Raw genomic sequence first — 55139 nt, 5'->3', positions numbered from 1 at the left:
TTGTGGTGCGCGGGTCAGGCCGAGGGGACGGCTCTGGGGCGGCGCTCGTGGAACTGACGGCCGAACAGGGCGCCGGCGTAGAAGACGAAGCCGACGCCGATGAGCCAGGTCTCCACGACCAGGACGATGCCGACGCCGCCGTAGGACTCCGCGTTGGTGACGATCATCGGGTCGAAGACCAGGGCCGAGAAGATTCGTAGACCGCCCAGGCCCACGAGGGTGGCGAGCGTGCCGGGGAGGAGGGCGCGCCAGCTGACGCGTCCGGCGAGGAGGAAGCGCTGGCCCCACCAGAAGAAGAGGAGACCGGAGGCCGCCAGGAGGGCCACGCGTTCGACGGCTTCCACGTCGCCGTCGCGGAGCCAGACGCCGCTTTCGACCTCGGCGGCGAGATAGAGGCTGAGCACGACCAGCCAGGTGGACTGACGCCAGATCTTGCGCCAGGTGGAGGGTCCGAGTCGCCAGACCTTCTCGTAGACCGCCTGGACCTCGGCGGCGAAGGCGACGCCGAAGAGCGCGAGGAGAGCCAGGCCCAAGGCTCCGGTCGCGCTCGCCACCTGGTGCTGGCCCGCGAACAACTCCTCCAGGGGCGTCGCGCTCTTGGTGCTCAGGTCCATGCCGTCGACGAGCCAGTCGGAGAAGCCGCGCTCCCGGAAGGGGTCGACGGCGGCGACCACGAGCAGCAGCGGGAGGAGCGTGACCAGCCCCTGAGCGGCGAAGATCATGGACCGTCTCATCAGGTCCAGCTCGCTGATCCCTCGCAGAAAACGGCCAGCCATGCCGCCGCGGAGGCGGGTGAGGGTGGTGCGCCGACCGGGCTTCCGGTCGTTCGGCTGATCACCGGGTTTCCGGGGCACGTCAGAGTCATCAGCCATGCGGCACGCCTCCCGGGGAGTGTCCTCCTGCCCCGGCAACGCTTTCAGTCGGCAGGGGCTGCAGCAAGGAATGCCACGCCGGATGTTGGTGGGCGGGCTGCGCGAGTCCGCCGGTCAGTTGCGGGAGCGGAAGGGTTCGCCGCGGGCGAGGCGGCGGAGGCGGGCGCGGGCGGTGGCCCCGCGGTGGCGGAGGGTGCTGCCGCGGTCCAGCCCCTCCATCAGGCGGCTGGTGCGGTGTTCGAGGTCGAGCTCGTCGAGGATGCGGTCGATCTCGGCCAGGAGCGCGCCGTGGAGTTGCCAGGCGAGCGGGTGGTCCTGGACCTGGCGCAGGAGCAGCGCGGCCACGTGGTCGCGACTGGCCCAGGCGGCGTGGAGTTCGGAGGCGAGGCGCTCCTCCGCGCCCTCCGCGTCGCGGCTCACCTGAGTGGTCACCAGGACGCCGAAGCTGACGAGCGCGCCACCGAGGTGTCCCAGCACGTCGCGGAGACCGGCGGCGATCTCGGCGTCGAAGAGGGGTTCGTCGGAGCCGCGCCGTTTGGCGAGGTCCGTCAGCGAGCGGGCGATGACCCGCACCACCACGACGCAGATCTCCAGGGTGTCGAGCCCGGTGCGGAGCACCACGCGGGAGAGCAGCGGCTCGCTGACGCGTGGGTTGAGGCGAAGGCTGTCCTCCGCCTGGCGAAGGGCGGCGTCGACCTCGGCGATGTAGTGGTCCAGGCGCCGCGCCTCGTGCAGCCGCTCGGCCGCCCGCGAGACGGAGATGGGACGGTCCAGCTCCTCCCCCAGCCGGAGCAGCAGCTGACGGACCCGGCGGGCGAGGTCCTCGATCGACTCCCCCGCGCTCTCCACCCAGACGGGCGGCGCCAGCAACAGGTTGAAGGCCATTCCGATGCCGGCGCCGATCAGGGTCTCCAGCACCCGGTCCCAGGCCTGTGAGGTGAGCTGGGTGACCCCGAGCACCAGCATCGCGCTGATCGCGACTTCCTGGACGAACTCGCCCACCCGGATGAACTGGCCCAACGTCAGCGCGGCCAGGATGATGAGGCCGAGGCTCCACCAGGACAGCCCCACGACCGAGCTGAACCCGATGGCCAGCACCACCCCGGCGACCACCGAGACGACGCGCCGGACGCTCGTCGTCAGCGTCGAGTACAGGGTCACCTGGACGACGAGGAGTGTGGTGAGCGGTGCGGTGAGCGGCGCCGGCTGGTTGCTCAGCTGCTCTGCCACCGCGTAGGAGAGCGTCGCCGCAACGGTGGCCCGCACCGTCTGGACGACGACGGGATCGCGACGGGCTCGGCTCAGCGCACTCGGGATGCCGGACACCCCCTACGTATGCCCCGCATGCAGGGACGGATCCCGCGGACCATCCCACTGACGACCCGTCCGGAGGCGTGGTCAGGGGTGTGGTCAGGGGCCTGATCGAGGTTGGGGGAGGGATCGGGGGGAGAGAGATCGGGCCCCGCCGAGAAGAGGCGGGTCGAACAGGCGGGGCCCGGGCAGACCCGCGCGGACAGCGTGGAGCGCGGACCTCCGAGCGACATCGTGCCCGAACGGCCGGTCGCACACGACGGAGCGCGCCACGGTTCACGCGTCCGCCACAACACCCGCGCTGGGCGACACGCGCACGGTGGCACGCGCGCACCCTGCGGGAACGCGACCCGGGTGTGCCGGGCGCGGAAGCGGGCAGGCGCTGCCCGCTCACCCGGAACGCATCGCCCCGAGGCGTGACGGGCGACGGCCATCACCCACTCACGTGAGGAGCTCGCGATGACACAGACATCCGGCCCTGACGAGGCGACGTTGCCGCCCAGACCGACCGAGCCCGGTCCGCCGTCGGCTCCCGAGCAGCCGACCACGCCGGACCCGCCGATGCCCCCCGGCGCGCCTGACTCCCCGGTGCCGGACCAGCCTCCGGGCCGGTCCGATCCGTCGCCGCCGTCGACTCCCGAGCCCAGCGCGCCGAACCCCGAGGAGACGCCCGACTGAGCCGCCTCCGCGTGGAGCGCGGTGTGTCGGCGGGCCTCGCGGGGCGCAGCGTGTCGGCGGGGGCGGGACGGTTTGCGGCCGCGGTTCGCGGGTTAGACGCGCCAGCGTCCGATTTCTGACGGCGGCGGGCGGGGAGCGGTCCGGTCGCACCCGCGGATGGCCGCCGTGGAGGGAGGGGTGGTGTCGATGGGACACCCGAAACCGAAGCTTCCGGGCTCCGTGAGCTGGGCGTGGTCGTGGCAGGAGTTGGCGGCGTGCGCCCGCTTCGACCCGCGATTGTTCTTCCACCCGACCGGGGAACGCGGCGAGGGCTCCCGAGCCCGGGAGCTGGCCGCGAAGCAGGTGTGCGCCACGTGCCCGGTGCTCGAACCGTGCCGGGCGTACGCGCTGGCCGTGCGCGAGCCGTACGGGGTGTGGGGCGGTCTCACCGAGGAGGAACGCGCCCACCTGCTGCGACGCCGCCGTGCGGCGCGGGCGGCCTGAGGCCGCCACGAGGATGTCAGGGTTCGCGTCCCCAGCGGCGCTGTTCGTTCACCCTGCGCCGGATGACGAGCAGATCCACGACCGCCACGACGGCGAACACGGCGCAGACGACGGCCGTGACGATGTCGAACCCGACGTCCGCGGCCGGATTCACCGTGGCGAGGAAGCCGAAGAGGGCCGCACCCGCGACGAAGAGGACGGCGAAGACGCTGGCGAGAAGGCGGCGAGCGGGAAGGTCGCTGCGCGCCCAGCGGGCTTCCTCGCCGCTGTGTCGCCAACGCCGTGCCGCCGCGTGCGAGCGGTGGTCGGCCATGCGCAGTCGCCACGCCCGCACCGGGTGGGCGTGGCGGACGACAGTGGGCGACACGGGTAGGGCCTCCGGCTTCGAGTACGAGTGCGAGTGCGAGTGCGGCAGCAGCCTCTCGGCTTACGCTTCACCGGTTTCCAGCTGCGCAAACACGCCCGGGCCGGCGACGACGGCCCACCCGCGGCGGCGAGACCACGTGTGGTCGGCACATCCGATGGCAGACGCGTCGCAGAACGCCGACGGCGCCGACGCCTCGGCCCTTTCCATCATGACCGGGAGGTTGGCATGTCCGACACGGCCGCCACGGAATGGCTGTGGCACACCGACCTGGAGGACCCGGGACTGGGCAGTCTGGTGGGACACACGGTCCGCGACTCGGACGGGCGCAGGCTCGGCACCGTCCTGCGCACCGTGGACCACCCCGAGTACGGCCTGCTCGTGGTGAACACGGGTCCCTGGATCTTCGGGCGTTTGCTGGCCGTCCCGGCGGGCCTCGTCTCCGACGTCGACCACGAGGCCGGCAGCGTGCGCGTGACCTGCGACCGGCGCCGTCTGAAGCGCGGACCGGCGTATCGGGCGGACAGCCCGGAGGCTGTCGAGAACTACCGCGCCCGGGCCGCCACCTACTTCGCACGGACGCGCAGACCGACCGGCTCACGCCATGACCGCGCCTAGGGGCGCTCGCGACCTCGCCCGCTACCGCAGACGGCGCAACTTCGGGCAGACCCCGGAGCCGCGCGGCGCGTGCAGCGCCCCCGGTGCGGACGAACCGGCGTTCGTCGTGCAGCTCCACGCGCGAGCAGCCTGCGAACCCCCGACGGGCCCGGTCGGCGCTGAGCGGCCACACCCTCGCTCAGCTCCACCCGGAGGCCTGCTGACGCCGCCTGCTGACCCCCACGGATTTCTGCCCACCCAGGCGATGACCACCGGCTCACGCTCACCACCGGCGCACATGGCCGGCACGTCCTGGTCCCGCTGCGCCCGCTGGGCCCGCTCGACGGGCAGGCGGCCGGGTTCGACGAGCTACCGGACGCGGCCTCCCCGGCCCACGCGATCCCGGGAAGGGCGCGGCTCCCCGTCCTCGGACGGCGCAGGGACCTCTGAGGGCGCGGGGCCCTCGGAGGGCGCGGGCGTCGAGCGATCGTCCGAACGGGTGTCCCGGTGGCGGCGCACGAAGAGTGGCAGCGCCACCCAGCACGAGGCGAACCACGCCAGCACCAGGCCGGCGACGAGCCAGGCGCCCCACCCGAGTCCGGCCACCCGCATGAGCAGCAGCAGCGCGCAGCCGATGGCGAGGGCGAGCAGGGTCACGCCCAGGCCCACGAGGCGGCTGACGGCGTGGACCATCCGGGGTTTGACGTGTTGCCCGGCGAGGATGCGGTGGTAGGTGACCGGGGCGATCAGGGTGCCGGTGGCGACCGCGCCGAGGATCACGACCGTGTCGTAGAGGGAGCGGTCGAAGCCGTGCAGCCGGGCGAAGCGGTCCGTGAAGGCGACGGACAGCAGGAACCCGAACATGATCTGGGCGCCGGTCTGGGCGATCCTGACCTCCTGGACGAGGTCCGTCCAGCGACGGTCCGCCGACTCCTCGACGCTCTCGTTCCGACCTCCTGGCCGCGTGGTCATCGCGCTCACCGCTCTCCGATCGGCCCCGCCGTGCGCATAACCGGACAGGGCGCGGGCAAACCGGCGGCCGGACGCGCCGGACGCAGCACACTCGCCCCGTTGCGGGGGCTTCGGGCGAATTCGCATCGGTTTCACCGGAAACCCGTGGGTAGACGACGCATATGGTGACCATCGGTGTCGCGGAGACCATCGCGGAGACCATCGGTGTCGAGGAGGAGTACCTGCTGCTCGATTCCCTGACCGGCCTGCCGACGGCGGAGTGTCCGCGCGTGCGGGGCGTCGCGGCCGCGCTGCCCGGCGTGGCCGACGGGGAGGTCGGGCCGGAGCTGCTGAAGGCCCAGATCGAGATCTCCACGCCCGTCTGCCACGCCGTCGACGAGGTCGGCTCGGAGCTGTGCCGGCTGCGGGCGGCGGTGCGGGCGGCGGCCCGGACGGTGGGGTGCGAGGTCGCGGCGACCGGCGCCGCGCCGGCGCGGAGCGCCGCGGTCACCCCGGTGTCGGACGGCGTTCGCTATGCCGAGATGCGTTCCCAAGCCCAGGTGCTCGTCGACGAGCAGCTGATCACCGGCATGCACGTGCACGTCGGGGTGCCGGACCGTGGCTCCGCGGTGGCCGCCGTGACACGGCTGCGGCCCTGGCTGCCGGTTCTGGCGGCGATGGGCGCGAACTCTCCGCTGTGGGACGGCCGGGACACCGGCTACGCCAGTTGGCGCACCTTGCTGTTCGGCCGCTGGCCGGTGAGCGGGCCACCGCCCGCCTTCGCGGACGCCGCGGACTACGAACGGCGGGTCCAGGACCTGCTGCGCGCGGGCGTCATGGCCGACCGGCGACAGGTCTACTGGCACGCGCGGCCGTCCGAGCGCTATCCGACGGTCGAGGTCCGGGTCCTCGACGTGCAGCCCAGTCCGTGCGACGCGGTGCTGTACGTGGGGTTGATCCGCGCGCTCGTCGTCCGGGCCGTGCAGGAGGAGCGCGACGGCGTGCCACCGCCTGCGGACGCCCCCGAACTGCTGGAGGCGAACACCTGGTGGGCGGCCCGGTACGGGCTGACGGGCTCGCTGTGCGACCCGGGGAGCGGGCGGCAGCGGGAGGCCGGGGCCGTCGTGGACGAGCTCGTCGAGCAGGTCTCCCCCGTCCTCGCCGCCACCGGCGACCGCACCACGGTCGAGCGTGGCGTCGAGCGGCTGCTGCGGATCGGCACGCCGGCCGAACGGCAGCGCACGGCCTTCGAGGACCACGGTATGCCGGGCCTCCTGAAGATGATCACCTGCGACTGGTGAGCACGAACGGCGAACAGCGGCAAAGCTGGGCAGAGCCGAGCAATGCCAGGCGAAGCCACACGAAGCCAAGTGAAGCCAGGCAATGCCAGGCAATGCCAGCGAAGCCGAGCAGCGCCAGGGCGAAGCCGGCAGAGCGCGAGAGGACGGAACAGCGTATGCACCACGACGGACTCGACCAGCTGTCCCAGGCCGGAGTGTCGGTCTGGCTGGACGATCTGAGCCGCACGCGGCTGACCGACGGCAGCCTGGCCGCGCTGGTGCGCGACCGGCACGTGGTCGGGGTGACGACCAACCCGACGATCTTCGCGAAGGCGATCCAGGGCAGCGACCTCTACGACGCGCAGATCGCCGATCTGGCCCTGCGTGGTGTCACCGTGGACGAGGCGCTGCGCGAGCTCACCGTCTTCGACGTGCGCTGGGCCTGCGACGTGCTCCACAAGGTGCACTCGGAGACCGGCGGGCTGGACGGCCGGGTGTCGATCGAGGTCGATCCGCGCCTGGCCCACGACACGGACCGCACGATCGCCGAGGCGCGGGCGCTGTGGTGGCTGGTGGACCGGCCGAACCTGTTCGTGAAGATCCCGGCCGCCACCGCGGGACTGGAGGCGATCAGCGCCTGCCTCGGCCAGGGCATCAGCGTGAACGTCACGCTGCTGTTCTCGCTCGACCGGTACGACCAGGTCGTCGAGGCGTTCCTGACCGGCATGGAGGCCGCCCGCGAGGCGGGCCACGACCTGACCCGGATCTCCTCGGTCGCCTCGTTCTTCGTGTCCCGGGTGGACACCGAGGTCGACCGTCGTCTCGACCGGATCGGCGGCGAGCGCGCGGAGGCACTGCGCGGCTGGGCGGGGATCGCCAACGCGCGGATCGCGTACGAGCACTACGAGCACGCCTTCGCGACCGGCCGCTGGCAGTCGCTGAAGGACGACGGAGCCCGTCCGCAGCGGCTCCTGTGGGCGTCCACCGGGGTCAAGGACCCGCGCTACGACGACACCCGCTACGTCACCGGCCTGGTCGCGCCTGACGTGGTGAACACCATGCCGGAGACGACCCTCGAGGCGGTCGACGACCACGGCACCGTTCCGGTCTCCGACCTGCGCCGGGGCTACGACGAAGCCCACAAGGTCCTGCGCGACCTCACCGCCGCCGGGGTCCCGTACGACGAGGTGGTGCGGGTGCTGGAGGAAGAGGGGGTCGCGAAGTTCGAGGCCAGCTGGGACGAGCTGAGCCGGGCACTCGCCGCGCGCCTCGACTCCGCCCGCGGGACGCCATCCGAAAGCGGCACCCCGCAGCGGGAAGGGATCCGGGGCGGCCGCGCCGCCTGAGCCAAAAGCGCACCGCCTGAACAAAGGAATGAGGGCCCCGACCGTCCCCCCACGGCCGGGACCCTCGCATCGCTCGCTCACGTCGAGTGATCGGGGCTCATCCTGCCGAGTCGAACGCGGGGTGGAGTACCGCTGTCCGGAGGTAGTCCGCCCCACCAACCAGGGGCTTCGCCCTGCTCGGATCGAGTACCCGGGTCACCGGGCGCCCACGAAATCGAGTACCGCCACGCGTCCGCTCCCGCGCACAATCGCCGTCATGAGCGAAGACGAGCGTGCCGACTTCCGTCACAAGCCGACGCTGACCGGGGAGCTGGTGGTCCTGCGGCCGTTCCGGGTCGAGGAGGACGTCGAGGTGATCCGGGACTTCCTCACCGACCCGGAGGTGCTCCGCTACACCGACGGCAGCGCGCAGACCGAGCGGTCGGCGTGGGACGAGAACCAGGAACGGTGGATGCTCGACTGGTACACCACCCGCAACGCCCAGCCCGACCGGCTGGATCTGGCCGTGGTCGACCGTGCCACCGGGCGCTGTGTCGGCGAGGCGGTGCTGAACGAGTGGCAGCCGGGGAACCAGAGCTGCAACTTCCGCATCCTGCTCGGGACGGCCGGGCGGGACCGCGGGCTGGGCAGCGAGGCCACCCGCCTGATCGTCGGCTACGGCTTCGAGCGGCTCGGGCTGCACCGCGTCTCGCTGACCGTCTACGGCCACAACCCGCGCGGCCGACGCGCCTACGAGAAGGTCGGCTTCGTCCACGAGGGCACTCGGCGCGAGGTGCTGCGCCTCGGCGACGCCTGGATCGACGACCACGACATGGCGATCCTCGCGCACGAGTGGGAACAGCACCGCGGCCGGCCTGGCACGGTACCGGTGGTGCGAACCGGGTGAGAGGATGTGCGGCATGCCTCGTTATGACTACCGCTGCCGCACCTGCGGCGCCACGTTCGAGCTGAACCGGCCGATGTCGCAGGCCAACGCGCCGACGGTGTGCCCGACCGGGCACGACGACGTCGTGAAGCTGATGTCGATGGTCGCCGTGACCGGCACCGCGGGGGCCGGCGGGGCCGCGCCGCAGGCCGGTGGCGGCGGCGGTTGCTGCGGCGGCGGTTGCTGCGGCTGAGCGGGGGTAGCCGCCGCGGGGAACGGGCCGACGGGCGCCCCATCGGCGCCTCCCGGGGCTGTTGCAACGGGTCGGGACCGGTCGGACGATGGAAACCGGAATGCCGTCACCGCCCACGCACCCCAGGGAGGCGGCCATGAAACTCCAGGATCACCTGTCGGCGGACCACCGGCTGGGCCAGGTCTACCGGTACAGCGCCGGGGCCATCGGCCTGTTCCTGATCGTCTTCGGCATCCTCGGCTTCACCAACAACGTCGGCTTCTTCTCCACGACGGGCGACCACGTCGCGGGCATGACCAGCAACGGCGCCCTGAGCCTGCTGTCGGTGCTGTTCGGCGCCCTGCTGGTGGGCGGCGCGGCCGTCGGCGGGAACTTCGCGTCGACCCTCAACATCTGCGTCGGCATTCTCTTCCTGATCAGCGGGTGGGTGAACCTGGGGCTGATCGCGGGGCCGCACAACATTCTCAACTTCCGCATGCGGAACGTCATCTTCAGCTTCGCGGTCGGCCTGGCCCTGCTGCTCTTCGGCATGTACGGCCGGGTGACGCTGCACCTGCCACAGGACAACCCCTACTGGCGGAACAGACACCCCGAGGCCGCCAAGGCCAACCCGCTGCCGCCGCGCGCCCTGCCGCACGGCTGACGGGTCGCCCGGCTCGCCCGAAGGCCCTCGCCCGGTTCCGCCGTCAGGCGCGCGTACGGCAGGATGTCGGGCATGACGGAGGTCATGCCCAAGGGCTCCAACGCGCAGCTCCCCGCCGACGTGGCGGCGGTCCGGGTGGTGCTGCGCTGGCAGTTGCTGCCCGGCACCCCGGACGTGGACGTGTCGGCGCTGCTGCTGACCGCCCAGGGCCGCGTGCGCGAGGACGCCGACTTCGTCTTCTACAACCAGCCGCGGCACCCCAGCGGGCTGGTCCGGCACCGGGCCAAGGCGCGGCGGCCGGGCGAGGCGAGCGACACCCTCGACGTGGACCTGGACCGGCTGCCCGGCTGGGTGGACCGCGTCGTGCTGGGCGCGAGCGTCGGCGACGGCCAGGACTTCGCCGCCGTCGGGGGCCTGCAGCTGCTGCTCTTCGACATCGCCGGCGGGCCCGGCGCAGCCGCGCTGACCCGGTTCGACCTCTTCGACGCGCGCGGCTGCGCCGCGCTGCTCTGCGGTGAGCTCTACCGGCGCTCGGGCGCGTGGAAGTTCCGCGCCATCGGGCACGGCTATCCGTCAGGGCTGGGCGGCCTGGCCCAGGACTTCGGCGTCACCGTCGAGGAGGAGGAAGAGGAGGCCGCCGCGGAGCCGTCCCTCCCGCCGGCCCCGCAGGGCCCGCCGATCGCGTCGGGTTCCCCGGTCCCGCAGGGTTCCCCGGTGCCGCAGGTGGAGCAGCTGCTGCCGGAGCCGGACGGGTTCCGGCTGCCCCCGCAGGGGCCGCAGTTCCTGCGCGTGTGACGGCTCAGGCGCCCGCCGGCTTGAAGCCTCGCTGCCACTGGAGGCCCCACCCGTAGAGCCGGTCCAGCTCCGCCTGGAAGCCGTAGACGTAGCGGACCTCACGGGTGATCAGGAACTCCCCGCCGCCCTTGTTCTCCATCAGCAGCACCGCGCACGAGCGCGCCTGCGCCTCCCGCTCGTCCAGCCGGACCTCGATGCGCGGGCCGGATGTCGGGAAGAGCGTCACCACCGCGTGGGTGCGGTCGAAGGCGGGGGTGTCGTCGTAGATGTAGACGAAGATGAGCAGCCGCTTGAACTGCTCGCGCTTGTCCATGTCGATGTACATCATCTCGCCCGTCGGAGCGCCCGAGCGGTCGTCGCGGCTGAGCCGGATGAACGGGGCGTGCTGCAGGTCGCCCATGTAGGGGCCGAGCGGCTGGATCACGCCCTTGCTGCCGTCCTTCATCTCGTACAGGCAGCCCAGGTCGAGGTCGACGGCCAGCGGTTCGGACCCGGACTGACCGAGCGTCACCGGTCGGAAGGGGTTCGGGTTCAGCAGGGCCCGCATCTGCTCGCGGGCGCTCCGGCGCGGCGCCTCGAACTCGCGGGCGGTCCAGTGCAGATTGACCTGCATCGTGCCGGAAAGCGCGCCTTGTTCCGTCAGCGAGTAGGTGCGGCGCTTGCGGTCCAGAGTGATCCGCTCGATGCCGACATCCAGGCCACGGTCGGCCCTGCGCAGCAGGTCCAGCAGTCCGGCCATTCCAACCGCCCCCTCATTCCACCCGGTTCACCTGCGGGTATACCCGCAGGGCCGAGCCGCATGCGGGGCATAGGTGGCGAGCCTGCGGGGAACTGACGGGCCTTGACAAGACCCGGTCGATAACACACCTTGCTCACGCGTACGATACGGAGTCTCCTGCCACACACCCAAGCCGAGGCGTCCCCGTATGAACCTCTCCTCCATACAACTGGTCTGGCTCGTCGTCGGGTGCGCTGTAGCGCTCGTCGTCCTCGTCATCATGAGCCTGCTGCGCACGAAGAAGCCCAAGCACGCCGCCACCGAGGACTCCTGGGAGCGCAGCGAGGAGCGCCGGCGCCGCAAGGAGGCCGTCTACGGGGCCGCCTCCTACGTGCTGCTGTTCGTCTGCGCCGCCGTGGCCGCCGCGCTCTCCTTCCACGGCCTGGTCGGCTTCGGCCGTCAGAACCTGGGCCTGAGCGGTGGTTGGGAGTACCTGGTGCCGTTCGGCCTGGACGGCGCGGCCATGTTCTGCTCCGTCCTCGCGGTGCGCGAGGCCAGCCACGGTGACGCCGCGACCGGCTCGCGCCTGCTGGTGTGGCTCTTCGCCGGCGCCTCGGCCTGGTTCAACTTCGTGCACGCGCCGCGCGGCGGCGACCACAACGGCGCCCCGCAGTTCTTCGCGGGCATGTCCCTCTCCGCCGCCGTCCTCTTCGACCGCGCGCTGAAGCAGACCCGCCGCGCCGCGCTGCGCGAGCAGGGCCTGGTTCCGCGTCCGCTGCCGCAGATCCGCATGGTTCGCTGGCTGCGCGCGCCCGTCGAGACCTACAAGGCCTGGTCGCTGATGCTGCTGGAGAACGTGCGCAGCCTGGACGAGGCGGTCGACGAGGTGCGCGAGGACAAGCGCCAGCGTGAGGCGGCGGCCGCCGCCCAGCGCAGTGCGGACCGGCGCGAGCGGGCGGAGCTGAAGGCGATCGCGCGCTCTGCGCCCGTCAAGGAGCTGACGACGCTGGACGCCTCGGCCACCGCCGAGGGCGCCGGCGCCGCAGCGCTGGAGCCGGCCGCGCCCCGCGGCGTCCTGCCGCGCCGCCGCAGCGCGAGCGCGCTGACGGGCGCCGCGCAGGCGGCCGACGGCCGCGAGGAGGACGAGGACTCGACCATGTCGCGGCTCGACTCGCTGGACCGCAAGCTGAAGGACCTCGAGCAGCAGTTCGGCTGAGCCGCCGTCCCGGCGCCGGGCGTCCGGCGCCGGGCGCCCGGTGGCGCGTCGACGGGGCACTCGGTGGCACGTCGACGGGATCCGGAGCCGGGTCCGGGGTCGGACTGGGGCGATTGCGCCCGGTTCGCCCGGGCCCGGCTTTGATGTATCTGTGCAGGTCTCGGGCTCCCCGGCCATCGTGCCTGACCAGACCGTACAGTGTTGACCATGCTCGCCACCCCGTCCGGCCCTTCGGGGCCCGCCGCGCCGACCGGACCGTCCAAGCCGGCGACCTCCGCGACCCTACGGGAGATCAATCTCCGCACGGTTTTCGACATCATCCGCGCGCAGGCCCCCATCTCCCGCGCCGAGGTGGCCCGGCAGACCGGCATCTCCAAGCCCACGGTCTCCGCACTGCTCCAGGACCTGTTGGACCTGGGCCTGGTCAACGAGACGGAGCGCGACGAACAGAACGGCCCCACCTACGGCGCACTCTTCTTCGCCCCGCGCCCCGAGGCGGCGCACGTGCTGGCGCTCGACGTCGGCGCGCGCCGCCTACGCGGCGCGGTCGCCGACCTGGAGGGCCGCCAACTCGCCCGCGAGGACGTCGACGTGGCGGGTCTCGACGCGCCGCACATCGTCGAGGCCGCGGCGGCGCTCGCCCAGCGGCTCCGCGAGGGCGCGAAGATCGCGCCCGACCGGATCCAGCACGCCGCGATCGGCGTGCCCGGTGTGGTGGACAGGCGCGAAGGCCGCATCTGGCAGGCGCTCAACATCCCCGCCCTGGACGGCTTCCCGGCCCACGAGCAGTTCGAGGCGGCGCTCGGCTGCCCGGTGACCCTCGAGAACGACATCCACCTGGCCGCCCTCGGCGAGCAGCGGGCCGGACGGGGCCGGGACGCGACGAGCTTCTGCTTCCTGTCCGTCGGCACGGGCGTGGGCGCGGGCCTGGTCCTGCGTGGCGAGCTGCACCGTGGTTTCGCGGGCGCGGCGGGCGAGTTGGACAACGTCTTCGGCGAGGACGAGATCGAGCGCAAGGACCCCTGCGCGGAGGCGCTGCTGCGGGGCGTGGCAGAGCTCTTCCCGGCCGGCTCGGCGCCCGCCTCGACGGAGGACCTGTTCGCGCTGGCCCGTGAGGGGAACCCGGCCGCGCTCGCCGCGGTCGACGAGGAGGCCCGCCGCATCGCCGGCTACCTCGCCCCGGTGGCGGCGGTGGTCGACGTCGAACTCACCGTCCTGGGCGGCGGCATCGGCCTCAACGCCGACCTGCTGCTCGACCGAGTCACGGAGCGCCTCGCCGCCCGGGTCCCCTACCCGCCGCGCGTGGAGGTCTCCGCGCTGGGCGAGGCCGCGGTCCTCACCGGAGCGATCGCGGTGGCGACCCGGGAGGCGCTGGAGCAGATCCTCGCGGCACGCTTCACCGCGGGCCACCGCCGCCCGTGAGGCGGGCGGGCCCGGTCCGCGAGAGAGGCCCTATGCGCGCCGGGCGACGGTGACGAGGCTGCGGCTGGCGTCCGTCACCGGGCCGCCCTGCCAGTCCCCCTCGCGGCGCTCGATCGCGAAGCCCGCCTCCGCCAGGAAGGCGTCCAGCCGGGCCTCGTCGAGGAAGCGAAGCGTCGTGGCGTCGACGGAGAGGACCATGCCGTCCGGGGTCGCGGTGGTCTCGGTGAAGGTGACGAGGTCCTCGGTCACGGAGCGCACTTCGTGCCACTGGCGCAGGTCCCAGCCGTTTCCCGCGATCGTGTGGACCACGGCGGGGTTCCAGCTCTCCCACGCCCGCGCGGCCGGGTTGCGGGTCTCGAAGGCGAACCGGCCGCCGGGGCGCAGCGCGCCGTGGACCGCGGCGAGCGAGGCCCGCAGCTCCTTGTCGGTGACCAGGCACTGGAAGGCGTTGCTCGCCATGGTGGCCAGGTCGAACTCGCCGTGCCAGCGCGAGGCGTCCGAAGCGGCGCCCTCGACCCACTCGACGTCCGTGCGCCGACGCGCGCGCCGAAGGGAGGGGAGGTCGGGTTCCAGCCCCACGAGGCGGCCGGTGTGGCCCTGCTCGCGGGCCTGATGAAGCATCATGCCCGTGCCGCAGCCGATGTCCAGGACCGATTCGGCGGCCATCACCAGCAGGTCGTAGAAACGGTCCGACGCGTTGGCCGCGCCGTCCCACCGGTACATCTCGTCGTAGAGCGCGACCGAGTCGTCAGGGGTGAAGTCCACCCGGGAACGTTAGAGCCCGATCGATCGGGAGACAACGGGATTTCCCCCGACGCCGCCTCCCGGACCGTCCTGGCCGTCCTGGCCGTTCTCGCCGTCGTCCGCGCCCTCGGAGTCCTCGGCGTCGGAGTCCTCGGCGTCGGCCATCGCGTCCGCGCGGCGGTTGCGGAGCACCGAGCCGTACAGGGCCAGCGCGATGAAGGCGACGCCGATCAGGCCGGTGACGACCTCAGGGATCTCGTACCTGATCGAGGCCATCAGGATCAGGGCCAGCGCGCCGATGGCGTAGTGCGCGCCGTGTTCGAGGTAGACGTAGTCGTCCAGCGTCCCGCGGCGGACCAGGTGGACGGTGAGCGAGCGGATGTAGAACGCGCCGATCCCGAGCCCGAGCGCGATCTCGAAGATGTTCTGGCTGACCGCGAACGCCCCGACGACACCGTCGAAGGAGAACGAGGCGTCGAGGATCTCCAGGTAGACGAAGAGCACGAAGGCCGCCTTGCCGACCACGTGCACGGCCGAGCGCTTCGGCCGGGACGCGGGCGCCCGGTCGGCGTCGCCGTCCTCGCTGTGCCCGTCCGGGACGCCGACGGCCTCGAAGCGGTCCGACAGGCCGGTCGCGAGCAGGTAGGTGACCACGCCCGCGACGCCGGCGAGGAGGACGGTCTCGGCGCGCCCCCCGGCGAAGACGCGGGAGGCGAGCAGCAGGGCCCCGAGGGTGAGGATCACCGGGAGGCGTTCGATCCGGCCGAAACGTTCCATCACCCGCTCCACCGGGCCGAACCAGCGCAGCTCCTTCTCGCCGGCGAGGAACTCCAGGAAGATCATCAGCAGGAACGCCGCCCCGAAGGCGGCGATCGCCGGATGCGCGGCGTCGAGGTGCTCGGCGTAGCTGAGGCCGTGGTACGTCCGCGAGGAGTCCAGCGCCAGCTGGAGCACCGTGAGCGGCGCGATGTGCGCGGTGAGGCCGACGACGAGGAGCGGGAAGACCAGCCGCATGCCGAAGACCGCGACGAGCACGCCGACGGTCAGGAAGATCCGCTGCCAGAACGGGCTCATCCGGCGCAGCACGGTGGCGTTGATGACGGCGTTGTCGAAGGAGAGCGAGATCTCCAGGATCGCCAGGATCAGGACGACACCGAAGCCGTCCGCCCCCCACAGGTAGCCGGCCGCGGCCAGCCCCAGCAAGGTGACCCCGAAGGACCATCCGAAGGTGCGGAGAAACACCGCGCGCCCACCCCTCTCGCTCCCGCCGTCGGTCGACGCTCACCCGGCCGCCGTCGGCCGGGAGATGCCCCCAGCATCTCATGACGGATTCTTACGAAACGTTCACCCCAAAGTCTAGGGCGATGCCTCGCAATCCGGTCGCATACCCCTGACCGACGGCTCGGAACTTCCACTCCCCGTCGTAGCGGTAGAGCTCACCGAAGATCATCGCTGTCTGGTCGGACGCCTCTTCGGACAGGTCGTAGCGGGCGAGCTCGGTTCCGTCCTGCTCGTTGACCACCCGGATGAAGGCGCCGCGAACCTGGCCGAAACTCTGCCTGCGGATCTCGGCGTCGTAGATCGAGACCGGAAACACGATCTTGTCGACCTGGGTGGGCACCAGGGCGAGCTGGACGGTGATCGCCTCGTCGTCGTCCGCGCCGTCACCGCCGCGGACGTCGTCGCCGTGGTGCTCGACCGAGCCCTCGGGGCTCTTGAGGTGGTTGTAGAAGATGAAGTACTCGTCGCCCAGCACGCGCCCGCCGGAGCAGAGCAGGGCGCTGGCGTCGAGGTCGAACGGCGCGCCGGTCGCCGACCGCGCATGCCAGCCGAGCCCGATCCGCACCGTCGTCAGGTGCGGGGCCGCCTTGGAGAGTGAGACGTTTCCGCCCTTGGCCAGCGTGACGCCCATGGCTTAAGTTCCTGCCCCTCTGCCGCGCCGATCTCGCGTTGCCGGCCTCGATCGTAACGGGGCATCAGCACTTCGGCACAGGGCCCGCGGGCCCCGGCGAACCGGTTCCCACGGGCCCTTTCGTCGGCTCGGCGGATCAGGCTCAGAGGGCCTGCAGCGCCTTCAGGTACTCCTGCTGGTCACGCGCGTCCGGCAGGCCGTTGACGACGGTCCAGCGGACGACGCCCTGCTTGTCGATGACGAAGGTGCCGCGGACGGCGCAGCCCTTCTCCTCGTCGAACACGCCGTAGGCACGGGACACCTCGCCGTGCGGCCAGAAGTCAGAGAGCAGCGGGTACTCCAGGCCCTCCTGCTCGGCGAAGACCCGCAGCGTGAACGGCGAGTCGTTGGAGACGGCCAGGATCTGCACGTCGTCGTTCTGGAACGACGGCAGCTCGCGCTCGAGGCTGCAGAGCTCGCCGGTGCAGACACCGGTGAAGGCGAACGGGTAGAAGACCAGCACAACGTTCTTCTCGCCACGGAAGTCCGCGAGCGAGACGACCTCGCCGTGCTGGTTCTTGAGCGAGAACTCGGGAGCCGGAGAACCGACCTCGATAGCCATGCGAAAACCCCTCATCGTCGTAGGCCGTGCCGGGGCCATCCTGCCACGTCGGGATGTCGCTCCTGCCCGAGGCCGCAAGCAGCCACGGGCGCGCAGGGGGCCGTCCGCACAGCGTGGTTGCCCGCGCCCCTGAGGCGCTGCGACGCAACGTCTCAGCGGAAGCCCGGCAGCTTGCCGAGCAAGGACACCGCGCCCACCGCCCTGCGCAGCAGGGGGCCGCCCGGGAGGTTGGGGACCTGTTCGACGAGGGGGGCCAGGGCGAGGAGGCCGCCGACGCGGCGCATGCGGATCTCGCCGCGGGCGAGCATCGCCGGGACGGAGCCCGTGGAGACCAGGAGGTGACGGGCCGCGCCCTCGACACCGGGGAGGTCGTCCGCCGATTCGTGGCGGCGAACCCGCCAGCCGTCCGCGTCGGCGGTGAAGACCCAGCCCAGACCGCCGTCGGGCTCCCACAGGCCCGCCGCGGAGGGGATCCTGGCCCGCCAGGCCAGCGCGCCGACCACGTCGACCATCGCGGCCAGACCCGCGTCGGCGAGCGGCGGGGGGACGGAGCCGGTGGCGTCGTGGACGGCCTGTGCGGCCTCGTGGCCCATGGCGTGGATCTGCGTCAGCACCGGCAGCGGACCGAGCGGGGAGTCCACGATGCGGCGGCCGAGCTCCGGCGCGGCCAGGACCTCGTCCAGCGCCGTGACGACCCGCTCCCTGGCCTCCGCCAGTGCGGCCCTGACTTCCTCGGGCGAGGGGTCGAAGGGCTTGGGGCGGCGCTCGGGGACCGGCAGGCCGTGGGCCGCGGCCATGACGCCGCCGAGGACCGGTCGGCCGGGCCAGGAGCCCAGCGCGGCCAGCGGCCGCAGATCCCACGGCTCCTCCCCCGCGTCGGACGGGCCGGCCGCGGCGGCGAGCACCGCGTCCCAGCCGCCGAGGACGCGCGCCCGCAGGCTCTCCGGCGGCTCGTCGGCGACGCCGCGCGGCCCGTGCAGGACCGGTTGGTGATCTTCTGCCATGCCGCCATTCTGCCGCCGACGCCGCAAGACCGGCATTTCGGGGCTTTCGTGCCCGGCTCGGCACATGCGAAACGGGGCCCGGACGGGAATCCGTCCGGGCCCCGCTCGTCAGCTCGGGATGCTCGGGGAGCGCCTCAGCGCTTGCCGGCCTTGGCGGCCTTCGGGGTGGCCAGGCGGACCGCCGACCACTCCTTGCTCACCGCCGCCGTGCTGGTCTGCGACAGCCCGGCCGTCTGTGCGGCGTCGGCGATGTCGCTGGCCTCGACATGGCCCTCGCGCCCGGTCTTCGGCGTCAGCAGCCAGACCAGGCCGCCCTCCACCAGGTACTCCTGGGCATCGACGAGGGAGTCGGTCAGATCTCCGTCTTCGCTGTCCTCGCGGAACCACATCAGCACGACGTCGGCGACGTCGTCGTAGTCCTCGTCGACGAGCTCGGTGCCGGTGAGTTCCTCGATGGACTCACGCAGGACCTGGTCGACGTCCTCGTCGTAACCGAGCTCCTGGACCACCTGTCCGGGCTCAAGGCCCAGCCGACGTGCCTGGCTGGTCTTGTCCTCCGCGGGGTCCGCGGTCGCGCTCACGGGAATTGCCTCCTATATCCGACCCTGTCTTCTGGTACCAGGGCTGTGCCGGTAGTCCACACGGGCGGGGCGCGGAGCGCAAGTACCCGGCCTCCGATCAGCCCCTGGCTACGGTGAGTCGCGGTGCGACACGCCGTCGGGAGTGACCGGGATCACTCCCATTTGCCCCAGTATCACCAGCAAACGGCGTTCCGCGCAGCGGATCGACCTTCCCCTTACCCGCTGTAGGCGTCGCTCACTCCTCGTAGGGATCGCAGCACGGAGCGCCGCCCGGCACGTCTCAGCACTCGACCATGTGACCGAGTAGTCCTTGACCAGGCGTAGAGTCTCCTGTTGGCCCTCCCCAGCCTGCCCACTCCACAACGTTGTGGGGACGGGTCGGGCCACCTCGTCGTGCGACACCGCGCACCTGGCGAGAACCGGCTCGATTGCCCCTAAGGGATTACTCCCGTCGGGGCACGAATCGGTTACTCATGGGTAGAGATGACGTTTCTCCCCCTGCGGTCCACGATGGAGGCGGCGCGACACACCCTCCGCAACGACCGACAAGTGAAGGAACAGCGTGGCTTCCGGATCCGATCGCAACCCGATCATCATTGGCGGCCTGCCCAGCCAGGTCCCTGACTTCGATCCCGAGGAGACCAGCGAATGGCTGGACTCCCTCGACGCCGCCGTCGACGAGCGCGGCCGTGAGCGCGCCCGCTACCTCATGCTGCGGCTGATCGAGCGCGCCCGCGAGCGGCGCGTCGCCGTGCCGGAGATGCGCAGCACGGACTACGTCAACACCATCGCCACCAAGGACGAGCCCTTCTTCCCCGGCAACGAGGAGATCGAGCGCAAGGTCCTGAACGCCACCCGCTGGAACGCCGCGGTGATGGTCTCCCGCGCGCAGCGTCCGGGGATCGGCGTGGGCGGCCACATCGCGACCTTCGCCTCCTCGGCGTCGCTGTACGACGTGGGCTTCAACTACTTCTTCAAGGGCAAGGACGCCGAGGGCGCCTCCGGCGACCAGATCTACTTCCAGGGTCACGCCTCGCCGGGCATCTACGCCCGCGCCTACCTGCTGGACCGCCTCTCCGAGCAGCAGCTCGACAGCTTCCGCCAGGAGCACTCGCGCGCGCCGTACGGCCTGTCCAGCTACCCGCACCCGCGCAACATGCCGGACTTCTGGGAGTTCCCGACCGTGTCCATGGGCCTGGGCCCGCTGGGCGCGATCTACCAGGCGCGGATGAACCGCTACCTGCTGAACCACGGCATCAAGGACACCTCCGACTCGCGCGTGTGGGCCTTCCTCGGCGACGGCGAGATGGACGAGGTCGAGTCGCTCGGCCAGCTGTCCATCGCCGCGCGCGAGGGCCTGGACAACCTGACCTTCGTGGTCAACTGCAACCTGCAGCGTCTCGACGGGCCGGTTCGCGGCAACGGCAAGATCATCCAGGAGCTGGAGTCGATCTTCCGCGGCAACGGCTGGAACGTGATCAAGCTCATCTGGGACCGCACCTGGGACCCGCTGCTGGCCCAGGACCGCGACGGCGCCCTGGTCAACAAGATGAACACCACGCCCGACGGCCAGTTCCAGACCTACGCCACCGAGTCCGGCGCGTACATCCGCGAGCACTTCTTCGGCGGCGACCTGCGCCTGCGCGCCATGGTCGAGAACCTGAGCGACGAGCAGATCCAGCACCTGGGCCGCGGCGGCCACGACCACAAGAAGGTCTACGCCGCGTTCAAGGCCGCGACCGAGCACAAGGGCCAGCCGACCGTCATCCTGGCCCAGACCGTCAAGGGCTGGACGCTCGGCCCGAACTTCGAGGGCCGCAACGCGACCCACCAGATGAAGAAGCTGACGGTCGAGGACCTCAAGCGCTTCCGTGACCGGCTGCACCTGCCGATCACCGACAAGCAGCTGGACGAGGGCTACCCGCCCTACTACCACCCGGGCAAGGACTCGGAGGAGATCCAGTACATGCACGACCGCCGTGCGGAGCTCGGCGGTTACATGCCGACCCGCAAGGTGCGGCCGCGCAAGCTGGAGCTCCCCGGCGACGACGCCTACAAGGTCCTCAAGAAGGGCTCCGGCCAGCAGTCGATCGCCACCACCATGGCCTTCGTCCGCCTGCTCAAGGACCTGATGCGGGACAAGAACATCGGCAAGCGCTTCGTGACGATCGCGCCAGACGAGTACCGCACCTTCGGCATGGACTCGCTCTTCCCGTCCGCGAAGATCTACGACCCGATGGGTCAGCAGTACGAGTCGGTCGACCGCGACCTGCTGCTCGCGTACAAGACCTCGCCGCAGGGCCAGATGATCCAGGACGGCATCACCGAGGCCGGCTCCACCGCCTCGCTGATCGCCGCGGGTTCGTCCTACGCTACTCACGGCGAGCCGCTGATCCCGGTCTACGTCTTCTACTCGATGTTCGGGTTCCAGCGCACGGGTGACCAGTTCTGGCAGATGGCCGACCAGCTGGCGCGCGGCTTCGTGCTCGGCGCGACGGCCGGCCGCACCACGCTGACCGGTGAGGGCCTGCAGCACGCCGACGGCCACAGCCAGCTGCTGGCCTCGACCAACCCGGCGGCCGTCAGCTACGACCCGGCCTACGGCTACGAGATCGCCCACATCGTGCAGGACGGTCTGCGCCGCATGTACGGCAGCAGCCCCGAGCACCCGCACGGCGAGGACGTCTTCTACTACCTCACGGTCTACAACGAGCCGATCCAGATGCCGGCCGAGCCCGAGAACGTGGACGTCGAGGGCATCCTCAAGGGCGTCCACAAGCTGGCGGAGGGTCAGGAGGGCCAGGTCCCGGCACAGATCCTCGCCTCCGGCGTGGCCGTGCCGTGGGCGCTGGAGGCCCAGCGCATCCTCGCCGCGGAGTGGAACGTCAGGGCCGACGTCTGGTCGGTGACCTCCTGGAACGAGCTGCGCCGCGACGCGGTGGAGACCGAGGAGTTCAACCTGCTCAACCCGGACGAGGAGCAGCGCGTCCCGTTCGTGCAGCGCAAGCTGGCAGGCAGCGAGGGCCCGTTCGTGGCCGTCTCCGACTGGATGCGCGCGGTGCCGGACCAGATCTCGCGCTGGGTGCCGGGCCAGTACCAGTCGCTGGGCGCCGACGGCTTCGGCTTCGCCGACACCCGTGGCGCGGCGCGCCGCTACTTCCACATCGACGCGCAGTCGATCGTGCTGGGCGTGCTGACCGAGCTGGCCAAGCAGGGCAAGGTCGACCGCACGGCGCTGAAGGCGGCCATCGACCGCTACCAGCTGCTGGACGTCGCGGCCGCCCACCCCGGCAACGCCGGCGGCGACGCGTGATCGCTTAATCCACAAGCGCCAGAGGCTCGGTGACCAACCGTCACCGAGCCTCTTGGTTTGCTGTGGCATTTTTCTGTGGATTCGGACGAACCACTCCCCCGCGTGGTGACACTCCTCTACCTTGGCCGCACGCCGACAACAGATTCGGCATTTCGTGCGAGAGGAGCTCCATGCGTACGACCCGTCGCACCACCGCTCTGTCCGCCGCCCTGCTGGCCGTCCTCGGGACTGCCGCGCCCGCCTTCGCGACCGCCGCCCCCGCGATCGCCAACGGCACCGTGCACAACCTGCACATCCACCTGCGCAACAGCTCCAGCTCCAACTGGGCCGGCTTCGCCGCCACCGGCGGCGGCTTCACCAGCATCTCCGCGAGCTGGGTGCAGCCGACCGGCAAGTGCACCAGCGCCACGAGCTACTCCAGCTTCTGGGTCGGCATCGACGGCGACGGCAGCAACAGCGTCGAGCAGACCGGCTCGGAGGTCGACTGCTCGGGCGGCTCGCCGCAGTACTACTCCTGGTACGAGATGTACCCGGCGTACCCGGTGAACTTCTCGAACACCGTCAGGCCGGGCGACCACTTCACGGGTTCGGTGACCTTCAACGGCTCCGGCAAGTTCACCATGAAGCTGAGTGACACCACCCAGGGGTGGAGCCGCTCGGTCAGCAAGACCTACTCGCCGGCGCAGCGCTACTCGGTCGAGGTGATCGCCGAGGCGCCGTCCAGCTCCACGGGCGTGCTGCCGCTGACGAACTTCGGCACGGTCAACTTCACCAACTCCCTTGCCAACGGCCAGCCGCTGGGCAACTACAGCGCCGACCAGATCAACATGGTCTCCGGCTCCACGACGAAGGCGACCACCTCCTCGCTCTCGGGCGGCGAGAACTTCTCGGTGACCTTCAAGCACAGCTGACAGCGGGTTGTTCACAGGCTGACGACGGTGGGTGACGCCTCACGGCGTCGCCCACCGTCGCTGTGTGAACGGCTCGTAAGAATCCCGCACGAAGCTCCGTCGATTGACGGCCATTGTGATGGTTGTCGCAGTTTGTGCCCGGCTCGTACAGCGTACGCACCCGGACGATGCCCTTACGCTTGCGCAAAGCGTCTCGCATGGCGGGCATGTCGCCGCACGCCGTGACGCCCCGCACCCGCGAGACCACCGGGCTGTTCGCGCCCGCACGACGGTCGCCGGCAACCCCGAGGAGACACCTGCATGCGGTTCAAGCGCACCCTGGTGGCAGCGTTGGTCTCCTTCACCTGTCTCGCCGGCACGGGTGCCGCGGCCGCCGGAGCGGCCGTCTCCACCGAGCAGATCGCCGTCACCACCCCGCCCGCGGGCAGCGCGGCCTGGCTGCACGACCGCAGCCTCGGCGTCACCATGCCGGACCCCGCGTCGGCGAGCGCGACCGAGGTCGCCGCGTTCTTCGCCGGGCTCACCCACGCCCAGCAGCAGCAGCTCGTCGCGAACTACCCCCTCGTCGTCGGCAACCTCGACGGCGCGCCCCCGGCGCTGCGCTACCAGGCCAACCACCTCGCCATGCAGGCCGAGCTGGACCGCCTGAAGAAGCACGACCCGCAGTCGACCGCGCAGATCGCGATGCTGACGCAGCTCACCCAGCCCGGCCACCAGGTCATCGCCTTCGACCCGCGCAGCCGCGGCCTGGTCGCGGAGGTCTTCGGCGACCTCGCCACCGCGGAGAAGGTCTCCGTCCTCGTCCCCGGCTCGGACATCGACCTCGCCCACTTCGACCGCGTCCAGGGCGAGGCGCAGGCGCTGCGCGCCGAGGAGCAGCAGGTCTCCCCCGGCACCACCACCGCCGCCATAGCCTGGGCCGACTACGTCACCCCCGTGGGCCTCGGCGCCGACGCCGCGACGTCCCGCCTCGCGGACGCGGCCGCCCCCCGCCTCACCCGCTTCCTCGCGGGCCTCGCGGTCACCGCGCACCCCGGCACGCCGCCGTCTCTCTTCTGCCACTCCTACGGCTCGGTCGTCTGCGGCGTGGCCGCCCCCACCCTGCACGCGACCGGCACGGTCACCGACATGGTCGTGCTGGGCAGCCCCGGCATGGACATCGACGACGCCTCCGCCCTCGGCGCGGGCGTCCGCCTCTGGGCGACGGTGCGCAACGCCACCGACTGGATCGGCAACGTCCCCTACCTCGAGTTCGCCGGCCTCGGCCACGGCCAGGACCCCACCAGCGCCGGCTTCGGCTCCCACCTCGTCGCCTCCACCGGCGCCGCCGGCCACAACGGCTACTACACCCCGGGCACGGCCAGCCTCCGCAACTACGCGGACATCGCGCTGGGCCAGTACGGCGACGTGACCTCGTAGGACTCCAGGGGTGCGGGGAACTGCGCGAGCAACCACCCTGTGCGGATGGCCTGTTCCGTGAGGACCATCGCACGCCGGTGGCTTGTCGCGCAGTTCCCCGCACCCCTGTACAGCCACCTCACTTCGAGATGCTGCTCATGTCCGCGTAGCGGTCACCGGCGACCTGGGCGGCGATGGGTTCCAGGGTGGCGAGCTCCGCGTCGGTGAGGATCAGCGAGGTCGCCGCGGTGTTCTCCTCCAGGCGGGTGCGCTTGCGGGTGCCCGGGATCGGGACGACGGACAGGTGGTGGACCTGGGCGCGCTGGTGGACCCAGGCGAGGGCCACCTGGCCCACCGTCGCGCCGCGCTCTGCGGCGATCTTGTGGACCGGGGCGAGCAGCGCCGCGTTGTGCGCGGCGTTGTCGCCGGTGAAGCGCGGCTGGTAGTTGCGGAAGTCGCTCGCCGCCAGCTCGCCCGCGTTGCTGAAGGACCCCGTCAGGAAGCCGCGGCCGAGCGGGGAGTACGGCACGAACGCGACGCCCAGCTCCGCCGCCGCGGGCACCGCGCTCCGCTCGACGTCACGGGAGAAGAGCGACCACTCCGACTGCAGCGCGGTGATCGGGTGGATCGCGTGCGCCTCCCGCAGCTCGTCGCCGTTGACCTCGGACAGGCCGAGGTGGCGCACCTTGCCCGCGGCGACCAGCTCCGCCATCGCGCCGACCGACTCGGCCAGCGGGACCTCGGGGTTGCGGCGGTGCATGTAGTACAGGTCGATGTGGTCGACGCCCAGGCGTCGCAGGCTCGCGTCGACGGCCTGACGGACGTAGGCCGCGTCGTTGCGGACCGCGCGATAGGCCGGGTCGTCCTCGCGGCGCTCGATGGCGAACTTCGTCGCGAGCACCACCTCGTCGCGGTGGGCCTGCACGAACGGGCCGACGAGCTCCTCGTTGCGGCCGAAGCCGTACATGTCGGCCGTGTCGAAGAGCGTGACGCCCAACTCGAGGGCCCGCTCGAGCGTGGCGCGGGACTCGCTCTCGCCGGTGTCGCCGAACTGGTCGCTGTAGAACTCGCTCATGCCCATGCAGCCGAGGCCCTGGACGCCGACGACGGGGCCGTTCGCGCCCAGCGTGGTGGTCGGGATCTTGCTCATGTGACTCAGTCCTGCCTCTCGCCTTACTGACAATCTTGGCCGTACAAGTCGATCTTGTAATCCAGGACCAGAAGGTTCGCCTGCAGGTCGCGGATCCGCGCCAGCACCTCCTCGCGGTGCGCGATCAGCAGCTCGCGCCGCTCGGCCCGCGTCCCGTCGCCGGCGCGGACCAGCTCGGTGTAGCGCAGCATCGCCGCGACCGGCATGCCGGTCGCCCGCAGGTTGCCGAGGAAGGCCAGCCAGCCCAGGTCCGCCTCGCTGAAGCGGCGTTGCCCGTGGTGCGAGCGGGCCGGGTGGTCCAGCAGGCCGATCCGCTCGTACCAGCGCAGCGTGTGCGCGCTGAGCCCGGTGCGCTCGGCCACCTCGCCGATCGTGTAGCGCGCCTCGAACTCGCTTCCCACTACGGCTGCCTGCGACATCTGCGGCCCCCTTCCGATCGTGTCCCCACCGACGCTACTGACTTCGAGTGCACTCTAAGCAAGGAACACTCCCTAGACTCGCCCCCATGGAGAGCCTGCGCCTGATCGAACAGTGGCCCGTCACCACCGCGGCGGCCGTCGTCGTCCGCCGCGACGGCAGCGTGGCCGGCAGCCACGGCCCGCAGCGGCACCCTTTCAAGCTCGCTTCGGTGACCAAGCCGCTGACGGCGTACGCCACCCTGGTCGCCGTCGAGGAGGGCGCGCTGGAGCTGGACGACCCGGCGGGCCCGGAGGGATCGACGGTCAGGCACCTGCTGGCGCACACCTCCGGCCTCGCCTTCGACGAGCACCGCGCGATGGCCGCGCCCGGCACCCGCCGCCTGTACTCGAACGCGGGCTTCGACGTGCTGGCCGAGACGGTCGCCAAGGCGACGGGCATGCCGTTCCCGCAGTACGCGGCGGAGGCGGTCTTCGCCCCGCTCGGCATGAGCGGCAGCCGGCTCGACGCCGCGAGCAAGAGCCCCGCCGGCGCGGGCGGCGTCTCCACCGCCGAGGACCTGGCCCGCTTCGCCGCGGAGCTGCAGGCACCGCGGGTGCTCCACCCCGAGACCGTCGCCGAGGCCGCTCGCGTCGCCTTCCCCGGCCTGAACGGCGTCCTGCCGGGCTACGGCCACCAGAAGCCGAACGACTGGGGCCTCGGCTTCGACATCCGCGACCACAAGTCCCCGCACTGGACCGGCCTCACCAGCTCCCCCGCGACCTTCGGCCACTTCGGCCAGTCGGGCACCTTCCTGTGGGTCGACCCGGCGGCGGGCGCGGCGTGCGTCGTCCTGACCGACCGCGACTTCGGCACCTGGGCGGCAGAGCTGTGGACGCCCTTCACCGACGCGGTCCTCGCCGAGCTGAAGCAGTAGCCGGCCCTCGACTCACCCGTAGCTGACGGGTGAGTCCATCGCCCACACCAGCAGCTCGACGCCGTCCGGACCGGCCGTGGGGTCGACGAGGGCGTCCCCCTCGGTGATCCGCACGGCGTCGCCCGCGGCCAGCTCGCGGCCCCGTCCCTTCGGGCCGCCCGACTCGCGGAAGCCGAGGCCGCCGCGGGCGACGTGCAGGTAGAGGTAGGGCGCCTGCGGCAGCTCCGGGACGGGCAGGTACGCGCCCGCCCGCAGCAGGTGCAGGGCGGCGTCCTCGCGGCGCAGCATGCCAGGAGGGGTCAGCAGCACCGAGCCCGCCTCGCCGCCCTCCTCGCGCAGCGCGTAGGACGGCTCGGTGCCGAACTCCCCTGGCTGGAGCCAGAACTGCAGGAACCGCACGGGTTCGTCCGTCGCCCCGTTGACCTCGCTGTGGCTGACGCCGGACCCCGCGCTCAGGTACTGGAGCTGTCCGGGGCGCACCACGGCCTCGTGGCCGTGGTCGTCGCGGTGCGCCAACGCGCCCTCGAGGACCCAGGTGAGGATCTCGGTGTCGCGGTGGCGGTGCGCGGCGAAGCCCGCTCCCGCAGCGAGGAGTTCCTCGTTGCAGGCCAGGAGCGCGCCGAAGGAGACGTTGGCGGGGTCGTAGTGCGCGGAGAAGGAGAACGCGTGCGCGGTCCGGACGCCGGGCTCCGGCTCGGAGCGGTAGCGGTGTCCGGCGCGGCGGATACTGAGCGGCATACCGCCACACTAGGCAGTTGTGACCGGCGTCTCCCGCGCCGGGTGGGTCCCCGTGCACGGATCGGCGCGGCGATGGTGCACGCTTAGTCTGTGCCAGACCCAGTCGCCCAGAACCCCGCGAACCAGCCGGCCGAGGCAGCCCTCGGACAGACCGCCGAGACCGCGGAGCGCACCTCGGTGCGGCGCGGCTCGCGGCGCGGGACGGCATTCGAGCGCAAAACCGTGATGGCCACGGCCGAGCAGCACGCGCAGACGCTGAAGAACCTGGAACGCGCCGCCGGGAAGATGGCCACCGCCGCCATCGCCCGGATGGACGACAACCTCGCCTGGTACCGCAACATGCCGCCGGAGCACCGCTCCTGGATCGGGCTGGTGGCGCAGGCCGGTATCGCCGCGTTCACCGAGTGGTTCCGCCACCCGGACGCGCCGCAGGCGATCAGCACGGACGTGTTCGGCACCGCGCCGCGCGAGCTGACCCGCGCGGTCACCCTGCGCCAGACCGTGGAGATGATCCGGACCACCATCGAGGTCGTCGAGGAGGCGATCGAGGAGGTGGCCGCGCCGGGCGCGGAGGAGGCGCTGCGCGAGGCGGTGCTGGTCTACGCCCGCGAGATCGCGTTCGCCACCGCGCAGGTCTACGCCCAGGCCGCGGAGGCCCGCGGCGCCTGGGACGCCCGCCTGGAGGCGCTGGTCGTCAACTCGCTGCTGTCCGGTGACGCGGACGAGGGCGTGCTGTCGCGCGCCGCCGCGCTCGGCTGGGGGTCGCCGGACCGGGTCATGGTCGTGATGGGCAGCGCGCCCGCCGGGGACAGCGAGCTGGTCGTCGAGGCGATCCGGCGGGCCGCCCGGCACGCCAAGCTGCACGTGCTCACCGGCGTGCTCGGCTCCCGGCTGGTCGTGGTCGTCGGCGAGAAGAAGCCGCGCAGCGGCGAGCGGCTGTGGGATCCCGTGGTCGCCGCCCGCGCGCTCATCGGTCAGTTCGCGCCCGGCCCGGTGGTGATCGGCCCGACCGTCTCGGACCTGCTGTCCGCGACCCGGTCCGCGCAGGCGGCCGCGGCGGGTCTGCGGGCCTGCTCGGCGTGGCCGGACGCGCCGCGTCCGGTGCTCGCGGACGACCTGCTGCCCGAGCGCGCGCTCGCCGGCGACGTGCAGGCGCGCAGCCAGCTGGTCGAGGAGATCTACACACCGCTCGACGAGGCCGGATCCGCGCTGCTGGACACGCTCTCGGTCTATCTGGAGCAGGCCTCCTCGCTGGAGGGGGCCGCCCGGATGCTGTTCGTGCACCCCAACACCGTCCGCTATCGCCTGCGCCGTGTGACCGACATCACCGGCTACGCTCCGTCGGACGTGCGATCGGCGTTCACCCTCCGCATCGCCCTGGCCCTGGGACGACTTCAATAGGGATGAGCTGCGCTGATGCACCGCTGTAGGGAATCCACAACTCCACTCGTGGTTCTTCGTCGCGGTCCTCACCCGCGCCGGACCGGCCCGACAAGAGAAGGTTGATGACGTGCTCGTACTCGTTGCTCCCGGACAAGGCGCCCAGACGCCAGGATTCCTCGCCCCGTGGCTGGAGGTGCCCGGCGTCGCCGACCGTCTCCGCCTCTGGTCCGACGTGGCCGGCCTGGACCTGGTGCACGCCGGAACCGAGGCCACCGAGGACGAGATCAAGGACACCGCCGTCGCCCAGCCGCTGCTGGTCGCCGCGGGCCTGGTGACCGCGTCGGCGCTCTTCGGGGACCACGCGAACCTCTCCCGGCAGGTCGGCGCCGTCGCCGGTCACAGCGTCGGTGAGATCACCGTCGCCGTCGCCTCCGACGTGCTGAGCGCCGAGGACGGGCTGGCGTTCGTCCGCGAGCGCAGCCTGGGCATGGCCGAGGCCGCCGCCGCGACCGCCACCGGCATGGTCGCCGTGCTCGGCGGGGACCCGGAGGAGGTGGCCGCCAAGCTGGCCGCCCACGGCGTCACCCCGGCCAACGACAACGGCGGCGGCCAGATCGTGGCGGCCGGCACGCTGGAGCAGCTGGCCGCGCTCAAGGCCGATCCTCCGGCCGGTGCCCGGATGATCCCGCTCAAGGTGGCGGGCGCCTTCCACACCGAGCACATGGCCCCGGGCCAGGTCCGGCTGGAGAAGCTGGCGCCCACGCTCACGACTGCGGACCCGACGGTCCCCTACGTCTCGAACAAGGACGGTCAGGTCGTCACCTCGGGTGCCGAGGTGCTGGCGCGCCTGGTCTCGCAGGTGTCCAACCCGGTCCGCTGGGACCTGTGCATGGAGACCCTGGCCGGACTGGGCATGACCGCGATGATCGAGCTCTCTCCCGCGGGGACCCTCACCAACCTGGTCAAGCGCAACGTCAAGGGTGTCGCGACGCTGGCCCTGAAAACACCGGCCGATCTCGACAAGGCCCTCGCGCTCGTGGCCGAGCACGGAGCCGGGGAGCAGAACGCATGACAGCCCAGCCCACCATCAAGCCCAGCACGGGGGCGCAGTTCTCGCGCATCCACGGCGTCGGCGGCTACCGCCCGGTCCGGGTCATCCCCAACTCCGAGGTTCTGAACTGGATCGAGTCCTCGGACGAGTGGATCCGCACCCGCAGCGGCATCACCGAGCGCCGCTGGGCCGGCCCCGAGGAGACCGTCGCCGAGATGTCGGTCCAGGCCGCCAGCAAGGCGATCGCCATGGCCGGGATCGCGCCCGAGCAGGTCGGCGGCGTCATCGTGGCGACCGTCTCGCACCTGAAGCAGACGCCCGCCATCGCGACCGAGATCGCCCAGCGCCTCGGCTGCGGCACCGCGCCCGCCTTCGACATCTCCGCCGCCTGCGCCGGCTTCGGCTACGGCCTGTCGCTGGCCGACGGCATGGTGCGCGGCGGCAGCGCCGAGTACGTGGTCGTGATCGGCGTGGAGCGCCTGTCCGACCTCACCGACATCCACGACCGCTCGACCGCCTTCATCTTCGGTGACGGCGCCGGCGCGGCCGTGGTGGGTCCGTCCGAGACCCCCGGCATCGGCAAGGTCGTCTGGGGTTCCGACGGCTCGCAGGCCGACGTCATCAGCCAGACCGCCGCGTGGGACACCGCGTTCGCCAAGCCCGACGCCGTCAACGGCGCGGGCGAGGAGACCAAGTGGCCGGCCCTGCGCATGGAGGGCCAGACGGTCTTCCGCTGGGCGGTCTGGGACATGGCGAAAGCCGCCCAGCAGGCGCTGGACGCCGCCGGGATCACCGCCGACCAGCTCGGCGCGTTCATCCCGCACCAGGCCAACATGCGGATCATCGACGCGATGATCAAGGCGCTCAAGCTGCCCGAGTCGGTCCCGGTGGCCCGCGACATCGCGGAGACCGGGAACACCTCGGCGGCGTCGATCCCGCTGGCGATGGAGCGCATGCTCCAGTCCGGCGAGGCGAAGAGCGGCGATCTCGCCCTCATCATCGGCTTCGGGGCGGGTCTCGTCTACGCAGCCGCAGTCGTTACCCTCCCGTAGGAAACACCGTTCATCACGAGAAGGAGCCTTCAATGGCCACCCAGGAAGAGATCCTCGAAGGTCTCGCGGAGATCGTCAACGAGATCGCCGGGATCCCTGCCGAGGACGTTCAGCTCGACAAGTCCTTCACCGACGACCTGGACGTCGACTCGCTCTCCATGGTCGAGGTCGTCGTCGCGGCCGAGGAGCGCTTCGACGTCAAGATCCCGGACGACGAGGTCAAGAACCTGAAGACCGTCGGCGACGCCGTGAACTACATCGTCGCCAACTCCTGAGCGTTCACACGCTTCCCGGGGGGCGCCGCCGGTCGGCGGCGTCCCCCGCCCCCAATGAACCACCCCGGACTTCCTCTCGGACCACCCGGACTTCCCTGCCAGGAGACACAGCAGTGACCAGCGACAACCGCACCGTGGTCGTCACCGGGATCGGCGCCTTCACGCCGCTCGGCGCCGACGCCGCGTCCACCTGGGAGGGCCTGGTGGCGGGCCGCTCCGGCGTCTCGCCCCTCGAGGACGAGTGGGCCGCGGACCTCCCGGTCCGCATCGCCGCACGTACCGCCGTCGACCCGGCCGAGGTGCTGCCCCGTCCGCTCGCCCGCAAGCTCGACCGCTCGGCGCAGTTCGCGCTGATCGCCGCGCGCGAAGCGTGGGCCGACGCCGGTTTCACCACCCCGGCGACCGAGGACGGCTCCCCGATCGCCCCCGAGCGCCTGGGCGCGGTCGTCGCCTCCGGCATCGGCGGCGTGACCACCCTGCTCGACCAGTACGACGTGCTGAAGGAGAAGGGCGTCCGCCGCGTCTCCCCGCACACCGTGCCGATGCTGATGCCCAACTCCCCGGCGGCCAACGTCGGCCTGGAGGTCGGTGCGCGGGCCGGCGTGCACACCCCCGTCTCCGCCTGCGCCTCCGGCGCGGAGGCCATCGGCTACGCGATCGAGATGATCCGCACCGGCCGCGCCGACGTCGTCGTCGCCGGCGGCACCGAGGCGGCGGTCCACCCGCTGCCGATCGCGGCGTTCGCCAACATGATGGCGATGTCCAAGAACAACGAGCACCCGCAGCAGGCTTCGCGCCCCTACGACAAGGCCCGTGACGGCTTCGTCCTCGGCGAGGGCGCGGGCGTCGTGGTCCTGGAGTCCGCGGAGCACGCCGCCGCGCGCGGGGCCCGCGTCTACTGCGAGGCGGTCGGCCAGGGCCTCTCCTCCGACGCCCACCACATCGCCCAGCCGGAGCCGACGGGCGCGGGTGTGGCCCGCGCGATCGAGCAGCTGCTGGAGTCCACGGACGTGAACCCGGCCGAGGTCGTGCACGTCAACGCGCACGCCACGTCCACCCCGCAGGGCGACACCGCGGAGATCAAGGCGCTGCGCCGGGTGCTCGGCGACCACCTGGACCACATCGCGATCTCCGCGACCAAGTCCATGACGGGCCACCTGCTCGGCGGCGCCGGCGGCATCGAGACCGTCGCCACCGTCCTCGCCCTGCACCACCGCACGGCCCCGCCGACCATCAACGTCGACGACCTCGACCCCGAGGTCGACGCCGACATCGTCGTCGGCGAGCCCCGCGCCCTCCCCGCCGAGGGCAGCATCACCGCGCTGAACAACTCCTTCGGCTTCGGCGGCCACAACGTCGTCCTGGCCTTCCGCACGGTCTGACGCCACAACGCCCGAGGGCGCGGAGCCACCGGCTCCGCGCCCTCGGGCGTTCCTCGGTCCGGGTTGCACGGCTGCCCGAACCACTTGTCCCTTGTCGGGCAGAGGTCTAGCGTTGGTTTTGAGCGAGTGCTCAAAACCGGTGAGGGGCGGGAGCGCGCATGGCCACGGCGGAGACGCGGGAGGCGTTGGTCGCCGGAGCGATGGCGACGTTGCGGGAGAAGGGGCACGCGCACGCCAGCGCCCGCGAGATCGCGGGGCGGGCGGGGTGCAACCAGGCGCTGATCTTCTACCACTTCGGTTCCGTGGAGCGGCTGTTGCTCGCCGCCCTGGACCGGGTCGCGGAGCTGCGGCGGGAGCGGTACCAGGCGCTGGTCGACGGGAGCCGGAACCTCAAGGAGCTGGTCGCCGCCGCGCGGACCGTCTTCGAGGAGGATCTGGAGCTCGGGCACACGGCCGTCCTCGTGGAGATGATCGCCGCCGCCCAGGCGAACACCGCCCTGCGACCCGAGGTGGCCGAACGGCTGCGGCCTTGGCGCGGCTTCGCCGCGGACGCGCTGCGGGGGACCCCCGCCGCGCGTCTCGGTCCGCCCGAGGAAATCGCGCACGGCGTCGTCGCGATGTACCTGGGGCTGGAGCTGCTGGCCGTGCTCGACGACGATCCCGCACCCGCCGCGGCCCTGTTCGACCGGGCCGGCTCGCTCGCCACCCTGCTCGACCTTTTCTCACTCCGGAGGCGGTCATGAGGCGCGGTTGGATCTGGTTCCTGGCCTGGGCGGCGGTCGGCGCCGGCGGTGTGACGGCGCTGCTGACCGTGCTGACCATCGGGCCCTACGTCGCGGTGCTGACCCTCGTCGCGGTGGTCCTGCTCGGCAGGACGCCGCGTTCGAACGGCGGGCTGCCCGGCCTGATCGCGGGAGCGGGGGTGCTGCCGCTCGCGGTGGCGTGGCTCAACCGCTCGGGGCCCGGGAACGTCTGCTCCGGCAACGGCTGTACCCAGGAGTGGAGCCCGTGGCCGTGGCTCGCCGCGGGTGTCGTGCTGATCGCCGCCGGGACAGCGATCTGGGCCCGGCGGGGAGAGAACTCCCGCACCGGGCCCAGGCCGTGATGGTTCTTCGAACGGTCAGCGCTTAGTGGCTGAGGCCCGAGGACCAGTTCTTCCAGAGGAAGGACCGCAGGTAGGACGCGGTGGGCGAGCCGACGCCGGTCGCGGTGTCGAAGCCACGGACCGCCTGCAGGCTGGTGTCCTCGCCGAAGGCGACCAGACGGACGCGCAGCGAGCCGCTGATGACGCCGAAGTCGGCGACGTTGCTCAGCGGGGCCTGGTGGTGCGCCGCCGCCTGGTTGATCACGTCGCGGAAGTCACCGTGGAGCGACCGCTGGTAGATCTCCGGGTTGGCGAAGCCGATCGCGCGGCCGTGCTGCGCCTGGATCGCGTCGGCCTGGACCGCCGCGAACTCCGGCGAGGCGACGCTGGTGCCGCCGTAGCCGCCCTCGCTGTACGTGCCGTCGGTGGTCATGCCGACCAGGACGGAGGTGTACAGGTCGCCGTTCATGGCGACGTCGGGGGTGACGCGCTGCGCGGTCGCGCTGTGCTGACCGGTCATCAGCGTGTGCGACAGGCGGCTCGGCACGACGCCCTTCTGGTAGAAGGGCTGAGCGAAGTCCTCCGAGGTACCGCCGCCGCCACCGAAGTAGAAGGTGCCGGGGAGCGGGCTCCAGGACTTGCCGTCGGCCGACAGGGCCGAGCGCAGGGTGCCCATGGAGGTCTCGAAGCCGTACTTGCCGGCCTTGTCGGCCAGACCCAGCGCGGTGCCGCCCACGTCGGTGACCCACGGGTCCGAGGACGGGTAGCCGACCTGGGCACGCGGGGTGTCGGTCTGGCAGTTGGCACCGGTCGCCGCGGCGGTGGGCGACTGGTCGCCGCAGTCACCGGAGGAGAACCCGAAGCCGATGCCCTCGATCGCGCCCTGCTCGAAGATCTGCTCGTAGGCCTGGATCTGGGCCTTCGTCATGTCCCCCTGGTCGGTGGTGTGCATGATCTCGCTCCAGGAGTTGGAGACGACATCGGCCAGGTGGTTGTCGACGATGTTCGCGAGGGCGGCCGACAGGTCGGCGTCCTCGCAGGAGTTGGCGCCGACGTAGACGACGTTGGCGTCGGGCGCGAGCCCGTGCACCATCTCGACGTCGAGCGCCTCCTCGCCGGCCCAGCCGGCGGGGCCGCCGCAGGCGTCCTGGTTGGACCACTGCGCCGGGGTGACGTCCTCGGTGTACTGGCCCTTGCGGAACGCCTTGTCACCGTGGGCGGTGGCGAAGGTGTTCGCGTCGGCCTGCATCGTCGGGGAGCCGTAGGCGTCGACGATGGCAACCCGCGCGCCCTTGCCGGTGAGGCCCGTGGCGGTGATGCCGTAGGCCTTGCGCAGCTGGGACGGGACGAAGGAGCACTGGTCGAAGGGGACCGCGCCCTTGACGTAGCCCGCCGGGGCACCGGTGGCCTTCTTCTGGCCCCAGTAGTCCGAGCAGGTCGCCGTGGTGGGCAGGCCGCCGCCGGCCTTGCTGCCGGCGCCGGCCGCGGTGGTGTTCACCTTGACCGAGTCGGGCTTGGCGTGCGAGCCGAGGGCGGAGTTCAGGCCGACGACGCCGTACACGTAGTTCGCGACGGAGGCCGGGATCACCACGTTGGCGGCGGGGGCGTGCGCCTCCTGGCCCTGGACGCGGTAGTCGTGGATCGGCGCACCGAAGGCCTTCGCCATCTGGGCGCTGGTGCCCGAGACGGTGATCGCGTGCCAGCTGCTGCTGACGATGGACAGGCCGGAGCCGGTGAGCCAGCTCTTGACCTGGGCCACGGAGGCGTCGGTCGGGCCGTAGGTGGTGCGGACCCAGTCGGCGCTGCGGAACTTGCCGTACTGGGCGCTGGTCGGGTCGGAGACCGCCTGCGCGTAGGCGGCGAGGCCGGCCTGGTCGCGGGCGGCGAGGTAGACCGTGCCGGTGAAGCGGGCGCTGCTCGGCGCGGTGCCCTGGTCCGCGGCGTGGGTCGCCCACGTCGGGTGGGTGCCGGTGACCGTCTTGGCCGCCGGGGCAGGCGCACTGGCCTGCGAAGGAGCGGCGAGAACCAGCGAGCCGGAGACCACCGCGAGTGAAGCGGCGGCAATCGTGGCTATGCGGGCGCGGCTGCCGCGGGAGTTGCTGCTTGTGCTGATGACGACTCCCAGGATGAAGGTCCGTCAGAGGAATGGGAGCGACAGAGTTTGTTCGAACGCCCCCTGGGGATGTCTACACGGGCTCGGATTTGCAACGCAAGGGTCCCTTGGGGGTTGTTTTCCACCCTGACACCACCGGGAGTGAATACAGTCTTCACTTCCCGGACGCACCGAGCTGACCGTCCGCCAAATGAACGCGACGGCACGCATATCGGTCGGACCCAGGTCATCCGCCGTGCGACATCGAGGGCATACCCGGGCAAGTCATCCGCCATGAGCGGGCTTGGATCATCGGCGCACGGGGGCGGCGCGCGTCAGCGCGCACTCCCCCCGACCGGGGGCCCCCAACCGGGTGGAATATCTGGAAAGTCTCTGAACAGTTCGACGTGTCAGCCGTGCGATCGGTTCCGCCGCGGTCAGACCACCTGGTGCAGCCAGCGGACCGGCGCGCCCTCACCGGCGTACCGGAAGGGCTCCAACTCGTCGTCCCAGGGCTTGCCCAGGAGCCGGACGATCTCCGACTCGAGCTCACCCTCGCCGAGCCGCGCGCGCAGCAGCGCGGCCCGCAGCCGGTCCTCGGGAATCATGATGTCGCCGTGGACGCCGATGACGGCGTGGAAGATGCCGAGGTCGGGGGTGCTGGAGAAGCGCTCGCCCTCGGTGCCCGTGGTCGGCTCTGCGGTGACCTCGAACCGCAGCAGCTGCCAGCCGCGCAGGGCGGAGGCGAGGCGGGAGGCGGTGTCGGGCGCACCCTGCCAGGACAGCTCGGCGCGCCAGGCGCCGGATGCGGCCGGCTGGCGGATCCAGTCCAGGCTCACCCGCTGGCCGAGCACGCCGGCCACGGCCCACTCCACATGCGGGCAGAGCGCGCGCGGCGCGGAGTGCACGTAGAGAACTCCACGAGTCGTCACCGGACCTCCAGTGTGGTGCGAGGGGCGCCTTCCCCAGCGGTCTCGCGCCAGCCTGGTGACGGTGTGTCCGTTTTGTTGCGGTAATTCCTGCTATGGGCTGACGACTACCCTTCACGGGCCGCGATAAACCCGCGCGAGACCTGACCCGTCGTCGAGACCGGGGCCGTGTGGAGAAACGGTACCGCTCAGCGGCCCCGCCGGAGCCCTCGTCCAGCACAACCACCCGGACGGCGCGCTGATCCGCCCGAGTGGTCGCATGGGATGACCGATGGTCAGACTTTTGCCCCGCTCAGCCCAGCCGGACCAGCATCTTGCCGGTGTTGGCGCCACGCAGCATGCCGAGGAAGGCGTCGACGGCGTTCTCGAAGCCGTCCACCACCGTCTCCTCGAAGCGCAGCCCGCCCTCGCGCAGCCAGCCGCCGACCTCGGCGACGAACTCGGGCTGGAGGTCGTAGTGGTCGCCGACCAGCACGCCGGCCAGGGTCAGCCGCTTGCCGATCACCTGCACCAGGTTGCGCGGGGCGGCCGGCGGGTTGGTGTCGTTGTACTGGGCGATGGCCCCGCACAGCACCGCTCGGCCGTGCACGTTCAGGGCGCCGATCGCGGCCTCGAGGTGCTCACCGCCGACGTTGTCGAAGTAGACGTCGATGCCCTCGGGCGCGGCCTTGCCGAGCTGGCCCGCGATGTCGCCGTTCTTGTAGTTGAAGGCGGCGTCGAAGCCGTACTCCTCGACCAGCTTGCCGACCTTCTCGTCCGAGCCGGCGCTGCCGACCACGAGCGAGGCGCCGCGCAGCTTGGCGATCTGGCCGACCACACTGCCGACAGCCCCGGCCGCGCCGGAGACGAAGACGGCGTCGCCCTCCTTCAGCCCGCCGACCCGCAGCAGCCCGGCGTAGGCGGTCAGGCCCGGCATGCCGAGCACGCCGAGGTAGGCCTGCAGCGGCGCGGCCTGTGCGTCGACCTTGACCGCGTGGGCGGCCGGCACGTCGGCGTACTCGCGCCAGCCGAGGCCGTGCAGCACCGCGTCGCCGACCTCGAAGCCCTCGGCCGCGGAGGCCACCACACGGCCGACCGCGCCCCCCTGCATGGCCTCGCCGAGCTGGTACGGCGGGGCGTAGGACTTCACGTCGTTCATCCGGCCGCGCATGTAGGGGTCGACCGAGAGGAACTCGTTGCGGACCAGGATGTGGCCGGGGGCCGGGGCGGCGACGGGCTTCTCGACCAGCGCGAAGTCGGCGGGCGTCGGCCAGCCCTGCGGGCGGGCGGCCAGCTGCCACTCGCGGGCGGCGGCGGGGAGGGTCTGCTCGGCCATGAGGTGATCACTTTCGAGTGGAAGTTTGAGGTACTCAAGTAACGGTGGACGAGAAAGGTTCAGCTTGTCAAATATTCAGGTAGCCTAGGAGGCATGCAAGAGGAGCAACCCGATCCGCTCACGCCCGAGGTCGTGGACCTGATGGCCGCGCTGGTGGGCGTCTTCCACAAGGAGTACGAGGAGGCCGCGGCCGCCCGCTCCCTGACCGGCGCCCAGGCCAAGGTGCTGGGCCTGCTGCGCCGCGGGCCGCTGCCCATGCGCCAGATCGCCCAGACGCTCAGCTGCGAGCCCTCCAACATCACCGGCATCGTCGACCGCCTGGAGGCCCGCGGCCTCGTCGAGCGGCAGGCGGACCCCGAGGACCGCCGGATCAAGCGCGTGGCCGCCACCGAGACGGGCAGCGCGGCCACGGCCGAGCTCCGCGCCTCGCTCAACTTCGCCAGGGAACCGCTGGCCGCGCTCAGCCAGGACGAGCGGCTCCAGCTCCGCGATCTTCTGCAACGAATGCTCGACCAGGCGCGGCGTCAGGACTGATCTCGCTCCTGAAGGATGGAACCCCGCGCGCACGGACAACGTCTCACCAGCTATGCTGCGGCGAGCGGCCCCTTCGCAGGGCCGCTCGTGCTGATGACCGCAACGCACGCACAACACACGTGCACGCGGCGCGATGCACGGAACGAGGGGCTGTAGCTCAGCCGGTTAGAGCAGGGGACTCATAATCCCTTGGTCGTGGGTTCGAGTCCCACCGGCCCCACTCCGACTCCACCTCCGACTCCACGCAGGTGGAGGGGCAGGCGAATGAGACCTGCCTGTACGTTAGCGAAAACGCTCCGTGGTGCCTGCACCACGGAGCGTTTTTCACTCGAAAGGGCTCGTGCCCGGGTGATTGAACGGCCTAGCCGGGCAAGGTCCACTTCTGGTTGGCCCCGCCGGTGCAGTCCCAGATCTGCAGCCTCGTGCCGTTGGCCGAGCTCGGGCCGGTGGCGTCCAGGCAGCGGCCCGACTGCGGATTGACCACCGAGCCGTCCGACCGGGCCTGCCACTGCTGCGCGCCGGTGCCGTTGCAGTCGTAGAGCTGGATCTGCGACCCGTTGGCCGTGCCGCCGCCGGCGACGTCCATGCACTTGCCGAGCGCCTGCAGCGAACCGTCGGCGGCCACGGTCCACACCTGCGCGGCCGTGCCGTTGCAGTCGTAGAGCTGCACCGCGGTGCCGTTCGCACTGTTCCCGCCGGCGACGTCGACGCACTTGCCGCCGTAACCGGTGATCTGCCCGGTCGGCGCGCCCGCGGCCGTCCCCGTCCAGGTGAAGGTCGCGCTGGTCTGCGCGGGCAGGGTGTAGGTGAAGTGCTGCCCTCCCCAGTTGACCGTGAACGGCTCGGAGCCCCCGGTGGCGTTGTACGCGACCACGGCCTTGGAGCCGTCCGGGTTGAGCCAGGCCACGTTCGGCACGGCGCTGCTGGCGGTCGAGTCGATCCGGTAGGCGCCCGGCTTGACGAACTTGGTCAGCTGGCCGAGGTCGTAGTACTCGATGTTGTAGTCCACCTGGCCGCTGCGCGCGTCGCCGTTGTGCACGGTGATCAGCCCGGTGCAGGTGCCGCAGCCGCCGTTGTGCGGCCCCATGTTCTGGTCCACCGCCAGCGACCACTTCACCACCGACTTCCCCCAGTTGCGGGTGTAGTCGACGATGTTCTGCATGTCCTCCTGCTGCTGGTTGGCGATCCAGGTGCCGCCGGAGTGCTCGGTGTCGAAGGCGTCCACGTTCGGGTGCTGGTTGTGGACGGTGGTCTGCTCGGTCGGGTCGCCGCTGTAGCCGTGCCAGGCGATCCCGCCGAAGAGCGGGTCGCCCAGAACCGCCGCGTCGTTCACGGTCTGCGCGGCGTAGCTGTCGTAGTCGTCCCAGTTCCAGTCCAGCGCCAGGACCTTGGTGCTCAGGCCCGCGGCGTGGAAGGCCGGCAGCAGGTCGGTGCCGGTGAAGTAGTCGAGCCCGCTCGCGTTCCACTGCATCGAGGGGTAGCCGCTGCAGCAGGTGGGCTCGTTCTGCGGGGAGACGTAGTCGATGTGGACGCCCTGGGCCTGGTAGGCCTGGATGTACTTGACGAAGTACTGCGCGTAGGCGGCGTAGTACTGCGACTGGAGCCAGCCCTGGCTGTAGGCGCCGCTGTCCTTCATCCACGGCGGCGCGGTCCACGGGGTGCCCATCACCTTCAGGCTCGGGTTGAGCTGCTCGGCCTGCTTGGTGAGCGGCAGCACGTCCGCGAGGTCGTGCGCGACGGAGAAGTCCGCGAGCGAGGGGTCGGTCTGGCCGCTCGGCATGTCGTCGTAGGTGTAGTTGTACCGGGCCAGGTCCGAGGCGCCCATGGGGTTGCGCAGGAAGTCCAGGCCGATGCCGCTCACCGGGTCGAACAGGTTGGTCATCACGGCGTTGCGGGTGGCGGTGCTGAGCGCGCCGCTGCTGTTCATCAGCCAGGCGGCGGTGTCGGTGAACGAGGCCCCGGCGCCGGTGAACTGCTGGTAGCGGGTGTTCTCGTCGACGCTGACGGTGGCGGCGGAGCTGCCGGACCCGGAGGAGAAGGAGATCGGGGTCTGCTGCTGCAGCCCCCTGGTGACGGTCCGTCCCCCGGAGTCGGAGGTCGTGGTCAGCCAGATGTTCACGGTCGGGCCCGCCGCGTGGGCGCTGGGGGTGGCGGCGGGCGAGGCGAGCAGGAGTCCGGAGGCGGCGAGCGCTCCGGCGAGCAGGGCGGGCAGTCTTCTCGACCGCATGGACCGCATGGGCGTAGCCCTTCGCGTGGGGGCGGATGGACTGGAACGCCGCCGCATTCAACTCCCGTATGGTCTAGACCGTCAAGAGGTTGGAGAGCGCTCTCCTGTGTCTACTTGTTGGAGTGCAGGTCGGGCAGATGCCCCGGCTCCCCCGGGGGGTTCCTGCACTTGATGAACTGTCATGATCCGGGTCCGGCAGTGACCCCGACAGCCGCACGTACCATGCCGGGTAGCCGAACGATCGGGGATCCGACGTGGAACTGCGCCAACTCCGTGCCTTGGAGGCCGTCGCCGCGCACCGCACCGTCGCGAACGCGGCGAAAGCACTCCGGCTCGCACCGTCCTCGGTCGCCGAGCGGATACGGGAGCTGGAGCAGTCGCTGGACGTCCCGCTCTTCGCCCGCACACCGCGCGGGATGACGCTGACACCGGCCGGAAGGCGGCTCCTGCCATGGGCCCGGCGGCTGCTGGACGCGGCCGAGGAGGCACGGCAGGACGCGGTGACCGAGCGGCCCGAGCTGCGCCTCGGCGTGCTGGAGGCCGACGCCGCCGCCGACGGGCCGGGCACGCTGACCCGGCTCGCGGAGCGGCGGCCCGAGGTCCACGTCGCCCTGCACACCCTCCCCGACCGCGACGGGCTGCTCGCCGCGGTCGCGGCCGGAGCGTTGGACGCGGCGGTGATCCTGGACTCCCCCGGCCCGCTGGGCGGGTTGGGCTTCGCCCTGCCGCCCGCAGAGCTGGACCATCTGGACCTGGCGAACCTTCCGCTGGCGCTCGTCGCCGCCCCCGGCCACCCCCTGCACGACCACGACCCGCTTTCCCTGGAGGACCTGCGCGACCAGCAGCTGCTGGTCGGCCCCCGGGCCTGCTCGTTCCACCTGGCCGGGGAGCGGCTGCTCGGCCGCACGGTCCAGCGGGTTCCCACCGGCGGCATCGCCGTCGCCCGCGCCTGCGCCGAGCGCGGCCTCGGCATCGCACTGCTCCCGGAGTCCGCCGTCCGGGAGCAGCTGGCCTCGGGCGCCCTGGTCCGCCTTCCGGCGCCGGGCGCCGAGCCGCGCCTTCACCTGCGCGCCGTCTGGCGGGCCGACCGCGAGGCCCTACCGGGCCTGCACGGAATGCTCCACGCCCTCGCGGCCTAGGACGGTGGGGCTGGTGGGGCTCACTCGCCCCGCAGCCAGGCGTCGATGCGGGTGAAGGCGTCCTCGACGGCCGGGGAGTCGGAGCGCAGGAAGCTGTGGCCCGCGCCGGGGTAGGCGACGAACGCGTGCCGCTCCCCCGCCGCCTCCAGCGCGACGGCGATCTCGCGCTGCTCCTCGGCACCGATGACGTGATCCTCCGCGCCGACCAGGTAGAGCAGCCGACCGGAGATCTTGGGCGTCAGGGCGAGGGTCGGCTCGGGCCCGGTGACCGGGAGGTCCGGGTTGCCCGTCAGCCAGCCGCCGTAGCAGACGACGGCGTTCGGGACGTCGAGCGCGGTCGCGGCCAGATAGGTGAGGTGCCCGCCGGCGCTCAGGCCGAGCATGCCGCCCGGGCCCGCGCCGAACGACTCCAGCGCGGCGAGGGCAGCGGCGGCGTCGGCCACCACGTCCGAGCGGGTCAGCTGCGGCAGCAGCTCGAAGCCGCGGGCCCGCCCGGCCTCGTCGTGCGGAAGGTCCGCGCCGGGCTGGACGCGGTGGTAGAAGTCGGGAGCCAGAGCGGCGAAGCCGCGCCGGGCAAGGTCCTCGCAGATCCCGCGGACGTGCGCGTCGACGCCGAACAGCTCCATGGCGACGACCACGCCGGGGTGCTCTCCCGTCCCGGCAGGACGGGCCAGGTACCCACCCATGGACGTGCCGTCGGCGACCGGGATGTCGATCCGGTCGGTGGTGATCTTCTCAGCGGTCATGCCTCGAGGCTAGGTCCGGCCGTCCGGCCGAACCAGAGGGTTTTCATCCTGGTACCGAGCCCACCCGGATACCGGGATGGCCGGCTCGCATCCCTGTCATATCCCCTGCTGTCACATCCCCTGCGGGATCGACTTCGCCCGGTGATGCACCTGGAACGCGGTGACGATCTCGATCAAGCCCATGACCAGCAACCAGATCCCGGTGAAGACCGTGAGCACGACGATCGAGTGGAAAGGCCAGACCACGACGATGACGCCGCCGATCGCGGTCAGCACGCCCGCGAAGATCTGCCAGCCCCGGGCGGGCATGGACGGGTCGGAGGCCGCGGCCATCAGGTGCGTGATCCCGCGGAACAGCCAGCCGATGCCGATCCACAGCGCCAGCAGCAGGATCGACTCCAGCGCGCCACGGAAGCAGAACAGGCCCAGCAGGATCGAGATCGCACCGCTGATGAAGGCCATCACCCGCAGACCCGTCGACACGTGCGTGCCGAAGGCCGCGACGAGCTGGAGCACACCCGCGATGACCAGGTAGAGGCCGAACAGCACGCCGACGACGGTCAGTGTCGCCTTGGGCCAGGCCAGTGCCGCGACGCCGAGCAGCATGGTGAGGACGCCGAGCACCAGCAGCACCTGCCACGCGCTGCGGGCGAGCTGCTGCAACGGGCCGGGAAGGGTTTCCGTCATCTGGTCCATGTGGACCAGGATCGGAGGGAACAGCGCGCCTCGCGCGCCGAGGAGAGGCTCCCCCAATTGGACTCGAACCAATAACCTGCCGATTAACAGTCGGCTGCTCTGCCAATTGAGCTATGGGGGACTGCACTTGGGCACCGCATCGGTGCCGCGCTCCCCCAATTGGACTCGAACCAATAACCTGCCGATTAACAGTCGGCTGCTCTGCCAATTGAGCTATGGGGGATCGTTTGTCGCGGCCGCGTCGCTCCGGGAGACCGGCGCGGCGCTTGCTGCGGGTCATACATTAGCGCACGTGGGGGGGTGCTCCGCCAATCCGTTGCGGTTCGGGGACCGGAGCGGGGGGTAGTCGCTTGTGACGGGGCTCTCGCCGTCACCCGGCGGCGTGCCGAACGGGCAGGTCCGCGCCGCCGCGCCTAGGCTCCATCCCGGCACAGCGGCAAGCGGCCGCAGAGCAGCAAGCAGAAGGGCGGAGGGGTATGCGCAAGCTCACTTTCCTGGCGGGCCTGGCCATCGGCTACGTGCTGGGCACGCGAGCCGGGCGGGAGCGCTACGAGCAGCTGCGCCGCACGGCGCGGGACCTCTCGCAGACGCAGGCCGTCCAGTCGGCGACCCGCAACGCCAAGGCCGCGGCCGGCACGGCGGCGAGCAAGGCCGGCCAGGCCGTCGCGGGCAAGGTCGGCGACCGCCTCCCGAACTCGGTCGCCACCCGCATCCCGTACCTCAACGGCAAGGGCTCCACTCTGGACGACTGGGACAGCGCCCGCAGCTGAACCACTCGACGCGTCTCGAGTTGCAGCCACCCCGGGGCGCGGGGAACCGCGCGAGCAACCACCGCCATGCGGATGGCCCTGCGCGATCGGGGCTCTACCCGCGTGGGTGGCCTGTCGCGCCCGAGCGGCGGAGCCGCAGATCGCGCACAGCCCCGCGCCCGTGACGTCTGCGCCTGCCCCGCGGCCTCGCCGACCCGTCGCGTCCGAGCGGCGAGGCCGCAGGGCAGAACCAGCCCCGCCGGGAAGGGGGGTTGGTGCCGATCCTCCGCGGTGAGGTGGCGGGATGAGGCATGATCTCGGCATGGCCATCGCCGCGGGCATCGACTGCTCAGCACAGTTCACGAAGATCGCCGTCTGCGACACCGAAACGGGTGCCGTGCTGCGGGAGAACCGTGCCCCGCACCCCGGTGTCCCGGCCGGGACCGCCCCGGCGGAGATCGATCCGCAGGCGTGGCTGCACTCGCTCGGCGCAGCCGCCGAGGGCGGGCTGTTGGAGGGGATCGCCGCCATCGGGGTGTCCGCACAGCAGCAGGGGCTGATCGCGTTGGACGCCGGAGGCGTGCTGGTCCGGCCGGCGATGCTGCGCAACGATCCGCGGGCGGCCTCAGCCGCCGTCGCGCTGGTGGAGGAGCTCGGCGGGCCCGCCGCCTGGGCGCATGCGATCGGCGCGGTGCCGCTCGCCTCCGCCACGATCGCGAAGCTGCGCTGGCTGGCCGACCGCGAGCCGCAGTCCGCCAAGCGCGTGGCGGAGGTGCTGCTGCCGCACGACTGGCTGGTGTGGCAGCTGCTCGGACAGTCCGCCCGCAAGACGACCGACCGCGGTGACGCCTCCGGTACGGGGTACTGGTCCGCCGTCGAGGAGCGCTGGCGTCCGGACCTGGCCGCGCTCGCCCTCGGGCACGAGCTGCAGCAGCTGCCGACCGTCCTCGGTCCGTCCGAGGCCGCCGGACAGAGCCCGGAGGGGCTGCTGATCGCGGCGGGGACCGGCACGACGATGGCCACCGCGCTCGGGCTCGGGCTCGGCCTCGGCGACGTGATGGTCTCGGTCGGCAGCTCGGGCACCGTCCACGCCGTGCACGACCAGGCGCTCAGCGAGCCTGCGATCTCGACGTACGCGGACGGGACGGGTCGCTACCTGGCGCAGGTCGTCACCCTCAACGCGGCACGCGTGCTGCGCGCGACGGCGGCGATGCTGGGCACGGACCTGCAGGGGCTGAGCGAGCTGGCGCTGCGGTCGACGCCGGGCGCGTACGGACTGGTGCTGCTGCCGTTCCTGGAGGGCGAGCGCACGCCGCCGCTGCCGCACGCGGCGGGGACGCTGGCAGGGCTGCGGGTCGAGTCGATGAAGCCCGAGCACCTGGCGCGCGCGGCGGTCGAGGGCATGCTGTGCGGGCTCGCCGAGGCGCTGGACGTGCTGCGCGCGAACGGCGTGGCGGTGGAGCGGGTCTTCCTGACCGGCCTCGCCGGACGCCTCCCGGCCGTGCAGGCGTCCGCACCGGCCATCTTCGGCGTCCCGGTCGTGGTGCCGGCGCAGGCGGAGTACGCCGCGATCGGCTCCGCGCGCCAGGCGGCGTGGGCGCTGGCGGGCACCCCGGAGCCGCCGGTGTGGGAGCCGCCGGCCCCGCACACGGTGCTGGAGCCGGGCGAGGAGGCCGCGGTGGGCGGAGCCGTGCGCGCGCAGTTCGCTGCGGTGCTGAAGCGCGCGCACCCGGAGCTCGGTCGGTAGACGGCCGGGGCTCGGACTACGCGGGCTCGGACCGCGGGCGGCTCAGACCGCGTCGGGGCCGCGCTCGCCGGTGCGGACGCGGACGATCGTGTCGACCGGGACGGCCCAGACCTTGCCGTCGCCGATCTTGCCGGTGCGGGCGGCCGTGGTGATCGCGTCCATGACCGCGTCAGCGTCGGCGTCCTCGACGACGACCTCCAGGCGGGCCTTGGGGACGAGGTCGACGCGGTACTCCGCGCCGCGGTAGACCTCGGTGTGGCCGCGCTGGCGGCCGTAGCCGCTGGCCTCGGTCACGGTGAGGCCGTGGACGCCGAGTCCGACCAGCGCCTCGCGGACCGCGTCCACGCGGAACGGCTTGATGACGGCGGTGATCAGCTTCATGCGACGGGCGCCTTGTCGGACGAGTGCGGGAGCGCGGCGGTGTGGTGCGCGGACGCGCCGTGGCTCAGGACCCCGTGATCGTACGCGGTCTCCGCGTGGACGGCGAGGTCCAGTCCCGTCAACTCGTGGTCGCGGGAGGCACGGAAGCCCATCGTCCTGTCGATGGCCTTGCCGACGAGCCAGGTGACGGCGAACGCGTAGAGCGCGACGACCACGACCGCGAGCGCCTGCTTGCCGATCTGGGCGAGGCCGCCGCCGTGGAGCAGGCCGTTGACGTGGCCGGTCATCGTCGCGGTGGCGAAGACGCCGATCAGGACGGTGCCGATGACGCCGGCGACGAAGTGGACGCCGACGACGTCGAGGGAGTCGTCGACGTGCAGGCGGAACTTCCAGCTGACCGCGAACGAGCAGACCACGCCCGCCGCCAGGCCGATGACCAGCGCGCCGAGCAGGTCGACGCTGCCGCACGACGGCGTGATGGCGACGAGTCCGGCGACCGCGCCGGAGGCGGCGCCCAGGGTGGTGGCGTGGCCGTCGCGGCGCTTCTCCACCACCAGCCAGCCGAGCAGGCCCGCGCAGCCCGCGATCTGGGTGTTGAGCAGGACCGCCGCCGCGATGCCGTTGGCACCGAGCGCGGAGCCCGCGTTGAAGCCGAACCAGCCGAACCAGAGCAGCCCCGCGCCGAGCAGCACCAGCGGCAGGTTGTGCGGGCGCATGGCCTCCTTCTTGAAACCGACGCGCGGCCCCAGCACCAGTGCCAGCGCCAGTCCGCTGGCGCCGCAGTTCACCTCGACGACGGTGCCGCCCGCGTAGTCCAGCGCGCCCAGGTGCGCGGCGATCCAGCCGTCGGGCGCGAACACCCAGTGCGCGACGGGCGCGTAGACGAGCACCGTCCACACGACCGTGAACAGCACCCAGGCGCCGAACTTCGCCCGGTCCGCGATCGCCCCGCTGATCAGCGCGGCGGTGATGACGGCGAAGGTGAGCTGGAACGCCGCGAAGAGCAGGGTGGGGACATGACCGGTGAGACTGCTCGGGGTGATCCCGGACATGCCGAGGTGGCGCAGGTCGCCGATCAGTCCCGCCCCCGCGTCGGGGTCGAAGGCGAGCGGGTAGCCGACCGTCAGCCAGACCACCGAGACGACCGCGATGGAGACGAAGCTCATCATGATCATGTTGAGCACGCTCTTGCTGCGGACCATGCCGCCGTAGAACAGGGCCAGGCCCGGCGTCATCAGCAGCACGAGCGCGGTGCTGGCCAGCAGCCAGGCGGTGTCGCCGGTGTCGAGACCGGACGCGGGGGAGGCGAGGAGCATGCGGCAGTTTTTCCCGCCTCCGTTACCGTCGTCGGACAGCGATGTTTCCGTGAAGTTTCGTGTTGCGCGGACGTTTCGCAAATCTCACGTCATGAGCTGCGGCTCGTCGCAACTAGTCGAGATAACCCCGCAGTTGGTCGGCGAAGGCGTGATCGCGCAGCTTGTTGAGCGTCTTCGACTCGATCTGCCGTATGCGCTCGCGGGTCACCCCGAAGAGGCGGCCGATCTCCTCCAGCGTGCGCGGGCGCCCGTCGATCAGGCCGTAGCGCAGCTGCACGACCTTGCGTTCCCGCTCCCCCAGGGTGCTGAGCACCGCCTCCAGGTGCTCGCGCAGCAGCAGGAACGCGGCGGACTCGACCGGGGAGGCCGCGTCGCCGTCCTCGATCAGGTCGCCGAGGGCCACGTCGTCCTCCTCGCCGACGGGGGCGTGCAGCGAGACGGGCTCCTGGGCCAGCCGCAGCACCTCGCCGATGCGTTCCTCGGGCAGCTCCAGCACGGCGGCGACCTCGGCCGTCGTCGGCTCCATGCCGCGCTCCTGGAGCAGTTGGCGCTGGACCCGGACCACGCGGTTGATCAGCTCCACGACGTGCACCGGCACCCGGATGGTGCGGGCCTGGTCGGCCAGCGCGCGGCTCATCGCCTGGCGGATCCACCAGGTGGCGTAGGTGGAGAACTTGTAGCCGCGGGTGTAGTCGAACTTCTCGACGGCCCGGATCAGCCCGAGGTTGCCCTCCTGCACCAGGTCGAGCATGGTCAGCCCGCGGCCGACATAGCGCTTGGCGACCGAGACGACCAGGCGCAGGTTGGCCTCGACCAGGCGGCGCTTGGCGATACGGCCGTGCACGATCAGTTGGTCCAGGTCGTCGGCGAGCCCTTCGGCGACGGTCTCGTGATGCAGCGCCAGGTACTCCTCGGCGAAGAGCCCCGCCTCGACGCTGCGGGCCAGCTCGACCTCGTCGGCGGCGGTGAGCAGCGGGATGCGGCCGATCTCGCGCAGGTACTGACGGAAGAGGTCCGCGGCCGGGCCACCGCTGTCGTCCAGCGACGGGAGCGGCTCCTCCTGCACGGAACGGAGCTGGTCGGGGGTGGGTTCGGCGGACGTCGGGGCGGTGGGTTCCGTGGCCGGGGACTCCGCCGTCGGTTCGGCTGTCGGTTCGGCCGCCGGGTCGTCCTCGGCGGCGGCGCGCGGCACGGGCACAGCAGCCGGGGCGAGCGAGAGAGGCGCGGGTTCGTCGAGGTTGGTCGGGTGGAGGGCCGTGGCGGCAAGTTCCACGTCCATCCCTTCCGGCGCCGGAGGACGCCCCGGTGGCGGGGCCGACGCCTGCTCGGGAGCGGAATCGGGGGCACGCGGCATCGGAACGTGGGGAGGGTTCTCGTCGCCCCGCGTCCGGGAAGCCTGGGGCGCGGCGTCGCCGGGATCGGCAGGCCGCGACTGAGAGGATTGAGGCACCGACTCCCAGTGTGGAGCAGTCGGGGGGTGCGGGCAGAGACCCGTGCGGGGAGTTTCTGTGCAGGAGCGGTCACCGAGGGTGAGCTCGACGCACCGTCAGAGTGCCGCAGCCCCACGGGAGCGCAGCTCCCCCTCGTACTGCTGAAGACCCCAAAGCTCCCGCTGGACCGCCTCCGTCTGCTCGGCGGGCACCTTGGGGCCCAGCCGCTGGAGCTGGACGCGGCAGGCCGCCACCCGGCGGGCCACGGCCTGCAGCCGCAGCTTGACCAGGAACTCCCCCGCGTAGACGGCGTCCGGCGCACGGCGGGTGCGGATCGGCTCGACGGCCAGCTCGGTGATCAGGCCGCGCACGGCGTCGTCCGGTGCGACCTCGCGCAGCACGTCCACCCAGATGTCGGCCGCCTCCGCGCCCGCGGTGACGCCGCCGCCCGAGGCGACGGCCTCGCGCACGGCCGCGTAGGGCGGCGTCACGAACTCCTCCGGGCTGAAGGCGTCCAGCACCGGGGCGACCAGGGCCGGGAACTGCACGGCCAGCTTCAGCAGCTCGCGCTCCACGAACTGCTGCGGGTTGCGCGCGTCCAGCCGGAACGCCGGCCGGGCCGGCGCGGCGGGCTCCGGCGAGGCCTGCCCGGGGCGCTGCTGCCCCGGGCGCTGCTGCCCGCGCACGTTCCCGCGGCGTTCCGCGGCCCACTGCGCGACCTGCTGCACCCGGCGGACGACGAAGCGCTCGTCGAGGATGCCGAGCATGCCGGCCAGCTGCACGGCGTACTCGTGCCGGATCGAGCCGTCCTTGATCTGCGCGACGATCGGCGCGCACGCGTCCAGGGCGGCGGCCCGGCCCTCGGCGGCGTCGAGGTTGTGCCGGGCGACGGTGGAGCGGATCGCGAACTCGAACAGCGGCGAGGCGCGGTCGATCAGGTTGCGCACGGAGTCGTCGCCCTCGGCGATCCGCAGTTCGCACGGGTCCATGCCGCCGGGGCTGATCGCGATGAGCGTCTGCGCGGCGAACTTCTGGTCGTCCTCGAAGGCCCGCAGCGCGGCCTTCTGCCCGGCGGCGTCACCGTCGAAGGTGAAGACGACCTTGGCCTCGCTGCCTGCGGTGTCCAGCAGCAGGCGGCGCAAGATCTTGATGTGGTCCTCGCCGAAGGCGGTGCCGCAGGTCGCCACGGCGGAGCTGATGCCCGCGAGGTGACAGGCCATCACGTCGGTGTAGCCCTCGACGACGACCGCCCGCCCCGAGCGGGCGATCTCCTTCTTGGCCAGCTCCACGCCGTAGAGCACGTGCGACTTCTTGTAGAGCGGCGTCTCGGGGGTGTTCAGGTACTTCGGCCCGTTGTCGTCCTCGCGCAGACGCCGTGCGCCGAAGCCGACGACCTCGCCGGTCAGGTCCCGGATCGGCCAGATCAGCCGCGCCCGGAACCGGTCCATCGGACCGCGGCGGCCCTCGGAGCAGATCCCGGAGGTGAGCAGTTCCTTGTCCGTGTAGCCCTTGCCGCGCAGCAGCCGGGTCAGGTTCTCGAACCCGGCCGGCGCGTAGCCGACGGCGAAGTGCGCGGCGGCGTCCCGCTCGAACCCGCGCTCCTTCAGGAACCGCCGCCCGATCTCGGCCTCCGGCCCGTTGAGCTGCTCCTGGAACCACGCCGCGGCGAGCCGGTTGATCTCCAGCAGTCGCGTCCGCTCGCCCTGCTGGCGGCCGGGCACGTAGGAGCCGCCCTCGTAGCGCAGCGTGATGCCGACCTGCGGCGCGAGCCGCTCCACCGCCTCGACGAAGGACAGGTGCTCGACCTTCATCACGAAGCCGATGGTGTCGCCGCTCTCCTGGCAGCCGAAGCAGTTGTAGACGCCCTTGGAGGGGTTCACGTAGAACGAGGCGGACTTCTCGTCGTGGAACGGGCACAGCCCCTTGAGCTGCCCGCCGCCGCCGTTGGCGAGCTGGACGTAGTCCCCGACGACGGCGTCGATCCGCAGGGCGGCTTTCACCGCCTGCACGTCTTCATCCCTGATCCGTCCCGCCACAGAGGAAGTCTACGGGGCCACCTCGGGGGCGCGGGTTCCCCGCGCCCCCGAGGTGGCTGCAACTAGAGCAGGGAGTCCAGCGGCACGCTCGGGTCCGCCAGGCGGTCCGGGTCGATCGGGGTGCGGGAGCGGACCAGGGCCTGGATCGGGTCTGTGACGTCCCACACGTTCACGTTCATCCCCGCGACGACCCGGCCGTCGCTGCTCTGCCAGAAAGCGATGAACTCGCGTTTGCCCGCGTCGCCGCGGATGACCACGCGCTCGTAGCCGCCGGGCGCGGCGAAGCCCGAGTACTCCATGCCGAGGTCGTACTGGTCGGAGAAGAAGTAGGGGACGCGGTCGTAGACGACCTCCTGCCCGAGCATCGACTTCGCCGCCGCCGGGCCGCTGTTCAGCGCGTTGGCCCAGTGCTCGACCCGCAGGCGGCGGCCGAACAGCGGGTTGAACGCGCCGGCGACGTCGCCCGCCGCGAAGACGTCCGCGTCGGACGTCCGCAGCGCGGCGTCCACGGCGATGCCGCCGCCCTCCTCGCGGGGGGCGAGCTCCAGGCCCGCCTGCTCGGCGAGCGCCGTCTGCGGGATCGCGCCGATGCCGACCAGGACCGCGTGGGCGGGGTGCTCCTGGCCGTCGCTGGTGTGGACGGCGAGGACCATGCCGTCGCGGCCCTCGATCTCCGTGACCGACGCGCCGAAGTGGAACTTCACGCCGTGGTCCTGGTGCAGGCGGGCGAAGAACTCGCCGAGCTCCGGTCCGAGCGCCGTCTGCAGCGGCGTGCTCAGCGGCTCGACGATGGTCACCTCCGCGCCGTAGCCGCGGGCGGCGGAGGCGACCTCCAGACCGATCCAGCCCGCACCGACGATCACCAGGGTGCCGTTCTCGCGGCCGAGCGTCTGCAGTGTCGCGCGCAGCCGCTCGGAGTCGGAGAGCCGGCGCAGGTAGTGCACGCCGCCCAGGTCCGCGCCGGGCACGTCCAGCGGGCGCGGCGCGGAGCCGGTGGCCAGCAGCAGCTTGTCGTAGCCGAGGACGTCGCCGTCCCCGCCCAGGCGCAGCTCGCGCGTGGCGGGGTCGACCGAGACGACCGGCTGGCCCAGGTGCAGCTCGACGTCGTGCGCCGCGTACCACGCGGAGTCGTGGACGAAGACCTCGGAGCGCTCACTGCTGCCCGTCAGGTAGCCCTTGGAGAGCGGCGGGCGCTCGTAGGGCTTCTCACGCTCCTCGCCGAGCAGTATCACGCGGCCGGTGAAGCCCTCCGCGCGCAGCGTCTCCGCCGCCTTGGCCCCGGCCAGTCCCGCCCCGACGATCGCCATCGTCGCGTGCGCGCCCACCATGTCCGTCTGCCTCCGTGGATTACCTCGGTGGATTCTTCATGGATGTCTCAGCATGGATTTCCCAGTGAGCCTCCCGTATGCACACCCGGAGGTGAAGAGGGCGTCACTGATCGTTCGTCAAGGTCTCATGGTGACTTGGTGAGCGTCCGGTGGCGGGCCAGTGCGCTGGTGTCGGTCAGGGTGGCGATCTGGTCGATCACCGCGCGCAGGCGCCCGGCGTCGTCGGACGCCTCCTCGTACAGGGTGCGGAAGACCGGGTCCAGGCCGTCGGGCGCGCTGCGCACCAGCGCCTCGGCGAGCTCGCTGATGACGACGCGCTGGCGGCGGCGCAGCTGCTCCTGGTCCTCACGCTGCATCACGTACCGGTCGGCGACCGCCTTGAGGACCGCGCACTCGAGCCGGACCTCGCGCGGGACGATCAGGTCGGCGCGGTAGCGGGTGAGCGGGCCGTCGCCGAAGGCGGCGCGGGTGGCCGTCTCGGCGGAGGTGCAGAAACGGCCGATCAGCTGGCTGGTGGCATCCTTGAGCCCGGCCCGGTCCCGGGCGGAGCCGTCGTAGTGGTGCGGCCACCACTCCTGGGCGCGCAGCCGGTCCAGGGCCTCCTCCAGCTCCTCGGGATCGGCGTTGGGCGCGTAACGCGCGGCCACCCGGTACAGCTCGGCACGCTCGCTCGGCGCGCCCAGCGCGGCAGGGCGGATGTGGCCGGCGTGCAGGCCGTCCTCGACGTCGTGGACGGAGTAGGCGACGTCGTCGGACCAGTCCATCACCTGGGCCTCGAAGCAGCGCTTGTGGCCGGGCGCGCCCTGCCGCATCCAGGTGAAGACCGGCAGGTCGTCGGCGTAGACGCCGAACTTGTGCGGCAGCTCCGGGTGCTGTCCGCGAGCCCACGGGTACTTGGTGGCCGCGTCGAGGGCGGCCCGGGTCAGGTTCAGGCCGACGCTGATCGGGTGGCCGTCGGTCTCCGCGTGCGGAACGAAACGCTTGGGCTCCAGGCGGGTCAGGATCCGCAACGACTGGGCGTTCCCCTCGAAGCCGCCGCACGACGCGGCGGCCTTGTCGAGCGCCTCCTCGCCGTTGTGGCCGAAGGGCGGATGCCCGATGTCGTGGGCCAGGCAGGCGGTCTCGACGAGATCGGGGTCGCAGCCGAAGGCGGCGCCGAGCTCACGCCCGACCTGCGCGCACTCGAGCGAGTGGGTGAGCCGGGTGCGTGGGAAGTCGCTCTCCAAGGGCGCGACGACCTGCGTCGTTCCCGCGAGCCGCCGCAGCGCGGCGGAGTGCAGCACCCGCGCACGGTCGCGCTGGAACGCGGTGCGCCCGGGGCGCTTGTCCGGCTCCTCCACCCAACGCGCCTGTGCGCCGGGGCTGTAGCTGATGACCTGCGCAATCTCGTCCATCCCCAGCACAGTAACCCCTGGGAGGGACAGCGCGGGGTCAGGCTCGCACGGGCCGGCTCGGGCGGAGCAGGCGCTTCCAGCGCGGCTGCTCGGTGACGCAGGTCAGCAGGGCGAGGACGGTGACGAGCACGGCGGCCCACGGCCGGAACAGCAGCCAGGCCGCGGCGACGGCGCCGGACAGCTCGGCGAGCACCATGAGGACCGTCGCCCATCCGGGCACCGCGATGGTCGTCCCCGGCTTGTCACCGGGCGTCTGGAGGACGGCGGGAACCCCGATCAGCAGGACGTCGACGCCGACGGCGGCGGGGATCGAGTGGTGCCACAGCGCGATCGGCAGCCCGATCCAGCCGACGAGTTCGAGCCCGGCGCGCAGCGCGGTGGCGTACCAGGGCTCGCCGTGCTTCCCCGATCCCGGCTGCTTCCCCGATCCCGGCTGCTTCTCCATCGTGGTTCCCCCTCCGACGATCGCGGGGGCAGCGTAACGCCCAACGGGCCGCCGCGAGGCGGTCTCTAACCACTCGTCGAGGAGGAGGCCGAGGGGGAGACGGCGGACGCCGAAGCGGACGCGGACGCGGAGGGGGACGGGCTTCCGGCCGTGGCCGCCTGGACGAAGAGCGCCTGGATCCGGTCACCGAAGTAGACGGCGTAGGACACGTCGTCGCTGTCGCCACCCTCCTGGTAGCCGCCTATCACGCCGACCAGGGTGCCGAGGCCGGTCTTCGGGTCGATGCCCTGGAGCACCGGGCTGCCGCTGGTGCCGTCGGCGAAGCCGGTGCAGTCGAACTGGGACTGCGTCGGACTGTAGGCGGTCAGCGAGTTGAGGCAGGAGATCGGCCGGTCGCTGCTGGACGGGTAGCCGATCACGCCGACCGTGGCAGGCCGGTCGGACCCGAAGGCGATCCTCTCGGCGCCGACCGCGTCCTCGATCCGTGCCTTCGGGTCACCGTCCTTGTGGACGACGAGGAACGCCACGTCGGAGTCCTGGTCGCTGTTCGCGGCCCAGTGCGGGTCGATCAGGACCGAGGTCGCACGCCACACCCCGTACGGCCGCTGCCCGTCGTGGAAGCCGGGCGCGAAGACCACCGAGGCCGGGTTCGGGGAGCCGTTGGCCGGATCGCTCAGGCAGTGCGCGGCGGTCGCGACGACGTCGCCGCCCGGCGAGTGCACCACGCTGGCGGTGCAGAAGTGGTGGTCGGCCCCGTTGTCGTCGGGGTAGAAGAGCGCACCCACGGCCGGCAGCCCCTCGAACGGGGTGCTGTGCCCGTCGGGACTGGCCTTGGGCCCGGCGAGGGAGGCGGGCACGTTGGCGGCGGGGCCGGCCGAGCCCGTCGGCAGGGCGCGCCCGGCCCGCCTCGGGGGGGGGGACGCCCCGCC

Annotated in this window: 54 protein-coding genes and 3 tRNA genes; 27 read left to right on the top strand and 30 right to left on the bottom strand. The window is 71.9% G+C overall.

From position 1 onward, the window contains the following. Positions 1–14: 14 nt before the first annotated feature. Complete coding sequence (locus TR49_RS28835) at positions 15–722, bottom strand: YhjD/YihY/BrkB family envelope integrity protein (protein WP_236653573.1); 708 nt, start codon at positions 720–722, stop codon at positions 15–17. A gap of 264 nt (positions 723–986) precedes the next feature. Next, positions 987–2198, bottom strand: coding sequence for an FUSC family protein (locus tag TR49_RS28830; RefSeq protein WP_042386834.1), 1212 nt, complete (start codon positions 2196–2198; stop codon positions 987–989). A gap of 444 nt (positions 2199–2642) precedes the next feature. Here TR49_RS28830 and TR49_RS43135 point away from each other — a divergent pair, with 444 nt between their 5' ends. Further along, the gene (locus tag TR49_RS43135; protein ID WP_152627507.1) at positions 2643–2861 is read left to right on the top strand and encodes a hypothetical protein; all 219 of its coding nucleotides are present in this window, start codon (positions 2643–2645) and stop codon (positions 2859–2861) included. A gap of 186 nt (positions 2862–3047) precedes the next feature. Next, positions 3048–3344, top strand: coding sequence for a WhiB family transcriptional regulator (locus TR49_RS28825; protein WP_042386862.1), 297 nt, complete (start codon positions 3048–3050; stop codon positions 3342–3344). 16 nt (positions 3345–3360) lie between these two features. Here the strand turns inward: TR49_RS28825 and TR49_RS28820 are convergent, their stop codons facing one another. After that, on the bottom strand, positions 3361–3711 hold the full coding sequence (locus TR49_RS28820; RefSeq protein WP_174501618.1) for a hypothetical protein: 351 nt from the start codon (positions 3709–3711) through the stop codon (positions 3361–3363). A 225-nt stretch (positions 3712–3936) separates the two neighbouring features. Here TR49_RS28820 and TR49_RS28815 point away from each other — a divergent pair, with 225 nt between their 5' ends. Then, a complete protein-coding gene (locus TR49_RS28815; RefSeq protein ID WP_052434729.1) occupies positions 3937–4326 on the top strand; it encodes a PRC-barrel domain-containing protein in 390 nt (129 codons plus the stop codon). A 348-nt stretch (positions 4327–4674) separates the two neighbouring features. Here TR49_RS28815 and TR49_RS28810 read toward each other — a convergent pair whose 3' ends face one another. Further along, positions 4675–5277, bottom strand: coding sequence for a DUF6328 family protein (locus tag TR49_RS28810; RefSeq protein ID WP_052434728.1), 603 nt, complete (start codon positions 5275–5277; stop codon positions 4675–4677). Positions 5278–5438: 161 nt separating this feature from the next. Between TR49_RS28810 and TR49_RS28805 the strand changes: the two genes are divergently transcribed. The 6 genes from TR49_RS28805 to TR49_RS28780 all read left to right on the top strand — a co-directional run bounded on the left by TR49_RS28805 (position 5439) and on the right by TR49_RS28780 (position 10438). Further along, positions 5439–6557: a carboxylate-amine ligase gene (locus TR49_RS28805; RefSeq protein ID WP_042386832.1), complete on the top strand. Its 1119-nt coding sequence runs from the start codon at positions 5439–5441 to the stop codon at positions 6555–6557. A 155-nt stretch (positions 6558–6712) separates the two neighbouring features. Further along, positions 6713–7882 (top strand): transaldolase, encoded by a 1170-nt coding sequence (gene tal / locus TR49_RS28800; RefSeq protein ID WP_042386829.1) that lies wholly within the window; start codon positions 6713–6715, stop codon positions 7880–7882. A 256-nt stretch (positions 7883–8138) separates the two neighbouring features. Beyond that, positions 8139–8768 (top strand): GNAT family N-acetyltransferase, encoded by a 630-nt coding sequence (locus tag TR49_RS28795; protein WP_042386828.1) that lies wholly within the window; start codon positions 8139–8141, stop codon positions 8766–8768. A 13-nt stretch (positions 8769–8781) separates the two neighbouring features. Further along, positions 8782–9000, top strand: coding sequence for an FmdB family zinc ribbon protein (locus TR49_RS28790; protein WP_042386826.1), 219 nt, complete (start codon positions 8782–8784; stop codon positions 8998–9000). A gap of 136 nt (positions 9001–9136) precedes the next feature. Continuing rightward, complete coding sequence (locus TR49_RS28785; protein ID WP_042386825.1) at positions 9137–9643, top strand: DUF4383 domain-containing protein; 507 nt, start codon at positions 9137–9139, stop codon at positions 9641–9643. Between the two features lie 72 nt (positions 9644–9715). Beyond that, the gene (locus TR49_RS28780) at positions 9716–10438 is read left to right on the top strand and encodes a TerD family protein (RefSeq protein WP_052434726.1); all 723 of its coding nucleotides are present in this window, start codon (positions 9716–9718) and stop codon (positions 10436–10438) included. A gap of 4 nt (positions 10439–10442) precedes the next feature. Here the strand turns inward: TR49_RS28780 and TR49_RS28775 are convergent, their stop codons facing one another. Beyond that, on the bottom strand, positions 10443–11177 hold the full coding sequence (locus TR49_RS28775; RefSeq protein WP_052434725.1) for a Tellurium resistance: 735 nt from the start codon (positions 11175–11177) through the stop codon (positions 10443–10445). A 187-nt stretch (positions 11178–11364) separates the two neighbouring features. Here TR49_RS28775 and TR49_RS28770 point away from each other — a divergent pair, with 187 nt between their 5' ends. Both TR49_RS28770 and TR49_RS28765 read left to right on the top strand, forming a co-directional pair. Next, the gene (locus TR49_RS28770; protein WP_042386824.1) at positions 11365–12372 is read left to right on the top strand and encodes a DUF2637 domain-containing protein; all 1008 of its coding nucleotides are present in this window, start codon (positions 11365–11367) and stop codon (positions 12370–12372) included. A 207-nt stretch (positions 12373–12579) separates the two neighbouring features. Further along, positions 12580–13794: an ROK family protein gene (locus TR49_RS28765; RefSeq protein WP_052434724.1), complete on the top strand. Its 1215-nt coding sequence runs from the start codon at positions 12580–12582 to the stop codon at positions 13792–13794. Between the two features lie 30 nt (positions 13795–13824). On the opposite strand, the gene TR49_RS28760 is transcribed toward TR49_RS28765, so the two are convergent. The 6 genes from TR49_RS28760 to TR49_RS28735 form a co-directional block, all read right to left on the bottom strand. Next, positions 13825–14559 carry a class I SAM-dependent methyltransferase gene (locus TR49_RS28760; RefSeq protein WP_236653572.1) on the bottom strand — a complete coding sequence of 245 codons (735 nt, stop codon included), beginning with the start codon at positions 14557–14559 and terminating at the stop codon, positions 13825–13827. 9 nt (positions 14560–14568) lie between these two features. Continuing rightward, complete coding sequence (locus TR49_RS28755) at positions 14569–15780, bottom strand: DUF475 domain-containing protein (RefSeq protein WP_042386823.1); 1212 nt, start codon at positions 15778–15780, stop codon at positions 14569–14571. A gap of 91 nt (positions 15781–15871) precedes the next feature. Continuing rightward, a complete protein-coding gene (locus tag TR49_RS28750; RefSeq protein ID WP_042386822.1) occupies positions 15872–16450 on the bottom strand; it encodes a TerD family protein in 579 nt (192 codons plus the stop codon). A gap of 142 nt (positions 16451–16592) precedes the next feature. Beyond that, entirely contained in the window at positions 16593–17051 is a 459-nt protein-coding gene (locus TR49_RS28745) for a peroxiredoxin (protein WP_042386820.1), read from the bottom strand. Between the two features lie 152 nt (positions 17052–17203). After that, the gene (locus TR49_RS28740; RefSeq protein ID WP_042386819.1) at positions 17204–18055 is read right to left on the bottom strand and encodes a DinB family protein; all 852 of its coding nucleotides are present in this window, start codon (positions 18053–18055) and stop codon (positions 17204–17206) included. Between the two features lie 134 nt (positions 18056–18189). Next, complete coding sequence (locus TR49_RS28735; protein WP_042386817.1) at positions 18190–18636, bottom strand: DUF3052 domain-containing protein; 447 nt, start codon at positions 18634–18636, stop codon at positions 18190–18192. A 562-nt stretch (positions 18637–19198) separates the two neighbouring features. Here TR49_RS28735 and aceE point away from each other — a divergent pair. The 3 genes from aceE to TR49_RS28720 all read left to right on the top strand — a co-directional run bounded on the left by aceE (position 19199) and on the right by TR49_RS28720 (position 24279). After that, on the top strand, positions 19199–21949 hold the full coding sequence (aceE, locus tag TR49_RS28730) for a pyruvate dehydrogenase (acetyl-transferring), homodimeric type (protein WP_042386815.1): 2751 nt from the start codon (positions 19199–19201) through the stop codon (positions 21947–21949). A gap of 170 nt (positions 21950–22119) precedes the next feature. After that, positions 22120–22860 carry a G1 family glutamic endopeptidase gene (locus TR49_RS28725; RefSeq protein ID WP_042386813.1) on the top strand — a complete coding sequence of 247 codons (741 nt, stop codon included), beginning with the start codon at positions 22120–22122 and terminating at the stop codon, positions 22858–22860. 300 nt (positions 22861–23160) lie between these two features. Then, entirely contained in the window at positions 23161–24279 is a 1119-nt protein-coding gene (locus TR49_RS28720; RefSeq protein WP_042386811.1) for an alpha/beta hydrolase, read from the top strand. A gap of 118 nt (positions 24280–24397) precedes the next feature. On the opposite strand, the gene TR49_RS28715 is transcribed toward TR49_RS28720, so the two are convergent. Together TR49_RS28715 and TR49_RS28710 are read right to left on the bottom strand one after the other, a co-directional pair. After that, positions 24398–25408 carry an aldo/keto reductase gene (locus tag TR49_RS28715; protein ID WP_174501617.1) on the bottom strand — a complete coding sequence of 337 codons (1011 nt, stop codon included), beginning with the start codon at positions 25406–25408 and terminating at the stop codon, positions 24398–24400. Positions 25409–25431: 23 nt separating this feature from the next. Then, on the bottom strand, positions 25432–25827 hold the full coding sequence (locus TR49_RS28710) for a MerR family transcriptional regulator (RefSeq protein ID WP_042386809.1): 396 nt from the start codon (positions 25825–25827) through the stop codon (positions 25432–25434). An 86-nt stretch (positions 25828–25913) separates the two neighbouring features. On the opposite strand from TR49_RS28710, the gene TR49_RS28705 reads away from it, so the two are divergent. Further along, on the top strand, positions 25914–26741 hold the full coding sequence (locus tag TR49_RS28705; protein WP_042386807.1) for a serine hydrolase domain-containing protein: 828 nt from the start codon (positions 25914–25916) through the stop codon (positions 26739–26741). 12 nt (positions 26742–26753) lie between these two features. Here TR49_RS28705 and TR49_RS28700 read toward each other — a convergent pair whose 3' ends face one another. Beyond that, entirely contained in the window at positions 26754–27479 is a 726-nt protein-coding gene (locus TR49_RS28700; RefSeq protein ID WP_042386805.1) for a pirin family protein, read from the bottom strand. A 225-nt stretch (positions 27480–27704) separates the two neighbouring features. Between TR49_RS28700 and TR49_RS28695 the strand changes: the two genes are divergently transcribed. The 7 genes from TR49_RS28695 (at position 27705) to TR49_RS28665 (ending at position 33727) form a co-directional block, all read left to right on the top strand. Continuing rightward, positions 27705–28880 (top strand): PucR family transcriptional regulator, encoded by a 1176-nt coding sequence (locus tag TR49_RS28695; protein ID WP_042386850.1) that lies wholly within the window; start codon positions 27705–27707, stop codon positions 28878–28880. A gap of 109 nt (positions 28881–28989) precedes the next feature. Beyond that, positions 28990–29934, top strand: coding sequence for an ACP S-malonyltransferase (locus TR49_RS28690; protein WP_042386804.1), 945 nt, complete (start codon positions 28990–28992; stop codon positions 29932–29934). Further along, positions 29931–30965, top strand: coding sequence for a beta-ketoacyl-ACP synthase III (locus TR49_RS28685; RefSeq protein WP_042386803.1), 1035 nt, complete (start codon positions 29931–29933; stop codon positions 30963–30965). The genes TR49_RS28690 and TR49_RS28685 overlap by 4 nt, the downstream gene beginning before the upstream one ends. Before the next feature lie 32 nt (positions 30966–30997). Further along, positions 30998–31240 (top strand): acyl carrier protein, encoded by a 243-nt coding sequence (locus tag TR49_RS28680; protein ID WP_042372202.1) that lies wholly within the window; start codon positions 30998–31000, stop codon positions 31238–31240. Between the two features lie 113 nt (positions 31241–31353). Further along, a complete protein-coding gene (gene fabF, locus TR49_RS28675) occupies positions 31354–32622 on the top strand; it encodes a beta-ketoacyl-ACP synthase II (protein WP_042386802.1) in 1269 nt (422 codons plus the stop codon). 158 nt (positions 32623–32780) lie between these two features. Next, a complete protein-coding gene (locus TR49_RS28670; protein WP_042386801.1) occupies positions 32781–33365 on the top strand; it encodes a TetR/AcrR family transcriptional regulator in 585 nt (194 codons plus the stop codon). Next, positions 33362–33727, top strand: a complete 366-nt coding sequence (locus TR49_RS28665) for a hypothetical protein (RefSeq protein ID WP_042386800.1) — start codon at positions 33362–33364, stop codon at positions 33725–33727. Before TR49_RS28670 ends, TR49_RS28665 begins: the two co-directional genes overlap by 4 nt. Positions 33728–33749: 22 nt before the next feature. Here TR49_RS28665 and TR49_RS28660 read toward each other — a convergent pair whose 3' ends face one another. The 3 genes from TR49_RS28660 to TR49_RS28650 all read right to left on the bottom strand — a co-directional run bounded on the left by TR49_RS28660 (position 33750) and on the right by TR49_RS28650 (position 38042). Beyond that, the gene (locus tag TR49_RS28660) at positions 33750–35750 is read right to left on the bottom strand and encodes a S53 family peptidase (protein ID WP_042386798.1); all 2001 of its coding nucleotides are present in this window, start codon (positions 35748–35750) and stop codon (positions 33750–33752) included. A 485-nt stretch (positions 35751–36235) separates the two neighbouring features. Beyond that, the gene (locus TR49_RS28655) at positions 36236–36730 is read right to left on the bottom strand and encodes a DUF3145 domain-containing protein (RefSeq protein WP_042386796.1); all 495 of its coding nucleotides are present in this window, start codon (positions 36728–36730) and stop codon (positions 36236–36238) included. Between the two features lie 289 nt (positions 36731–37019). Beyond that, positions 37020–38042, bottom strand: coding sequence for an NADP-dependent oxidoreductase (locus TR49_RS28650; protein WP_042386795.1), 1023 nt, complete (start codon positions 38040–38042; stop codon positions 37020–37022). A gap of 93 nt (positions 38043–38135) precedes the next feature. On the opposite strand from TR49_RS28650, the gene TR49_RS28645 reads away from it, so the two are divergent. Both TR49_RS28645 and TR49_RS28640 read left to right on the top strand, forming a co-directional pair. Beyond that, entirely contained in the window at positions 38136–38576 is a 441-nt protein-coding gene (locus TR49_RS28645; protein ID WP_042386793.1) for a MarR family winged helix-turn-helix transcriptional regulator, read from the top strand. A gap of 146 nt (positions 38577–38722) precedes the next feature. Beyond that, positions 38723–38796, top strand: a tRNA-Ile gene (locus TR49_RS28640). Between the two features lie 141 nt (positions 38797–38937). Here TR49_RS28640 and TR49_RS28635 read toward each other — a convergent pair. Then, positions 38938–40803: a ricin-type beta-trefoil lectin domain protein gene (locus TR49_RS28635; RefSeq protein WP_152627506.1), complete on the bottom strand. Its 1866-nt coding sequence runs from the start codon at positions 40801–40803 to the stop codon at positions 38938–38940. 254 nt (positions 40804–41057) lie between these two features. On the opposite strand from TR49_RS28635, the gene TR49_RS28630 reads away from it, so the two are divergent. Next, positions 41058–41942, top strand: coding sequence for a LysR family transcriptional regulator (locus TR49_RS28630; RefSeq protein ID WP_042386791.1), 885 nt, complete (start codon positions 41058–41060; stop codon positions 41940–41942). 20 nt (positions 41943–41962) lie between these two features. On the opposite strand, the gene TR49_RS28625 is transcribed toward TR49_RS28630, so the two are convergent. The 4 genes from TR49_RS28625 to TR49_RS28610 all read right to left on the bottom strand — a co-directional run bounded on the left by TR49_RS28625 (position 41963) and on the right by TR49_RS28610 (position 43607). Continuing rightward, positions 41963–42688 (bottom strand): dienelactone hydrolase family protein, encoded by a 726-nt coding sequence (locus TR49_RS28625; RefSeq protein WP_042386789.1) that lies wholly within the window; start codon positions 42686–42688, stop codon positions 41963–41965. A 111-nt stretch (positions 42689–42799) separates the two neighbouring features. Next, the gene (locus TR49_RS28620; RefSeq protein ID WP_042386847.1) at positions 42800–43384 is read right to left on the bottom strand and encodes an HdeD family acid-resistance protein; all 585 of its coding nucleotides are present in this window, start codon (positions 43382–43384) and stop codon (positions 42800–42802) included. Positions 43385–43432: 48 nt separating this feature from the next. Continuing rightward, positions 43433–43505 (bottom strand) — tRNA-Asn (locus tag TR49_RS28615). 29 nt (positions 43506–43534) lie between these two features. Further along, a tRNA-Asn gene (locus TR49_RS28610) sits at positions 43535–43607 on the bottom strand. 253 nt (positions 43608–43860) lie between these two features. Here TR49_RS28610 and TR49_RS28605 point away from each other — a divergent pair. Both TR49_RS28605 and TR49_RS28600 read left to right on the top strand, forming a co-directional pair. Further along, complete coding sequence (locus tag TR49_RS28605) at positions 43861–44154, top strand: hypothetical protein (protein ID WP_042386788.1); 294 nt, start codon at positions 43861–43863, stop codon at positions 44152–44154. 301 nt (positions 44155–44455) lie between these two features. Further along, positions 44456–45880 carry an FGGY family carbohydrate kinase gene (locus tag TR49_RS28600; protein ID WP_042386786.1) on the top strand — a complete coding sequence of 475 codons (1425 nt, stop codon included), beginning with the start codon at positions 44456–44458 and terminating at the stop codon, positions 45878–45880. 42 nt (positions 45881–45922) lie between these two features. Here the strand turns inward: TR49_RS28600 and TR49_RS28595 are convergent, their stop codons facing one another. The 8 genes from TR49_RS28595 to TR49_RS28560 form a co-directional block, all read right to left on the bottom strand. Continuing rightward, the gene (locus tag TR49_RS28595) at positions 45923–46261 is read right to left on the bottom strand and encodes a P-II family nitrogen regulator (RefSeq protein WP_042386785.1); all 339 of its coding nucleotides are present in this window, start codon (positions 46259–46261) and stop codon (positions 45923–45925) included. After that, complete coding sequence (locus TR49_RS28590; protein WP_042386784.1) at positions 46258–47577, bottom strand: ammonium transporter; 1320 nt, start codon at positions 47575–47577, stop codon at positions 46258–46260. The genes TR49_RS28595 and TR49_RS28590 overlap by 4 nt, the downstream gene beginning before the upstream one ends. Before the next feature lie 112 nt (positions 47578–47689). Beyond that, entirely contained in the window at positions 47690–48850 is a 1161-nt protein-coding gene (locus TR49_RS28585; protein ID WP_236653571.1) for an RNA polymerase sigma factor, read from the bottom strand. 273 nt (positions 48851–49123) lie between these two features. Then, positions 49124–51043 (bottom strand): DNA primase, encoded by a 1920-nt coding sequence (gene dnaG / locus TR49_RS28580; RefSeq protein WP_084725560.1) that lies wholly within the window; start codon positions 51041–51043, stop codon positions 49124–49126. Between the two features lie 62 nt (positions 51044–51105). Further along, entirely contained in the window at positions 51106–52371 is a 1266-nt protein-coding gene (locus tag TR49_RS28575; RefSeq protein WP_042386779.1) for an NAD(P)/FAD-dependent oxidoreductase, read from the bottom strand. Between the two features lie 125 nt (positions 52372–52496). Continuing rightward, complete coding sequence (locus TR49_RS28570) at positions 52497–53765, bottom strand: deoxyguanosinetriphosphate triphosphohydrolase (protein WP_042386777.1); 1269 nt, start codon at positions 53763–53765, stop codon at positions 52497–52499. 37 nt (positions 53766–53802) lie between these two features. Then, positions 53803–54210 carry a hypothetical protein gene (locus TR49_RS28565; protein WP_236653570.1) on the bottom strand — a complete coding sequence of 136 codons (408 nt, stop codon included), beginning with the start codon at positions 54208–54210 and terminating at the stop codon, positions 53803–53805. Positions 54211–54275: 65 nt separating this feature from the next. Continuing rightward, the coding region (locus TR49_RS28560) for a trypsin-like serine peptidase (RefSeq protein WP_052434723.1) at positions 54276–55139 on the bottom strand (864 nt) is incomplete at its 5' end.

The sequence above is a fragment of the Streptacidiphilus melanogenes genome, assembly GCF_000787835.1.
GTDB classification, from domain to species: domain Bacteria; phylum Actinomycetota; class Actinomycetes; order Streptomycetales; family Streptomycetaceae; genus Streptacidiphilus; species Streptacidiphilus melanogenes.
This window is presented reverse-complemented; position numbering and strand designations above follow the sequence as displayed.

Excerpts from the sequence above, each read along its gene's own strand:
- TR49_RS28565 (WP_236653570.1), bottom strand. The coding sequence starts at position 54,210 with ATGGAGAAGCAGCCGGGATCGGGGAAGCAGCCGGGATCGGGGAAGCAC.
- TR49_RS28590 (WP_042386784.1), bottom strand. The coding sequence starts at position 47,577 with ATGCTCCTCGCCTCCCCCGCGTCCGGTCTCGACACCGGCGACACCGCC.
- TR49_RS28720 (WP_042386811.1), top strand. The coding sequence starts at position 23,161 with ATGCGGTTCAAGCGCACCCTGGTGGCAGCGTTGGTCTCCTTCACCTGT.
- TR49_RS28665 (WP_042386800.1), top strand. The coding sequence starts at position 33,362 with ATGAGGCGCGGTTGGATCTGGTTCCTGGCCTGGGCGGCGGTCGGCGCC.
- TR49_RS28710 (WP_042386809.1), bottom strand. The coding sequence starts at position 25,827 with ATGTCGCAGGCAGCCGTAGTGGGAAGCGAGTTCGAGGCGCGCTACACG.
- TR49_RS28810 (WP_052434728.1), bottom strand. The coding sequence starts at position 5,277 with ATGACCACGCGGCCAGGAGGTCGGAACGAGAGCGTCGAGGAGTCGGCG.
- TR49_RS28780 (WP_052434726.1), top strand. The coding sequence starts at position 9,716 with ATGACGGAGGTCATGCCCAAGGGCTCCAACGCGCAGCTCCCCGCCGAC.
- TR49_RS43135 (WP_152627507.1), top strand. The coding sequence starts at position 2,643 with ATGACACAGACATCCGGCCCTGACGAGGCGACGTTGCCGCCCAGACCG.
- TR49_RS28725 (WP_042386813.1), top strand. The coding sequence starts at position 22,120 with ATGCGTACGACCCGTCGCACCACCGCTCTGTCCGCCGCCCTGCTGGCC.
- TR49_RS28595 (WP_042386785.1), bottom strand. The coding sequence starts at position 46,261 with ATGAAGCTGATCACCGCCGTCATCAAGCCGTTCCGCGTGGACGCGGTC.
- TR49_RS28645 (WP_042386793.1), top strand. The coding sequence starts at position 38,136 with ATGCAAGAGGAGCAACCCGATCCGCTCACGCCCGAGGTCGTGGACCTG.
- TR49_RS28835 (WP_236653573.1), bottom strand. The coding sequence starts at position 722 with ATGATCTTCGCCGCTCAGGGGCTGGTCACGCTCCTCCCGCTGCTGCTC.
- TR49_RS28770 (WP_042386824.1), top strand. The coding sequence starts at position 11,365 with ATGAACCTCTCCTCCATACAACTGGTCTGGCTCGTCGTCGGGTGCGCT.
- TR49_RS28775 (WP_052434725.1), bottom strand. The coding sequence starts at position 11,177 with ATGGCCGGACTGCTGGACCTGCTGCGCAGGGCCGACCGTGGCCTGGAT.
- TR49_RS28825 (WP_042386862.1), top strand. The coding sequence starts at position 3,048 with ATGGGACACCCGAAACCGAAGCTTCCGGGCTCCGTGAGCTGGGCGTGG.
- TR49_RS28650 (WP_042386795.1), bottom strand. The coding sequence starts at position 38,042 with ATGGCCGAGCAGACCCTCCCCGCCGCCGCCCGCGAGTGGCAGCTGGCC.
- TR49_RS28750 (WP_042386822.1), bottom strand. The coding sequence starts at position 16,450 with ATGGGCGTCACGCTGGCCAAGGGCGGAAACGTCTCACTCTCCAAGGCG.
- TR49_RS28795 (WP_042386828.1), top strand. The coding sequence starts at position 8,139 with ATGAGCGAAGACGAGCGTGCCGACTTCCGTCACAAGCCGACGCTGACC.
- TR49_RS28745 (WP_042386820.1), bottom strand. The coding sequence starts at position 17,051 with ATGGCTATCGAGGTCGGTTCTCCGGCTCCCGAGTTCTCGCTCAAGAAC.
- TR49_RS28805 (WP_042386832.1), top strand. The coding sequence starts at position 5,439 with ATGGTGACCATCGGTGTCGCGGAGACCATCGCGGAGACCATCGGTGTC.
- TR49_RS28670 (WP_042386801.1), top strand. The coding sequence starts at position 32,781 with ATGGCCACGGCGGAGACGCGGGAGGCGTTGGTCGCCGGAGCGATGGCG.
- TR49_RS28705 (WP_042386807.1), top strand. The coding sequence starts at position 25,914 with ATGGAGAGCCTGCGCCTGATCGAACAGTGGCCCGTCACCACCGCGGCG.
- TR49_RS28680 (WP_042372202.1), top strand. The coding sequence starts at position 30,998 with ATGGCCACCCAGGAAGAGATCCTCGAAGGTCTCGCGGAGATCGTCAAC.
- TR49_RS28695 (WP_042386850.1), top strand. The coding sequence starts at position 27,705 with ATGGCCACGGCCGAGCAGCACGCGCAGACGCTGAAGAACCTGGAACGC.
- TR49_RS28815 (WP_052434729.1), top strand. The coding sequence starts at position 3,937 with ATGTCCGACACGGCCGCCACGGAATGGCTGTGGCACACCGACCTGGAG.
- TR49_RS28635 (WP_152627506.1), bottom strand. The coding sequence starts at position 40,803 with ATGCGGTCGAGAAGACTGCCCGCCCTGCTCGCCGGAGCGCTCGCCGCC.
- TR49_RS28600 (WP_042386786.1), top strand. The coding sequence starts at position 44,456 with ATGGCCATCGCCGCGGGCATCGACTGCTCAGCACAGTTCACGAAGATC.
- TR49_RS28790 (WP_042386826.1), top strand. The coding sequence starts at position 8,782 with ATGCCTCGTTATGACTACCGCTGCCGCACCTGCGGCGCCACGTTCGAG.
- TR49_RS28715 (WP_174501617.1), bottom strand. The coding sequence starts at position 25,408 with ATGAGCAAGATCCCGACCACCACGCTGGGCGCGAACGGCCCCGTCGTC.
- TR49_RS28700 (WP_042386805.1), bottom strand. The coding sequence starts at position 27,479 with ATGCCGCTCAGTATCCGCCGCGCCGGACACCGCTACCGCTCCGAGCCG.
- TR49_RS28685 (WP_042386803.1), top strand. The coding sequence starts at position 29,931 with ATGACAGCCCAGCCCACCATCAAGCCCAGCACGGGGGCGCAGTTCTCG.
- TR49_RS28625 (WP_042386789.1), bottom strand. The coding sequence starts at position 42,688 with ATGACCGCTGAGAAGATCACCACCGACCGGATCGACATCCCGGTCGCC.
- TR49_RS28740 (WP_042386819.1), bottom strand. The coding sequence starts at position 18,055 with ATGGCAGAAGATCACCAACCGGTCCTGCACGGGCCGCGCGGCGTCGCC.
- TR49_RS28620 (WP_042386847.1), bottom strand. The coding sequence starts at position 43,384 with ATGGACCAGATGACGGAAACCCTTCCCGGCCCGTTGCAGCAGCTCGCC.
- TR49_RS28570 (WP_042386777.1), bottom strand. The coding sequence starts at position 53,765 with ATGGACGAGATTGCGCAGGTCATCAGCTACAGCCCCGGCGCACAGGCG.
- tal (WP_042386829.1), top strand. The coding sequence starts at position 6,713 with ATGCACCACGACGGACTCGACCAGCTGTCCCAGGCCGGAGTGTCGGTC.
- TR49_RS28575 (WP_042386779.1), bottom strand. The coding sequence starts at position 52,371 with ATGGTGGGCGCGCACGCGACGATGGCGATCGTCGGGGCGGGACTGGCC.
- TR49_RS28605 (WP_042386788.1), top strand. The coding sequence starts at position 43,861 with ATGCGCAAGCTCACTTTCCTGGCGGGCCTGGCCATCGGCTACGTGCTG.
- TR49_RS28785 (WP_042386825.1), top strand. The coding sequence starts at position 9,137 with ATGAAACTCCAGGATCACCTGTCGGCGGACCACCGGCTGGGCCAGGTC.
- TR49_RS28765 (WP_052434724.1), top strand. The coding sequence starts at position 12,580 with ATGCTCGCCACCCCGTCCGGCCCTTCGGGGCCCGCCGCGCCGACCGGA.